We start from the raw sequence: 57,135 nt of genomic DNA, 5'->3' as shown, positions 1-57,135 counted from the left end.
CGAGGGCGCCCACGACGCCCAGCGCCCGTTCGGCGGCCTCGCGGTGGCGGGACGAGCCGGTGTACGCGGCGTACGACAGCAGCGCGCCGGCCGCGGCCGTCCAGCCCGAGGGGGCGGCGTTGTCGGTCGGGTCCTGCGGGCGGCGGATCAGCGTCTCGGCGTCGTCGGCGGTGTCGTAGAGCGTGCCGTCCTCCCCGGTGAAGTGCCGCAGCACGGAGTCGAGCAGGAGCCCGGCGAGGTCCAGCCACACGCCCTCGCCGGTCACCGCGGCGAGCGCGAGGAAGCCCTCCGCGACGTCGGCGTAGTCCTCCAGCACGCCGGCGTTGCCGCCCACCGTGCCGTCCCGCGAGGTCCGGGCGAGCCGGCCGCGGGCGTCCATGTGGACCCGCACCAGCAGGTCCGCGGCCTCGACGGCGGCCGCGACCAGGTCCGGGCGCTCGAAGTACGCGCCGGTCTCGGCGAGCGCGGCGACCGCCAGCCCGTTCCAGGCGGCGACGACCTTGTCGTCGCGGCCTGGGCGGGGCCGTCCCTCCCGCGCGGTGAACAGCCGCCGGCGCACCGATGCGATCCGCCCGGCGTCCACGAAGCCGCCGTCGGCGGGGAGTTGGAGCACGGACGCGCCCTCCTCGAAGGTGCCGTCCTCCGTGACGCCGAAGTACTCGGCGGCCAGCGCCGCGTCCTCCTTGCCGAGGGCCTCCTCCAGCTCCGCCGGCGTCCAGACGTAGAACGCGCCCTCGCCGTGGCCGCCGCCCGGCTTGTCGCTGTCCGCGTCGAGCGCGGAGGCGAACCCGCCCTCGTGGGTGCGCAGCTCCCGGACGAGGAAGTCCGCGGTCTCCAGGGCGACCCGGCGGGCCAGGTCGGAGCCGGTGGCGCGCCACAGGTGGGCGTAGAGCCGGCAGAGCAGGGCGTTGTCGTAGAGCATCTTCTCGAAGTGCGGCACGACCCACTTGCGGTCCACGGAGTAGCGCGCGAAGCCGCCGCCGAGCTGGTCGTAGATGCCGCCGCGGGCCATCGCCTCACAGGTGTCCCGCGCCATCTGCAGGGCGCCCTCGGAGCCGGTGCGGGCGTGGTGCCGCAGCAGGAACTCCAGGGCCATCGACGGCGGGAACTTCGGCGCGCCGCCGAACCCGCCGTACGAGGGGTCGTAGTCCCGGGTGAGCCCCAGCAGTGCCGCCGCGAGCTGCTCCTCCCCAGGGGCGGCCGTCCCGCCGAGGGTGAGCGAACGTCCGCCCAGGTCCTTCACGATGCTCGCCGCGACCGCCCCGACCTCCTCGCGCCGCTCGCGCCAGGCGGCCTCCACGCCCTCCAGCACCTGCCGGAACGAGGGCATGCCGTGCCGCGGGGCGGGCGGGAAGTAGGTGCCGAAGTAGAACGGCTCGCCCCCGGGCGTCAGGAAGACCGTCATCGGCCAGCCGCCCTGCCCGGTCGCCGCCTGCACGGCCTCCATGTAGACGGCGTCAACGTCGGGGCGTTCCTCGCGGTCGACCTTCACCGGCACGAAGTGCTCGTTGAGGTACGCGGCGGTCGCCTCGTCCTCGAACGACTCCCTGGCCATGACGTGGCACCAGTGGCAGCTGCTGTACCCCACGCTGAGCAGCACCGGCACCCCGCGGTCCCGGGCCTCCGCGAAGGCCCCCTCGCCCCACGGCCACCAGTGCACCGGGTTGTCGGCGTGCTGCAGCAGGTACGGGGACGTGGAACCGCTCAGTCGATTGACCATGCCCCCAGCCTCACACATCGCGCCGCCCGGCGTCCCGTCCCCGCGCGGCGAGCCCGGTTGCCCGCGGCAACGGACGTTGTCCGCAGCCGTTCGTGCTGATGGAATCGACCGGCGGACGGTGCTGCGAGAGGGGCCGACATGCTGGAGACGGTGGGTCTCACGGCCGCCGAGGCCGAGGTGTACCGGCTGCTGCTCGTCACCGAGTCGGCGTCCGCAGAGGAGATCTGCGGACGTACCGACCTCGGCCCCCCGGCGGTCGTACGGCTGCTGCTCGCGCTGGAGGCCAAGGGACTGGCGTACGCGCTGGAGGAGAGCCCCGGCGCGTACGCGGTCATCCCGCCGGAGGTCGCCCTGGTACCCCGGCTGCAGCGCCACGCGGAGGCACTGGAGCAGGACCGGGCGGTGGTGCTCGGGCTGGTGGAGACCTACCGCCGCAGCGCGCGCTCCTGGGGAGCGGGGGAGGCGATCGAGGTCATCAGCGGCGCGGCGGCGCTGCGGCAGCGTCTGCGGCAGCTCCAGGACGGCGTCCGCCACGAGATGCTGTGGTTCTGCAAGGCCCGCCACGTGGCGATGCCCGCGGGGAGCAACCGCGAGGAGTACGACGCGCTGGGCCGGGGCGTGCTGTACCGGGTCCTGTACGAGCAGGCCTACTTCGACGACCCCGGTGCGGTGGACAACGTCGTCAAGGGGGTGCGCGCCGGCGAGGTCGCCCGGGCGGTGCCCAGGCTGCCCCTGCGAATGGCGGTGGCCGACCGGTCGCTGGCCGTCCTGCCGCTGTCCTCCGCCGGTACGCCGGCCGGTCCGCGGGAGCTCAAGACGGCGCTGGTGCGCGAGAGCAGCCTGCTGGAGGCGCTGATCGACCTGTTCCAGCACTACTGGGAGGTCGGCGCACCGCTGCGGGTGACCGAGGAGGGGCAGATCGGCGGTGCGGGCCCGGAGGATCCGGCGGCGCCGGTCGCGGAGGACCGGCACCTGCTCTCCCTGATGGTCGCCGGCATGACCGACGAGGCGATCGCCGGGCAGTTGCGCGTGAGCAAGCGCACCGTCCAGCGGCGCATCCAGGGGCTGATGAGCCTCGCGGGCGTCGCCACCCGCATGCAACTGGGCTGGCACGCGGCCCGCCGCAACTGGCTCTGAGCCGACGGCGGTACGGGGCCCGCCGGACGGATCCGGCGGGCCCTGCCGTGCCGTTCGGCGGCTACTTGAGCAGGTAGGCCTTGATCACGGTCTGCTTGAAGGAGTTGCCCGCCGCGTCCTTGACGTAGGTGCGGAGGCTGACCGAACCGCCCGAGGAGCGGCGCGGGTGGTCCACGGTCACGGTGCGCTTCGTCCCGGAGCCCTTGACCTTGGCGGTGTGCCAGGTCCTGCCCTCGTCGTAGGAGACCTCGACGGTGAAGGTGCGGACGGGCGACTCGGCGGCACCGACCGGACGCTGGACCAGGGCCGGGATGTCGAAGCGGCGTCCGGCCTCGGCCCGGTTCCACTCGTCCAGCCGGGGCGACATGAGCACGGCCATCATCGGCAGTGCCTGCCGGGTCGCCGTCGTCTGCGACCGGAACCGCCACTCGGACTTCAGGCGCGTGGAGATGGTGCTGGGGACGAGGTCGCGCTCCTGCGCGAACGTCGCGACGTAGTCGGCGGGGGTGACGTCGGCCGGCACCGTGGCGAACCCGCGGTTGGTCGAGACGACTTCACCGTTGCGTCGCAGCTCCCACTCGGGCCGGCTGCTGGACGTCGTCCCGGCCACCACGTCGAGGTTCCCGTTGGCGGCGTCCTGGATCGCGAACGTCATGGCGTCGCCCTCACGGGAGGTGATCATCACCTCGGGCGAGAAGCCCGAGCCCTGGACGCCCTGGTTCCAGCGCTCCTCGAAGCTTCCGGCCTTGTAGCTGTGCAGGCGGCTGAGGAAGCTCTGCCCGTGGGCGTCCGGCCTGGTGAAGAAGTTCTGCTCGAAGACGCTCTGCCAGCGCAGGTCCTCGGACGGCGAGAAGTAGTCCACCCGCCGGTTCGGGAGCGGGAGTCCGTCCATCCCGTGGACCCAGCGGAGCTTGCCGAGGGTCAGCCACACACTGCGGTACGCGGTGGTGTCCGGCGCGGTGGCGGCGAGGGTGCTGTTCACCGTGGCCAGCTGCGACGCACGGGGGCGGTAGCCGGGATCGGCCGGGATCGCCCCGCGCACCGGCCGGGTGAGGTAGTAGACCGAGGAGGGGTTCCCGTCGGCGCCCGCGGGATCGACCCAGATGGTGCTGACCAGGTAGGTGAACGCCGAGTCCTCGGACGTCGCCGTCGGGACGGCGTACACGTTCGTGATGCGGTCGCCGCCGATCGCGTCGTTCACGGGGACGGAGAACAGGTTGCCGTCCAGGGCGATGGTGCCGACCTCGGCGTACGTGATGCGGGCCGAGCGGCTCGGGGCCGAGACCGTGACGGGCTTGGCCCTCCGGGCGTCGATGGCGACGTCCCGGTCGGCGCTCATCACGACCTCCGGCGCGCCCACCACGGTGGCCTCGGTGTACTCCGCGTCGAAGAGGAAGCCGTTCACGGAGTAGGTCCTGCCGTCGCGCGGCACCCTCAGCTCGGTGCCGGACGTGCCGTGCAGCTCCACCTCGCGGACCTCGCCGTCGGCCGCGGTGACGAGCAGGTAGGCGTGGGCGGGGGCCTTGCCCGCGCGGTCCTTCACGGTGAGGCGGAGGCTGTGCGAGGGCTGCTCGACGTCCATGCCGACCGGGACGCGCACCGAGACGGCCCGGTCGGCGGTGGCCGCGATGACCGCGCCGCTGTACGCCGCGTACGTCGTGGCGGTCTCCGGGGTCGCGGTGACGGTGACGTCGGCGGTGCCGTGGGCGGGCACGGTGACCTGGTCGGCGCCGAGCCGGAACAGGCCCTGCGGCGCGGGCGTGCCCGCGCCGTGGGAGACGTTGAGCGACAGGCCGAGGGTGACCGGCGCGCTGCCCGGGTTGCGGTAGGTGATCGTCTTCTTCACCGGCGGCCGCGGGCCGTCGGTCCAGCGGATCTGCCCGAAGTCCACTGCGGTGGTCCCGGCGGTGACCTGCTGGCCGACCGCGCGGGCGACGTCGACCCGGCCCGCGCCCTGGAAGTAGGCGCCGCGCTCCTTGCCGGCCGCCGTCGACTGCATCAGCTGGCGCTTGACCTGCTCGGGCGTCCAGTCGGGGTGCTGCTGGAAGAGGATGGCGGCGGCACCGGCGACGTGCGGGGTCGCCATCGAGGTGCCGTCCATCGCGGTGTAGCCGTCCTCGGCGGTCGTTCCGCCCGCGCGGGCGGCGACGACGCCGACGCCGGGGGCGACGAGGTCGGGCTTGAGGCCGAAGTCGCCCACCCGCGGGCCGATCGAGCTGAAGTGGGCGAGCTCGTCGTCGAGGTCGGTGGCGCCGACGGCGAGCGCGCGGTCGGCGGAGGCGGGGGAACCGACCTTGCCGGGACCGCTGTTGCCGGCCGCGGCCACGACCAGGACGCCGTGGTCACGGGTGACGCTCTCGACCATGGCCTCGAGGGCGTCGGTCTCCGGGGTGTCGGTGTCGCCCAGGCTGAGGCTGATCACCTTGGCGCCGCGCTCGGCGGCCCAGGCCATGCCTTCGAGGACGTCGGAGTCGTCGCAGGAGCCGCCCGCGTTGCAGACCTTGCCCGACAGGATCCGCGCACCGGGCGCGACACCCTTGAACCGGCCGCCGGAGGCCGCGCCGGAACCGGCGACGGTCGAGGTGACGTGGGTGCCGTGGCCGTTCAGGTCGTCGGTGCCGGCCTCGGTGGTGAAGTTGGCGGACTCCTCGATGAGGCCCCCCAGGTCCGGGTGGTTCGGGTCGTACCCGGTGTCGAGCACCGCGACCTTGACGCCGTCGCCCCGGTAACCCTTCGCCCAGGCCTGGGGTGCCCCGATGTGCGGCACCGTCCGGTCGAGCTGGACCTTGGAGCGGCCGTCGAGCCAGACCCGGCGGATGCCCGCGCCGAAGGACGTGGCGCCCGCCTCGGCGGGGGCGATGTCCTTCCAGAACTCCGCGGCACCCGCACGGTCCTGGCCGAGGGTCGCGAAGGAGGTCCCGGCGATGGTGCGGACCCCGTCGGCACCGGCCGCGGTGAGGCGGCGTCCGGCGGTGCCCGCGTCACCCGCGTACTCGACGATGAGCGGCAGCCTCGACCGCTCGGCGTACTTCCCCCTGGCCAGGGCCGAGACGTTGAACAGCGCCTTGTCGAGGCGGTCAGCCGCGAGCAGGGGCAGCGCGTCGGCGGGTATGACCGACCAGTCGCCGCCGTTCTGGCGCTTGACGAAGGTGATGTGCTCCCGGCCCGCGGCCGGTTGGACCGAGACGCTCTGCCCGCCCGACGGGGCCGTCTCCAGCGTGACGCGGTCGCCGGTGATCAGGGTGACCTGGTGGCGGGAGGATCCGGTGGACCCGGCCGCCTCGCCCTGCACGGCCGCGTCGGCCCGCTCGGTGCCCTGGGCGGCGCCGGGGGTGGCGGTCAGACCCGCCAGCAGCGCGGCGAGGGCAGCGGCCGCCACATACTGCGGCCGAGGGGTTCCGGCCCTCGGTCGCCACCTGTAGTTCATCTGTCTCATGGGGCGACAGCGTGGCCCCGCCACCGGCGGCGGTCAGCACTTTCACCTGTCGGTCAGAGGACAAGTCACGTTTGCGCCATGACGCATGAGCGGCAAAGACGCCCAAAAGGCGTTCCTGCCGCCGCCCGGGGCGGGACGTCCGGGCGCGTCCGGGCGTGTCCGCCCGCGCACGCGGTGTCGCGATGTGACGTGTTCGGCAGGACACTTGGGGACGGGCGGCTACCGAGGGGGCCATGGGTGACGAAGCAGACGCCGCGACGGCAGACGCAACTGAGCACGTCCGACCGGGCCGAGGTGTTACGGCTGCTGGAACGCGCCGTCGCCGGTGAGCCGCAGGGCGGGCGCTCCGGCGAGGCGGAGGAGGCGCTGCGGCAGGCCCGGGCGGCGGTCGACGAGATAGCGGCCGCGGCGGCGGACGAGTACGGGGTGTACACCGCCGCGCTGGCGGCGGAACGCTCGGGCCGCCGGTCGTCGCTGGTCACCCCCGCGCTGGTGACCGCGGTCGCCGCCGTCGCGGCATGCGTGGCGGACCTCGGCTGGGGCACGCCGACCTCCACCGCGCTGGGCGTCGGCGGCGTGGTGGCGGTCACCGGCGCTGCGGTGACGGCCGCGCTGGCGACGGGCGGTGGCGGCACCCGGCCGCAGGACCTGCGGCAGGTCTGGCTGGAGGCCGTGGAACAGCGCGGTGTACGGCCGTTCCTGGAACGCCGGCGCGCCGCGCCGGCCCCCGCGAAGGTGCCGGCGCAGCGCCGCACCGACCGCAGCGCCGCCGCGCGGGGGCGCAGCGTCCTGGAGCAGTCCTTCGCCCAGCTTCCCGCCACCGAGGGGCCGTTCGCCGGCCGCCGGGACCCGCTGCGGCAGATCGCCCAGTGGGTGCACCAGGCGCGGGTCTCCCCGGCCTCGGAGCCCGTCGTGGTCGTCCTGCACGGCCAGGCCGGTTCCGGGCGCACCACGCTCGCCGTGCGCGCCGCCCAGCAGCTCAAGGACCAGTTCCGCGGCGCCTGCGTCGTCGACCTGCGCGGCGCCGCGCCCGGGGAGCGCCCGCTGCCCGTACGGGACGCGCTGCTGCACCTGCTCAACCGGCTCGGGGCGCCCCGCGAGCAACTCCTGTTCCGCGAGCGCACCTCCCAGGAACAGCATCTGCGGCGCCTGGCCGACCAGTACCAGAAGCACCTCACCGACGTGCCGGTCGTCATCGTCCTCGACGACGCCGCCGGACCCGAGCAGATCCGCGCCCTGGTCCCGGAGCGCTCCGACAGCCTCGTCCTGGTCACGTCGGCCGAACCGCTCTCCCTCGACGTACCGGCGGCCCGCGTCTACGCCCTGCCGGTCGACCCGCTCGGGGCTGAGGCGTCACGGGAGCTGCTGGCCGGCCTGTCGTCCGGCGCCCTCACGACGGCGGACGGCGCCGGTGCCGCCGACGCCGTACGGCGGCTGTGCGGCGGGCTGCCGCTGGCGCTGCGCATCGCGGGCAGTTCGCTGCCCGACCGGGGCGCGGAGCGGCTGGCCGCCGACCTGGCGGCGTACGGCCCGGTGGGCCCGGTCGACCGGGCGCTGGCGCTGCGTTACCACGACCAGCCCGAGCCGGCCCGCCGGCTGCTGCGGCGGCTGGCGCTCGCCGGGCGGACGAGCCTCGGCGCGGCGGCCGCCGCGGCCCTGCTGGGGGCGGAGGAGCAGGAGGCGGCCCGGCGGCTGGGCGAACTGGCCTCGGCCGGTCTCATCGAGCACGTGCGCGGCAGCCGCTACCGGCTGCACGACCTCGTACGGCGCTTCGCGCACGCGCGCCTGCTGGACGAGGAGGACCCGGCCGAGCGGGCGGCCGCCCAGGAGCGCCTGATCCGCAGCTACGCCGAGCTGGCGGACGCGGTCATCCGGCTCGTCGACGGCCGGACCTCGACCCGCGCCGACCGTTTCGGGCCGCAGGGCTTCCCCTCCCTGGACCAGGCGCTGCGCTGGCTGGACGAGGAGTCGAGCTTCATCACCGCGGCGCTGCGGCACTCCGACGGAGTCGACCAGCGGGTGGTGCAGCACCTGCTCGGCGCGCTGTGCGACTACTGCCTGCTCCGCGGCGACCTGTACCGGCTGGGCGAGATCAGCGAACTGGCCCAGGCGCACCAGCGGGAGGCCGACCAGTCGGTGCTGGTCCGCTCGGTGCAGTGGCGCACCGGCATCGCCGCGCGGCAGCTCGGCGAGCTGGACAAGGCCCGCTCCACGCTGTCGTCGGTGGTCGACCTGTACTTCGAGGCGCAACACCCGGCGGGCGCCGCCCGCGCCCTGTGCAGCCTGGGCATCACGCTGCACCAGCAGGGCGGCCTGCGCGAGGCGGAGGCCAAGTTGCGGGAGGCCCTGGAACTGCAGGCCGGCGACGAGCTGCGGGCCGACCGGGCCTGGACGCAGCACGCGCTGGCCGCGGTGCTGCGCGACGCCGGCCGGCTGGCGGAGGCGCACGGACTGCTGGCCGAGTCGCTGGCGCTGCACCGGGAGAGCGAGAGCGTGCACGGCGAGGCCTGGGCCCACCTGCAGCTGGGGCAGCTGCTGCTGCGGCTCGGCGACGCCGGGCGCGGCGAGACCGAGCTGCGTACCGCGGGCGAGTGCTACGCCGCGACCCGCGACCCCCGCGGTGAGGCCTGGACCGTCACCCAGCTCGGCCGTGCCCGCCTGCTGCGCGGGGACGCAGGCGCCGCCCAGCACCTGCTGGGCGACGCCCTGGCCCGCCACCGCGCGAACGAGGACGCCCGCGGCGAGGCGTGGTCGCTGTACTACCTCGGCCAGGCGCTGGAGGAGGGCGGCGAACTGGACGCGGCCCTGCGGGCCCTGGAGCGCTCCCGCACCATGTTCAGCCGGATGCGGGACGTCTACGGGCTGGCCTGCGCCCGCCACCACTCCGGCCGGGTCACTCGTGACCAGCGGGCGGCGCTCACCGGCAACCTGCGCAACAGTGGTTTCGCCCGCCAGCTCCTGCAGGACGCCCGCGCCGACTTCCACCGCGTGGGGGTGCCGCACGGCGAGGGCTGGTCCTGTGTGGAGCTCGCCGTCGTCGACGCCGGCAACGGGCGGGTCCCTGCGGCCCTGGAGCTGGTGCGGGAGGCGGAGCGGCTCTTCGCCGGCCTGGACGACAGGCGCGGCCTGGCGTGGGCGCGCTTCCTGCAGTGCACGCTGCTGCCGCTGCTCTCGCGCGAGGGCGCCGCCGAGGCCCGCGGGCGGCTCGCCCGGCTGACGGACGACCCGTACGAGGGCCGCGACCTGGACCTGCAGGAGTACGCGGAGGCCTACGCCCTGCTGCTGGAGCGCGGCGTGGAGCCGGGCACGCCGTGGGAGGCCTGGCGGCTGGGCATGGTGCCGTCGCGGGGCGCCCGCATGGTGATGGCCGTGCCGGTGGACCGGGCGGTGGAGGGCTGAGGGCCCGGCCCAGCGTGTCACCCGCTCCGGGACGTCCCACGGGCGACAATCGCGACGGGGACCGACCGCGAGAGGACGAACCATGGACCGGCTGCCCGCTGCGCTCCAGCCCATCCGCGACCGGGAGCAGGCGCTGCCGCGCGAGGCCAGCATCTACCACGAGAGTCCGGTGCGGCACACGATCACCTTCGCCTGGCAGGCGCCGGAGGGCGTCGACGACGGCCTCGCCGTGATCATCTCCAGCGGGGCGCTCCCCGTACCGGCCGTCGGCGGGCACGTCGCCGTGCACGACCACGACGTGCGGGTGGTCGCGGTGCGGACCTCGTACACCCGCTCCGACGACGAGGGCGTCCCGCTGCTCTTCACACGGGTCACCGTCGCCGCGCCGGAGTGAGCGAGCCGCGACACCCCCTCCCGTGCCGGGAGGGGGTGTCCGGCGTGCCTCAGCCCTTGCTGCCGGGGCCCTCGGCGCCGGAGGCGGCGGAGGCGGCCGAGGCCTTGGCCGGCTCCGCGGGCTGCCCGGCCTGCTCCGGCTGCTCCTCGAAGTCGATCTTCTTGAACTGCTTGTTCATGTTCTTCATCAGCCACCACAGGGAGAGGCCGATGAGGGCGAAGATGACGAAGCCGAGGAGGCCGGGCGTCACCTTGTTCTCGTCCAGGTCCTTGACGGCGAGGGGGACGAGCTGGGCTGCGGCCGTGCCGAATGTCGCGTTCACGCGCTCAATTCTCCCGGATGCCCGCGAAGAGGTCGTCCTCGGGGAGGGAGGTGTCCACCCGGGACTTCGCGAGCTCGTAGTCCTCGGTGGGCCAGATCTCCTTCTGGAGCTCCATCGGGACGTGGAACCAGGCGCCGTCGGGGTCGATCTGGGTGGCGTGGGCGAGCAGCGCCTTGTCACGGATCTCGAAGAAGTCCGCGCACGGCACGTGCGTGGTGATGTTGCGTTCCGGCCGGTCGGCGGTCTGCCAGCGCTCCAGCCACTCCCCGTACGGGGACTCCAGGCCGCGGGCGAGCAGGGCCTCGTGCAGGGCGACGGTGCGCTGCCGGTTGAAGCCCTGGTTGTAGTAGAGCTTCAGCGGCGTCCACGGCTCGCCGGCCTCGGGGTAGCGCTCGGGGTCGCCCGCGGCGTCGAAGGCGACCATCGAGATCTTGTGGGTCATGATGTGGTCGGGGTGCGGGTAGCCGCCGTTCTCGTCGTACGTGGTGATCACGTGCGGGCGGAACTCGCGGATAAGCTTCACCAGGGTGCCCGCGGCCTCGTCCACGTCCTGGAGGGCGAAGCAGCCCTCGGGCAGCGGGGGCAGCGGATCGCCCTCGGGGAGCCCGGAGTCGACGTAGCCGAGCCAGGACTGCTGGACGCCGAGGATCTCGCGCGCCTCGTCCATCTCCTTGGCGCGGACCTCGTGGATGTGCTCCTCGATGTACGTGTCGCCCTGCAGTTTGGGGTTGAGCACGGAACCGCGCTCGCCACCGGTGCAGGTGGCGACCAGGACGTCGACGCCCTCGGAGACGTACCTGGCCATGGTGGCCGCGCCCTTGCTGGACTCGTCGTCGGGGTGTGCGTGCACGGCCATCAGTCGCAGCTGCTCGGTCAAGGTCGGATCCTCAGTCATGGGTCGTAAGTAGCGGCTTCTATAGTGACCGAAGCGAGGGGCTGTTTGATTCCAAGGCGGGATTCCCCGGGCCCCGGGAGGACTGAACGATGAGCGCGGTGCGCGACGGACTGCCCCAGGGACGGTACGGGCGGGAGGCCGAGGCCGACGCGCGTGCGGACCGCAGGCTGCGGCTCGTCGGCTCGGTGCTCGGTGTGGTGCTGCTGCTGTTCGTCGGCTGGATCGGCTGGGACAAGCTCACCGGCACCGAGGTCAGCGCCGAACTGATCAAGTTCCAGGTCGTCTCCGACCAGGAGGTCCAGGTCCACATCGAGGTGCGCAAGGACACAGGGGTCACGGCGGTGTGCACCCTGCGTTCGCTCGCCGAGGACCACGGCGAAGTCGGCCGCAAGGACGTTCGCCTCAATCAGCACACCGGTCGCATCGACACCGTCGTCACCATTCGCACCACCAGTCGCGGCACTACCGCGGAACTGGTCGGCTGCGAGCCCGCCCGATGATCCGACCTGCCCGGTCATTCGCCCCCTGACCTGCGTTTATCGCTTCTTGATGATTTCCCTCTCGCCGATTGTCGGGGGGAATTGTTACGCTCATGGTTTCGCCCTCCCGCGAAGACGCATCTTTTTGGGTAGGGCGTTCATTTGTAAGCAAGCGAGTTCGAGTACGACGAGGAGCACCTGTGACCCAGACCAGCGAGAACGTCACCTGGCTGACCCAGGAGGCGTACGACCAGCTCAAGGCAGAGCTGGAGCACCTGTCGGGTCCCGCACGCACCGAGATCGTCGCCAAGATCGAGGAAGCCCGTCAGGAAGGCGATCTCAAGGAGAACGCCGGTTACCACGCGGCGCGTGAGGACCAGGGCAAGCTGGAGCTCCGGATCCGCCAGCTGACGCAGCTCCTGCAGCACGCCAAGGTGGGCGAGGCACCGGCGGACAACGGCGTGGTCGCGCCCGGCATGGTCGTGACGATCGCCTTCGACGGCGACCCCGACGACACCCTGACGTTCCTGCTCGGCTCGCGTGAGTACGTCTCCTCCGACCTGGAGACCTACTCGCCGCAGTCGCCGCTCGGCTCGGGCGTGAACGGCAAGAAGATCGGCGAGGACGCGACGTACGAGCTCCCGAACGGCAAGAAGGCCTCGGTGAGGATCATCGAGGCCAAGCCGCACAGCGGCTGACGCCGCCCCCCATACGCGGACGAGCCCCCGGCCGGAAGGCCGGGGGCTCGTCGTGTGCCGCGGGCGTGCGCCCGCGGGCCGGGGTCAGGCGGTCGCCGAGCGGTACTTGCGCACCGCGAGGGTGCGGAAGACCAGGATGATGACGATCGACCACAGCACCGAGGCGAGCACCGGGTGCTGCATCGGCCAGACGTCCGGGGTCTGGTAGTTCGGCGGCAGGTTGCCGAACAGCTCCCGGCAGGCGAGCACGGTGGCGCTGAACGGGTTCCACTCGGCGATGTGCCGCAGCCAGGGGGTCATCTGGTTGGAGTCCACGAAGGCGTTCGAGATGAACGTCAGCGGGAACAGCCAGATCAGACCGCCGGAGGTGGCCGCCTCCGGGGTACGGACGGACAGGCCGATCAGGGCGCCGATCCAGGAGAAGGCGTAACCGAGCAGGAGCAGCAGGCCGAACGCCGCGAGCGCCTTGGGCAGGCCCTCGTGGACGCGCCAGCCGACGAGCACGGCCACGATGGCGAGCACCACGACGGTCAGGGCGGTCTGCACCAGGTCCGCCAGGGTGCGGCCGGTGAGCACCGCACCGCGGGCCATGGGCAGCGACCGGAAGCGGTCGATGAGGCCCTTGTGCATGTCGTCCGCGATGCCCGCGCCGGCGCCCGCGGTGGCGAAGGTCACGGTCTGGGCGAAGATGCCGGCCATCAGGAACTCGCGGTAGAGCGCGGGGCTGGTGGAGCCGCCGACGTTCATGGAGCCGCCGAAGACGTAGCTGAACAGCACCACGAACATGATCGGCTGCACGAGACCGAAGATCACGACCTCGGGGATGCGCAGCATGCGGATCAGGTTGCGCCGGGCGACCACCAGCGAGTCGCGGACGGACTGCACGATCGGGTTGGAGGTGCGCGGCGCGCTGGTGGGGACCGCGTCGGTCACCGTGGTCACTGGGACTCCTCTTCCTTCTCCTCGGCGGCGTGGCCGGTGAGGGACATGAACACGTCGTCGAGCGTGGGCCGGCGCAGACCGATGTCGTCGATCTCGATGCCGCGGGTGTCGAGCTCACGGATGACCTCGGCGAGCAGCTTGGCGCCGCCCGTGACCGGCACGGTGATCCGCCGGGTGTGGTTGTCCACGGCGGTCTCGCCCTTGCCGAAGCCGTTCAGCACCTCGGTGGCGGTCACCAGGTGCTCGCGGTCGTGGACGACGACCTCGACGCGCTCGCCGCCGGTCCGCGCCTTGAGCTCGTCGGAGGTGCCGCGGGCGATGACCTTGCCGTGGTCGATCACGCAGATGTCGTGGGCGAGGTGATCGGCCTCCTCCAGGTACTGCGTGGTGAGCAGCAGGGTGGTGCCGCCGGCGACCAGGTCCTGGATGACCTCCCACAGCGCGAGGCGGTTGCGGGGGTCGAGGCCGGTGGTCGGCTCGTCCATGAACATCACCGGCGGCCTGACGACCAGCGCGGCCGCCAGGTCGAGCCGGCGCCGCATGCCGCCGGAGTAGGTCTTGGCCGTACGGTCGGCCGCCTCGGCGAGGTTGAAGCGCTCGAGCAGCTCCGCCGCACGGGCCTTCGCGTCCCGGGCGCTCATCTGGTAGAGCTGGCCGACCATCTGCAGGTTCTCGCGGCCGGTGAGGTACTCGTCGACCGCCGCGAACTGACCGGACAGGCCGATCTGCCGGCGCACCTCGTTGGGGTGCTTCAGCACGTCTATGCCGGCCACGACGGCCTTGCCGCTGTCGGGCTGCAGCAGGGTGGTCAGGACGCGTACGGCGGTCGTCTTCCCGGCCCCGTTGGGGCCGAGGAGGCCCAGGACGGTCCCCTCAGGGACGTCGAGGTCCACTCCGTCCAGTGCCCGTACGTCACCGAAGGTCTTCACCAGACCTTCGGCATGGATGGCGCCTGGCATGCGATGTCTCCGATTCGGGGCTTGGGGTGCATGGGGACTGTGCGGGCACGCGGCCGTACGGCAGCGCACCACGATGTGTCGCGAGCATCCCAGACGCGATATATCGCGTCAAGCGGATTTATCCGTGCTCCGCCCGCACGCGCCGTCCCGCGCCCACGACACCTTGACTCCACCATGCCGTACACCACTGACAATCCAGAGCGAACGGCCTCAGAGCAGCACGTACCCGGCCGTCCGCAGGGCCGCCGCCACGGCGGCCCGGTGCTCGGGGCCGCGGGTCTCCAGCTGCAGCTCGACCTCCGCCTCGGTCAGCCCCAACCGAGGATCCGTGCGCACGTGCGCGATGTCCAGCACGTTTGCGTCACTCGCCGAAAGGATCTCCAGCAGCGCCGCCAGCGCTCCCGGCCGGTCCGTGAGCCGCAGCCGGAAGGACATGTAGCGCCCGGCGGCCGCCATGCCGTGCCGCAGGGTGCGCTCCATCAGCAGCGGGTCGACGTTGCCGCCGGACAGTACGGCGACGACCGGCCCGTCGAAGGCCTCCGGCCGCGACAGCAGGGCCGCCACCGGACTCGCCCCGGCCGGCTCGACCACCAGCTTCGCCCGCTCCAGGCACAGCAGCAGCGCGCTGGACAGCTCGTCCTCGGTGACCGTGCACACCTCGTCCACCAGGTCCCGGACGATGGCGAACGGCACCTCCCCCGGGCAGCCCACCTTGATTCCGTCCGCCATGGTCGCCACCGCGTCCAGCGCCACCGGCCGCCCCGCCGCCAGCGACGGCGGATAGGCGGCCGCGCCCGCCGCCTGCACGCCGACGACCCGCACCTCGGGACGCACCGCCTTCACCGCCACGGCCACGCCGGCCGCGAGCCCGCCGCCGCCCATCCCCACGACGATCGTGCGCACCTCCGGGCACTGGTCGAGGATCTCCAGGCCCACCGTGCCCTGCCCGGCGACGATGTCCGCGTGGTCGAAGGGATGGATGAAGACCGCGCCCGTCTCCTGCGCGTACTCCTGGGCGGCGCGCAGCGTCTCGTCCACCACGAGCCCGTGCAACCGCACCTCCGCCCCGTAGTCGCGGGTCGCCGCGACCTTCGGCAGCGGGGCGCCGGACGGCATGAAGACGGTGGAGCGCACCCCGAGCAGCGACGCGGCCAGTGCCACGCCCTGCGCGTGGTTGCCGGCGCTCGCCGCGACCACGCCCGCCGCGCGCTCCTCCGGCCGCAGACCCGCGATCCTCACGTAGGCGCCGCGCACCTTGAAGGAGCCCGTGCGCTGCAGGTTCTCGCACTTCAGGTGCACCGGGGCGGCCACCAGACGGGACAGGTACCGGCTGCCCTCCATGGGGGTCACGCGGGCCACACCCGACAGCATCTTGTGCGCGCCGCGCACATCGTCGATGGTGACCGGAGACGGCCGTGCGGCCACCACCGCGCGACTGGTGCGACGTGCCGGACGTGCGGGGCTTTCCATGGTCCCCAGTCTTGCAGCAGCGGCCACCGCCCGGACGGATGGAGCAGTTTTCCGCGGCGGGGTCCCGGGGTGACGCTCTCCGCGTACTCTTCTCCCAACCTTCGCAGGACCGACAGAACGCGAGCTTCCGGCCATGCCCATTCCCCCCTCGGAGATCACGACCGACCTCCTGGAGCGCCTGCAGCACGAGGTGGCGCTCTTCGCCCGCCGCGCGGAACAGACGCGCCTCGGTGGCGTCGGCAAGGCCCGCAACTCCATGGACCGGGCCGCGTACCTGCTGCTCCACCGCCTCGACAACGAAGGCCCGATGGGCGTGAAGGCGCTCGCGGAGGGCATGGGCATCGACTCCTCCACCGTCACGCGCCAGGTCGCCCCGCTCGTGGACAGCGGACTGGTCAAGCGCACCTCCCACCCCGAGGACGGGCGGGCGGTCGTGCTCGCCCTCTCCCCCCGCGGACGTTCCCGCCTGGAGGAGGTCCGCAGCTCGCGGCAGCAGCTCATGGCGGTCGTGACGGAGGACTGGACGCCGCAGGAGCGCGAGTCCTTCACCGACCTCCTCGGCCGGTTCAACGGCGCGCTCGCGCAGTACCACTCCTCCGTCACGCAAGGAGACGAGCAGAACTCTTGACCTGAGGACGCCGTCTGCCGTCCCATGTCGCTGTGGGAGAGCGCCGGGAGGCAGCGGAGCGCCTGCGCGAGGCCGAGTTCGAGGCGTTCGCGGCGGGCGCGGCAGGGCGGTTGCTGCACGTCGCCGTCCTGCTCACGGGGGACCGGGCGGAAGGGACCGAACTGCTGTGCGCCGCCCTGTCGCGCAGCTACGCCGACTGGTTCCGGATGCGCGGCGAGGACCCGTACGCCTGCACCCGCGCCGAGATCGTCCGCCGCTTCGCCCACCGGCCCTGGTGGCGCCGCCCGCGCGGCGGGGTGCTCGGGCCGCTCGACGTGCGGGAGCGGCTGGTGATCGTGCTGCGGCTGTACGAGGGCATCGCCGAGGAACAGGCCGCCGCGCAGCTCGGCATGCCGTCGGAACGGGTGCGGGCGATCACCCTGCGGGCCACCGCGGCCCTGCGCAGCCGACCCGCCCGCGGTGGGGCGGCGCCCCGGGTGCGGGAGGTCGCGTCGTGAGCCCGTACGACCGCAAGCAGGACGAGGTCCGCCGGCTGCTCGACGGGCCTCACCCCGCGGTGCCGGTGGACCTCGCCCCGCGCGCCGCCGAGCGCGGCCGCCGCGTCCTGGCCCGCCGCCGCGTGCTGCACGCCGTCCTGTGGACGCTGCTCGTCGTGGCGGTCGTCGTCGCGCTCGTCCTCGCGGTGCTGTGGTGGCCGGCGGCGGAGCCGCTCGACACGACGCCCGGCAACTGGTGACCGGCTCCGCCGGATGGCCGGGGGTGCCCCTCGCGGCCGGTTGTTGTGTGCGGGTTGTTTGCGCCTGCGGCGGGCATCCCCCAACCGCAACCACAACGGCGCCGCACCCGGCAACGGGGCGCTACGCGCCCAACGCCTGGCGGAGGTCTTCGAGGAGGTCGTCGACGGACTCGATGCCCACCGAGAGCCGCACCAGGTCCGCCGGGACCTCCAGCGCGGAGCCCGCGACCGAGGCGTGCGTCATCCGGCCCGGGTGCTCGATGAGGGACTCGACGCCGCCCAGGGACTCGCCCAGCGTGAACAGCCGCGCCCGGTTGCACACCTCGACGGCCGCCTCCTCGCCGCCCGCGACGCGGAAGGACACCATCCCGCCGAACCGCTTCATCTGCTTGGCCGCGACGTCGTGCCCCGCGTGCTCGGGCAGCCCGGGGTAGAAGACCTGGGTGACCTTCGGGTGCAGCGAGAGCAGTTCCGCGACCCGGGCCGCGTTCTCGCTGTGCCGGTCCATGCGCACCGCGAGCGTCTTGATGCCCCGCATCACCAGCCACGCGTCGAAGGGGCCGGCCACGGCGCCCATCGCGTTCTGGTGGTAGGCCAGTTCCTCGCCGAGCCCGGCGTCGGCCGCGACCAGGGCGCCGCCGACCACGTCCGAGTGCCCGCCCATGTACTTGGTGGTGGAGTGCACGACCACGTCGGCGCCGAGCGCCAGCGGCTGCTGCAGGTAGGGGCTGGCGAAGGTGTTGTCGACGACGAGCCGGGCGTCCGCGCCGCGCGCGATGTCCGCCAGCGCCGCGATGTCGGTGATCCCTAGCAGCGGGTTGCTGGGCGTCTCCACCCAGATCACCTTGGTCTCGGGCCGGAGCGCGGCCCGGACCGCCGCCGGGTCGGAGGTGTCGGCGACCGACCACTGCACGCCCCAGCGCTCGACGACCTTGGCGAAGAGCCGGAAGGTGCCGCCGTACGCGTCGTTGGGGATGACCACGTGGTCGCCGGGCTTCAGGACCGTGCGCAGCAGGCAGTCCTCGGCGGCCAGGCCGGACGCGAACGCCAGGCCGCGGCGGCCGCCTTCGAGCGCCGCGAGGTTCTCCTCCAGCGCGGTGCGCGTGGGGTTGGCGGACCGGCTGTACTCGTAGCCGCCGCGCAGGCCCCCGACCCCGTCCTGCTTGTACGTGGAGACCTGGTAGATCGGCGTGACCACGGCCCCGGTCTGGGCGTCGGCCGGCTGACCCGCGTGGATCGCGAGGGTCTCGAAGTTCTGGTGCTGCTGCTCGCTCATACCGCCGAGCGTAGTGCGAGCCGCGGGCCGGGACGTGCCGGCCGGGCCCGCGTAGGCTTGCTCATCATGGAATTCCTGTGGGTGCTGTACGGCGTTCTGCTGATCTCGGCGATCGTGCTGGTGCCCCGCATGCTGCGCGGCCGCGGCGTGCGGGCCGTGGCCGCGGTCGATCCCGCCCGGTACGGCTTCGTGCCCCGGGAGGAGATCGACATCCGGCTGCCGGGTCCGGACGACGAGCTGACGCAGGCACTGACCGTGACCCAGCGCACCCAGGACTGGCGCGCGGTCGCCGCCCTCCTCAAGGGCACCCCGGCCGCGGGCGAGCTGCGCTGGCAGCGGGTCCAGACCCTGGCCGGCGCCGCGGCGGTCGAGCTGACGCAGACCCCCGGCACGGGCGCGGCGTGGCTGCGCACCTGGCGGGTCGAGGACCCGAAGGACGCCGGCGGGGCGGCCGTCCACGCGGCGTTCCTGGTGCAGCGGGCCCGGCGTGAGCCGGCCGGGTCCCCGGACGTGCCGATGATCCTGGAGGAGGCCCGCACGGTCGCCGACGAGGCCGCGCTGCTCGCGCCGGGGGACCCCGTCCCGTACGTCGTCGCGCTCGCCGCGGACGCGGACTTCGCCACGGTCTGGGAGAAGGTCGCCTCCCGCGCCCCGCACCACATGGGCGCCCACCTGGCCGCCCTCGCCCGCCTCCCGGAGGACGCCGCACGCGACTTCGCCGAGCGGGCCGCCTCCTCCGCGCCCGAGGGCAGCCTGCTGCCGGCCCTGCCGCTCTTCGAGGTCTTCGCGCACCTGCCGGACGTCATCCTCGTCCGCAGCTTCTACGAGAGCGACGTCGTCTCCCGTGCCATCGGCGGCGCGCTCTACGCCACCGAGCACGCCTCCCCCTCCGACCCGGTGCTGCCCGTGGTGCGGCACCTGCTGGCGGCCTTCCTGCTGCGCGCGGAGCGCTTCCACGAGGCGGTCGAGCAGTTCCGCGCCGTCGACGGCTACGCGGGCGCGGCCCCCTGGGCCTACGAGGCCGACCCGGCCGCGGCGTACGCCGCCGGCCGGGCGCAGGCGCTCGCGGGGCTGGAGTGGAACTCCGAGCGCGGGCGCACCCGTTGACGCCGCGCCTGCCCTCCCGTGAGGAGGCGATACCGGGCCGCCCCGCCCCGCTCCACACGGTGCCCGACCGCCACACCGTGCTCGGCAGGCCCCTCACCGGCCCCTACCCGGCCGACCTGGAGGTCGCCGACTTCGCGCTGGGCTGCTTCTGGGGCGCCGAGCGCGTCTTCTGGCGGACGCCCGGCGTGTGGACGACGCTCGTCGGCTATGCGGGCGGGTACACGGAGAACCCGACGTACGAGGAGGTCTGCAGCGGCCTCACCGGCCACGCCGAGGTCGTGCGGGTCGTCTTCGACCCGGCGCTGATCTCGTACGGGGAGCTGCTGAAGGTGTTCTGGGAGGCTCACGACCCCACCCAGGGCCACCGCCAGGGCAACGACGTCGGCACCCAGTACCGCTCCGCGGTGTACACCCACTCCCCCGGGCAGCTCGCGACGGCCCTCGCCTCCCGCGAGGCCTACCAGTCCGCCCTGCGCGCCAAGGGGCACGGCACCATCACCACGGCGGTCGTCCCCGCGGGCCCCTTCCACGCCGCCGAGCCGTACCACCAGCAGTACCTGGACAAGAACCCCGGCGGCTACTGCGGCATCGAGGGGACGGGGGTCTCCTGCCCGGTCGGCATCGCGAAGGCCGGTGGCTGAGCCCCTCCCGCCGGTCCCGGCCGGGAAATTCGATTGCCTGCGCCCTGCCGGTACGCGCTAATACGGCGCATGGCCGATATCCAGGGCACGTACGACGACCTGTTCACCGCGGTGCCGGGCGCGCTGGCCGGATTGCTGGACGACGGGGACGCGGGGGGCTCCGTCGCGGTCTTCGTGGACGGCGAGCCGGTGGTGGACGTCTGGGGCGGGTTCGCCGACGCGGACGGCACGGTCCCGTGGCAGCGGGACACGATCACCAACGTCTGGTCCGTCACCAAGACGATGACGGCACTGTGCGCGCTGGTCCTGGCCGACCGCGGCGCGCTCGATCCGGACGCGCCGGTCGCCCGGTACTGGCCGGAGTTCGCCGCGGCGGGCAAGGAGAAGGTGCTGGTCCGGCACCTGCTCGCGCACACCGCGGGCCTGCCCGACTGGGACGGGCCGATCGACGGGCTCTACGACTGGCCGTCCGCCACCGCGCGTCTGGCGGCGCTGGCCCCGCAGTGGGAACCGGGCAGCGCGGCCGGGTACCACTCGCTCACCCAGGGGTACCTCGTGGGCGAGGTCGTACGCCGGGTCACCGGCCGGAGCGTGGGCGGTTTCTTCGCGCAGGAGGTGGCCGGACCGCTGGGCGCCGACTTCCACATCGGACTGCCCGCCGAGCACGACCCCCGAGTGGCGCCCGCCGTCCCGCCGCCGTCCCGGGACGAGGACTACGCCGCGAGCGCGCCCGGCGGCGGCGCGTCGCCCGGCTCCGGCACCGCCGTGCGGCTCCGTGACGGGAACGGCGTGGCGTGGCGTCGCGCGCAGATCCCGGCGGCGAGCGGCTTCGGCAACGCCCGCTCGGTCGCCCTCGTGCAGTCGGTGCTGGCCTGCGGCGGAACGGTGCGCGGGGTGCGGCTGCTGTCGCCGGCGGGCTGCGACCGTGCGCGGGAGGAGCAGTTCAGCGGAGAGGACCGCCGCCTGGGCATGCCGGTCCGCTGGGGGCTGGGCTACGGGCTGTTCGGCAACAGCTTCGGGTGGGGCGGTTGGGGCGGCTCGCTCGTGATGATCGACCCCGAGGCCCGTATGACGGTGGCGTACGTGCCCAACCAGATGCGCGAACCCGCGGACGACACCCGTGGCATGGAACTCGTCATGGCCGCCTACGACGGGGTCCAGGGGCTGCGGGCCTGAGCGCCCGCCCCGCCGTCGTCAGGCGGACGGCGCCGGGCCGCTGCTCGCACGCACGGTGAGTTCGGGGCCGAGGAGGCGGACCTCCTCCGTCGGGCTGCCGCCCAGCTTGGCGATGACGAGTTCGACCGCGTGCCGGCCCATCTGCTGCGCGGGGATGGCGACCGAGGTGAGCTGGGGGGCGGCCTGCGTGGCCACCTGGTCGGGGCAGACGGCGACGACGGAGACGTCCTCGGGCACGGCGCGGCCCTGCTGGCGCAGGAGCGCGAGGAGGGGGGCGATGGCGGACTCGTTCTGGACGACGAGCGCGGTGGTGTCCGGCCGTTCCTCGAAGATGCGGGAGAGGGTGCCCGCGGTGGACTCGTAACTGCCCTCGCAGGGACGGTGGATGAGCCGGAGCCCGCGTGCGGCGGCGCGGGAGCGCAGGCCCTGCAGGGTGCGCTCGGCAAAGCCCGTGTGGCGCCGGTAGACCGCCGCGGCCTCGCCGACGACGGCGACGGAGCGGTGGCCGAGGTCGGCGAGGTGGTCGGCGCAGAGCGCGCCGGTGGCGGCGAAGTCGAGGTCGACGCAGGTGAGTCCGGCGGTGTCGGCGGGCAGGCCGATGAGCACGCCGGGCCGGTTCCCGGCGCGCAGCAGCGGGATGCGCTCGTCCTCCAGCTCGACGTCCATGAGGATCATCGCGTCCGCGAGTCCGCTGGCCGCGACCCGCCGGACCGCGGTGGGGCCCTCCTCGCCGGTGAGCAGGAGTACGTCGTGGCCGTGCTGACGGGCCGTCGTGGCGACGGCTATCGCGATCTCCATCATGACGGGGACGTACATGTCCGTACGGAGCGGCACCATCAGGGCGATGATGTTCGAGCGGCTGCTGGCCAGCGCCCGCGCGCCCGCGTGCGGGTGGTAGCCGAGTTCCTGGATGCTCCGCTCGACCCGCCGGCGCGTGCCCTCGGAGATCGACCGCTTGCCGCTCAGGACGTACGAGACGGTGCTGGCGGAGACCCCGGCGTGGCGGGCTACCTCAGCGAGTGTGGCCATGTCGTTCTCCGTCCCCCCGGGAAGTGTCGAAACCTTTCGAAGCGCTTCGACTCAGACGCTACCGGTGACCTCACATCCCTGTCCAGACAGGTGTCGAAGCGCTTCGACACCATCGGTGGCCGGATCCGGCAATCCGTTCACGAAGTGACTCTTGAGATGTCCGCGACAGACGGTACATACTGCGTCGGCAAGGCGGGGGCTTCGCCGGGGGGAACGCCGTGGGGGAACATCGCGTGCGCGCGCCCGGGGACGAGCGCTCCCGCGTGTCATGACGCAGACACAAGGGGATACGTTGCACCGACGATGGAAGAAGGCGCGCGCGGCAGCGCTCGCCACGGGGGTCGCGGCGGCACTGACCGCCGGCGCCGTCGCACCGGCCTCGGCGGCCGGGCCGGCGGCCACGGGGCCGGCCGGCTCCGCGTCCGCCACGGCGGTCAAGGACCGCGTGTGGATCACGCTGATCACCGGCGACCGGGTCGCCGTGGACTCGCAGGGCAGGCCCGTCGCCCTGAAACGCGCCAAGGGGCGCGAGGACGTACCTGTGCAGATACGCCGGCAGCACGGGCACGTCTACGTCGTCCCGCAGGACGCGGTGCAGCTGATCGCGAAGGGCCGGGTCGACCGCCGGCTCTTCGACGTGACCACGCTGAGCCGGGCCGAGTACCGCAGGGCGGCCCAGCGCCGCGGCCTCGGACTGATCGTCACCTACCGGGGCAGCCGCCCCGAGGCGCGGGCCGAACTGCACCGGGCCGAGGGCGCCGAGGTGACCCACACCTTCGCGGCGCTCGGCGGCGAGTCCGTCACCGCGCCCGAGGACGCCGCGGCCGGCGTCTGGACGGCGCTGACCGACGACGCGCCGGGCTCCCCGTACGCCACCGCCGAGTCCGGCCTGCGCACGGTCTGGCTGAACGCGATCCAGAAGGCCGCGGCCGAACCGAGCTGGAACACCCGGCAGATCCACGCGCCGGAGGCCTGGGACGCGGGATACGACGGAACCGGCGTCACGATCGCGGTGCTGGACACCGGCGTCGACAAGAGCCACCCGGACCTGACCAGCCGGGTCGTCGCCGAGAAGAACTTCTCCACCGCCGACAACCTGCTCGACCACTTCGGCCACGGCACCCACGTCGCCTCCATCGCCGCCGGCACCGGCGAGAAGTCGGCCGGTGCCTACAAGGGCGTGGCGTCGGGCGCGCGGATCATCAGCGGCAAGGTGCTGGACGACGACGGCTTCGGGGACGACGCCGGGATCATCGCGGGCCTGGAGTGGGCCGCCGACTCCGGGGCCAAGGTGGCCAACCTGAGCCTCGGCGGGGGCGACACCCCGGGGGTCGACCCGATCGAGGAGACGGTCAACCGCCTGTCCGCGGACACCGGCACGCTGTTCGTCATCGCCGCGGGCAACGAGGGCGACGGCGCCTCGACCGTCGGCTCCCCCGGCAGCGCGGACGCCGCGCTGACCGTCGGCGCGGTCGACGAGGACTCCAAGCTCGCCGGCTTCTCCTCGCGCGGCCCGCGCGTGGGCGACGGCGCGGTCAAGCCCGACGTCACCGCCCCCGGCGTGGACATCACCGCGGCCGCGGCCAAGGGCAGCGTCATCGACACCGACCCCGAGGTCCCGCACACCGCGGACGGGAACTACCTGACCATCTCCGGTACTTCGATGGCCACCCCGCACGTGGCGGGCGCCGCGGCGATCCTCGCCCAGGAGCACCCGGACTGGACGGGCCGGCAGATCAAGGCCGCGCTCACCGGCTCCACGACGGACGGCGGCTACACCGCCTTCCAGCAGGGTTCCGGCCAGATCGACCTGGCCCGGGCGATCCACCAGGAGGTGGTCGCCGACCCGGTCTCGCTGGGCTTCGGCGTCGCCCGGTGGCCGCACACCGACGACGTGAAGCAGTCCAGGACGATCACCTACCGCAACTCCGGTGACTTTGACGTCACCTTGGACCTGTCGGTCACCGGCAAGGACCCCGACGGCACCGCGGCGCCGGCCGGGTTCTTCACCCTCGACAAGCAGCAGGTGACCGTGCCGGCCGACGGTACCGCGGAGGCGACGCTGACCGCCGACACCACCCTCGGCACCGCCGACGGCGCCTACAGCGCGGCCGTGGTCGCGCGCGACGGCACGCGGTCGGTGCGCACCGCCGCGGGCGTGGTGCGCGAGGCCGAGTCGTACGACCTGCGGATCACCAACCTGGACCGCGACGGACGGCCGGCGGCGGCCTACGACACGCTCGTCGTCGGACTGGACGGCGACGCGTTCGAGGAGGTCACCAACGACAGCGGCAGCACGGCGCTGCGCCTGCCCAAGGGCAGCTACGCCGTGGACAGCCTCATCGTGAAGCTCGCGGCCGACGGCCGGACGTTCAAGAGCGCGAACTGGGTGAGCCGCCCGCTGGTCGAGCTCAGCAGGGACACCGAGGTGACGCTCGACGCGAGCAAGGCCAAGCCGTTCGCGTTCACGCTGCCGGACCGGGCCGCACGGCAGTCGGACCTGATGGTCGGCTACAACCTGAACCACGGCGCCGCCGGCACCGGCCTCAGCTTCAACACCGGCACGCTGCGGGACTTCCGCACCGCGCACTCCGGTCCCGCGCTGACCGCCGCCGAGTACCAGGCGACCGTCGCCGGCCTGTTCGAGCACGGCTCGAAGGTCTACACGGTGGCGTACGGCCGCACGAAGTCGTTCTACACGGGCTACACCAAGGCCGTGCGGAGCACCGACCTGGCGAAGATCACCACCACCGGCGGCTCCTCGCTGAAGCGCAAGCTCGGCGCGGTCTTCACCACCCCGTTCGTGAACGCGGCCATGGTGACGCCGAGCGGCTTCCTCACCGGGCTGCCGTTCACCAGGACCGTGTACGTCAACGGCTCCGGCGTCACCTGGGCCCAGGACTTCCTGCAGACCGACTCCTCCGGCGAGGTCCCCGAGGGCTACTACGAGGCCCCGGCCCGGTCCTTCACCAAGGGCAGGAGCTACAGCCGCAGCTTCAACGTCGGCGTCTTCGGTCCGAAGCTGGACAAGTACTCCGGCATCGCGCGCTCCGGTGACGAGATCTGGGGCACCGTCGGCCTGTTCACCGACGGCCAGGGCCACAGCGGCTTCGCGTCGTACGACAAGGCCACCACGACCCTCTACCGCAACGGGACGAAGGTCGGGAGCCACGACGGCGCGCTCGACGACGGCGCCTCCTTCACCGTCGACGGCGGCAAGGCCCGCTACCGGCTGACCACCTCGGTGACCCGCGCCACGACCGCGGCGGTCAGCACCCGCGTCACCGCGTCCTGGACGTTCTCCTCCCAGCACGTCGGCGGCGACGTCCCGGCCACGCTGCCGGTCTCCGTGGTGCGCTTCACCCCGTCCCTGTCCGCCACGAGCACCTCCAAGGCGAAGGCCACGGTCAAAATGCCGGTGACGGTCCAGGGTGCGGCCGCGGGCCGCACCCTGAAGTCGCTGAAGGTGTACGTCTCCACCGACGGCGGGGCGCACTGGTCGAAGCTGACGGTCAAGGGCGGCAAGGTGACGCTGAAGAACCCCAAGGCGGGCAAGGGCGTTTCCTTCAAGGCCCTGGTCAGCGACAAGAAGGGCAACACCCTGTCCCAGGTGATCTACAACGCGTACCTCGCGAAGTAGCACGGACAGACGGGTATCGGGGCGGCCCGCCCGGAACGAGGTCTCCGTTCCGGGCGGGCCGCCCGCCTGCGCACGCTGCCGGCCGCCGCTCGGTGCGACCGACCGGCTCCCCACGCCCCGGACGGGCGGGATAGGAAGCGGACCATGAATGCCACGCTCGGTGCGATGATCACCGCCGTCGTCGGAGTGCTCGGCACCCTGTTCGCGCCCGTGCTCGCCCAGCGGGGCACCGACCGGCGCCGCCTGGCGGAGGCCGCCGAGGCGGAACGGCTGCGCCGGTTCGAGGAACGGCGGGCGGCGTACACGGCGGTGAACCGGGCCTCGCGGCAGTTCCACACGCTGCTGAAGGACGCCCTGCACCGGATCAGGGACGGCGTCTACTCCGCCGAGGAGCGGGACCGGGTCGAGGAGTCCCGCCGGGAGTACCGGGACCGGTACGCCGAGGCGCAGATGATCGTCCCGGAGCGCGTCCTGGAGGCTTCGCGGGACGTCAACCGCGTCCTGGCGGCGGCGGACGCCGCGGCCAAGCGGCTCGACCGCGGCCTCGCCCGGGACGGCGAGAGCCCGCAGGGCGCGCTGGAGGACCTGAAGGAGGCCGAACCGCTGCTGCGGACGCTGCAGCGGTTGATGCGCGAGGACCTGGGCGTCACGGACTGAAACACCGCTCGGCCCCCGGCGACGCGCCGGGGGCCGGGGGTGGGGACCGGGGTGGGTACGGGGGGCCGGGGTGCGGCGGTCTCAGGCCGCCGGGGTCCGCTCGGTGACGGTGACCCGGCCCTTCTTGATGGTGGCGACCCGGGTGGCACGCCGGGCGATGGCGGAGTCGTGGGTGACCATGACGAAGGTCAGCCCGTACTCCTTCCACAGCCCCTCCAGCAGGGCGAGGATCTCGTCGCGGGTGTCCTCGTCGAGGGCTCCGGTCGGCTCGTCCGCGAGCAGCACCTTGGGGCGCTTCACCAGCGCCCGGGCGATCGCCACACGCTGCTGCTGACCACCCGACAACTCGCCCGGCAGATGGTGCAGACGGTCGCCGAGGCCGACGGAGGCGAGGGCCTCGGCGGCGCGGGCACGGCGTTCGGAGGCCTTGACGCCCAGCGGGACGAGGGCGGTCTCGACGTTCTCCTGGGCGGTCAGGGTCGGGATCAGGTTGAAGCTCTGGAAGATGATGCCGATGTTCTGCGACCTGACCTTGGTCAGCCGGGCCTCGCTCAGCCGGGCCAGGTCGGTGCCGTCCAGCTCCACCGAGCCCTCCGTCGGGCGGTCGAGGCCCCCGAGCATCTGCAGCAGCGTCGACTTGCCGCCGCCGGTCGGGCCCTGGATGACGAGCTGGTCGCCGTCATCGATCACGAGGTCGACGCCGCGCAGCGCGTGCACGGTGTCCTTGCCGCGCGAGTAGCGCTTGGTCACGCCGCTCAGCTTGTACATGAGGTGACTCCTGAAGTCCTGAAGGGGAAGGGCGGGGGCCGCGCCACGCCGGGGGGAACGTGCGGTACGCGGCCCCCGGTCTCGTGGGGCGGGTGCGGCTACTCGACGCGGCGCAGGGCGTCGGCCGGGCGCAGCCGCGAGGCCCGCCAGCCACCGAAGGTCCCGGCGATCAGACCGCCCGCGACCGCCAGGACCACCGCGAGGACGATGGTGTTGACGCTGACCGGTGCCTGGAGGGCGATCTCGACGGCGTCACCGGCCGCGCGCCGGGCGGGACCGCCGAAGCCACCGGGACCGCCCGCTCCGCCGCCACCGACGGTGGCGTCCAGCGTGGGGCTGATCGTGGTGATGAGGTAGGCGCAGCCGAGGCCCAGGGCGATGCCGAGGGCGCCGCCGATGAGGCCGTTGACGATCGCCTCGCCCATGACCTGGCGGGTCACCCGGCCGCTCTTCCAGCCCAGCGCCTTGAGCGTGCCGAACTCGCGCACCCGGCGGGAGACCGCGGAGGAGGTCAGCAGCCCCGCGACGAGGAAGGCGGCGATCAGGACGGCGACGGAGAGCCACGTGCCGACGTTGGACGCCAGGTTCGAGGCCGTGGACAGCGAACCGGAAACGGTCGAGGCCAGGTCGGCGGAGGTGGTGACCGTCGTGCCGGAGACGTTCTTCTGGATCGCGGACTTGACGGAGCCGATCTTCTGGGAGTCGGCGGCCTGGACGTAGATCGTGGTGACCTTGTCCTTGGCGTCCGCGAGCGTCTGCGCCTGCTTGAGCGGGATGTAGACGTTGGCGGAGGAGGAGCCGCTGTCGGCGGTAGCGATGCCGATGATCTCGAACTTGGTGCCGGAGATCGTGACCGTCTTGCCGACGGTCAGCTTCTTCTGCTTCGCGTACGCGCTGTCGAGCACGGCGACCTTGGCGTCGTCCTGCGCGCTGGTGAAGGTCCTCCCCGAGGTGATCTTCGACGAGGTCAGCGGCCCGAGGGCGGGGTGCGCGACGTCCGTGCCGAAGACGGTGAAGTTGTTGATGTCGAAGTTGGCTCCGCCGCCGCGCACCGTGCCCTGCGGCTGGCCGCTGCCGCCGCCCCGCTGCCGGTTGCCGCCGCCCGGGGCCTGCTGGAACTCACCGCGCTGGAACTGGCCGTTGACCTTGATGACGACCAGGCTGAGCCCGCCGACCGCGTCCTTGACCCCGCTCTGCTCGGAGACCTGGTCGACGACCGAGGACTTCAGCGACTGGAAGCCCTGCACCATGACGCGGTCGCTGCTCTGCTCCTTGTCGTCGCCGCGCGCGTCGAACTGGAAGCGCGGTCGCTGCGCGGAGGCCGAGTCGGGGTCGGCGGCCTTGGTGACGGTCATGTCGGTGCCCAGGCCGTACAACGACTCCAGCACCTTGCCCTGGGCCTGCGTCATGCCGGCCGACACCGAGTTGACGGTGATCACCAGGGCGATGCCCAGTGCGAGGCCCATCGCGATGACGAGCGCCGCCTTTCTGCGGCGTCGGAGTTCGCGCCGGAGGTACGTGAAGAACATGCCATTCCTCGCCGAGTCAGGAAAACGGGAAGCGGGAGGGAGGCGGTGCCTGTCTCTCCACTGCGACGACGGTAGGAACCAGCGGTGATGAGAGCCTGAGCGGTGGATGAGAGCCGTATGAGAAACCCTCGCGCCGGAGCGGTGCGGCCACTGCAGTACCTTGCCCTGGACCCCCGCGCGCCCGCCGGGCCGGGCCGGTGGCGGATTCGCGGAAGGCCGGGGCGGGGGCGCGGGCCGGATGAGAAGGTCGGCGCCCGGCGAGGAACGTCCCGGCGGGGAGACCGGCGGGGGCACGAGTGACCGCACGACGTGGGGAGACGCGGATATGACGGACGGAACACCGTGGGGCGGCGGCGGTTGGGGCCCCGGTCACGGGACCGGCGGCGGCACGGGAGGCGGCGGCTTCGGACCGCCGCCCCCGCCGGCGCCGCCGTACCCGCCGCAACCGCAGGCCCACCACGGAGCGCCCTGGTACCCGCCGCACAACGGCTACCCCGCACCGCCGCCCCGGCGGCGCGGCCCGCTGCTGGCCGTGGCGGGACTGGCCACCGCGGCCCTGGTCGCCGGCCTCCTCATATGGGCTCCCTGGAGCGGTTCCGGCGACGGCAAGGGCCCGGCGGCGACCGCGCGCAAGGACCCGGCGGCGGAGGCCGAGCGCATGCTGCGCGAGGCGGCGGACACCTTGGGCGAGGCCCAGGTCGTCTCCTACCGGGGCGACTTCGCCCTCGACAGCGGGACGAGCACCCCGTTCGACCTGCAGACCACGCCCGGCGGCTGGGGCCGTGGCTCGCTGCAGGACGAGGGCGCCACCGTGCGGCTGCTCACCACCGACGACCACCGCCTGACCAAGGCCGACAGGGCGTACTGGAAGGACCGCGGCTACGCGGGCGACCTCCTCGACCGGATCGACGACCGCTGGCTGGACTCCTCCGCCGACCTGCCCGAGATCGACGACCTGACGACCCCCCTGGACCCGGCCAACGTCTCGGCGCTGCTCCGTGACGCCGCCGACCGCGGCCGCCCGGACGCCATCTCCTCCTCCACGGTCGCCGGACGCCCCGTCAAGGTGCTGACCACGACCGGCGGCCGCTTCTGGATCACCGACTCCGCCCCCCGCACCCTGCTGCGCCTGGCCGCGGGCGACTCCCCCGCCGCCTCGGGGCCGCTGCCCCTGCCCGACGGCCTGGACACCACGGTGGCCGTGCTCACCGGCGCCGACCGCGAGACCTTCACGACCGCCTACGACCGGGACCTCGCCGCCCTGAAGTCGGCCGTCGACCCGGCGGTCAGCTTCAGCACCACGGGCAAGGCCCGCTTCTCCCCCTGCGGCAACACCAGTTGCACCGCCCGCTTCACCCTCCAGAACTCCCTGTACGACGCCCTGGACGACCCCGAGACCACCGACGACCCCGTGTACGCGGAGATCAGCATCGCCATCACCCTCGACGGCCGCAAGGTGAAGACCTGCGTCTTCCACAAGAAGATGAAGCCCTCCGGCACCGTGTCGCTCATCTGCACCGCCACCTACAGCGCCGCGACCACCAAGGACCACACCGTCCGCGGGCTTCCCGACGCCTGGGCGCGCGCGGTGCCGGACGACGAACTCTCCCGGCTGCGCGCGGACTTCGCCAAGGGCGTCGTGGACGGTCAGGCGGCCTGAGCCGCCCGGCGGGGCAGCGCCGCGCGGCCGCCGTCGAGGGTGACGTGCAGGCCCTCGGACGTGACGTCGACCGAGGTCGCCCGCAGGGCGAGGGGGTAGCGCGCCCGCGGGGCCCGGTCGGCCAGCCGCCGCTCGATCCGGTCGACGACCGCCGGCGCGGCGGCCCGGCCCAGGAGCTCCGCGCCGGTCACGGTGACCGCCACCCGGCCGTCACGGAGCATCGGACGGACCGTCACCCAGGCAAATCCGCCGCCGAGTTCGAACCGCAGCGTGCCCGCGACCGGTTCCGGCACGACGGCCGTGACCGGCAGGCCGCCGTCCGTACCGCCGCTCCCTGAGCGTGCGCGCAACGACCCGGCGGGAACGCGGACGTCGGCATGGGACGACGCCACGGTCGGTGCGCCGCCGAAGCGGAGGCCGTCCAGGCGTAGGCGCACCGAGGCGCCGTGCAGCCGCCCCACGGTGACGTCGTCGCCGGCGACCTCGACGCGGTCCAGGCGCCGGTGCGCGAGCGCGGCCAGCGCCGGCCCACCGCCGGTGTCGACCGCCACCCGGTCCGGGGCGACGCCGAGGGCGCGGCCCGCCGCGGCCGCGACGCGGTGGTGGACGACGCCCCGCGCGACCAGCTCACCGGCCCCGCCGGTCAGGGCCGTCAGCGCGACGGACACCACCAGCACGGTCCTGACCCGGCGCCACCGGACGGCCGTCACCGCGTCTTCCCGGCGGCCTCGGCGCCGGCGGGCGCGGGAACGTCCTGCGCGGCACGGCCGCCGCCCTCCGGGTCCAGGCGCGGCAGCAGCCGGTCCAGCCAGGACGGGATCCACCAGTTGGCCCGGCCGAACAGGTACATCGTCGCGGGGACGAGGAGCAGCCGGACGATCGTGGCGTCGACGACGACGCTCACCCCGAGCCCCAGCGCCAGCATCTTGACGACCACGTTCGCCGACAGGAGGAAGGCGAGGAAGACGCTGGTCATGACGATCGCGGCGCAGGAGATGACCCGGGCGGTGGCGGCCAGCCCGTGCGCCACGCTCCCGTGGTCGTCGCCGGTGGCCAGCCAGGACTCGCGGATCCGGGAGAGCAGGAAGACCTCGTAGTCCATGGACAGCCCGAAGACGATGGCGAACATCATCATCGGGACGTAGGACTCCACCGGCACGCTCTCGCCCACGCCGAGCCACGGACCGCCCCAGCCCCACTGGAAGACGGCCACGACCACGCCGTACGCGGCGCCGATCGACAGCAGGTTGAGCACCGCGGCCTTGGCGGCGACCAGCGGGCTGCGGAAGACGGCGAGCAGCAGCAGGAAGGCCGCGCCGACGACCACCGCGACGATCACCGGCAGCCGGTCCACCACGACGTCCCGGAAGGCGAGTTGGGCCGCCGTGGCCCCCGTGACGTGGCCCTGGGCACCGGTGCCCCGCAGGGCGGCGGGCAGCACGCCGTCCTGCAGGCGGTGGACGAGGTCGGAGGTGGAGCGCTCCTCGGGCCCGCCGCCCGGGGTGACGGTCGCGACGAGCAGGGCGCCGTCGGGGGTCTCGGACGGGGTGGTCGCGGCGGCCACGTCGCCGGCGCCGGTGAGGGCGTCGTGCAGTGACGCCGCGAGACGTTCCCGGTCGGCCGTGGTCCGGATGCGGTCGGGGTCCAGGGCGACGACCACGGTGAGCGGGCCGTTGGTGCCGGGGCCGAAGCCCTCGGAGAGCAGGTCGTACGCGCGGCGGTCGGTGTTGCCGGCCGGGCCCGCCCCGGCGTCGACGTGCCCCAGCCGCATCGAGGCCAGCGGCACGGTGAGCACCCCGAGCGCCAGCACGCCCGCGGTGAGGAAGAGCCAGGGGCGCCGCCCGACGGCGCGGGCCCAGCGGTGCCAGACGTCGGCGCCGCCCGGGGCGGGTTCGTCCACCGGCGTGCGCACCGACCAGCGGTCGATCCGGCGGCCGAGCAGCCCCAGCAGCGCGGGGGTGAAGGTCAGTGAGGCCACGGCCGCGACCGCGACGGTGACGCCCGCGGCGGCACCGAGGGTGCCGATGAAGACGACCCCCGAGGCGTACAGGCCCGCCAGGGCCATCGCCACCGTCACGGCCGCCACGATCACGGCCCGGCCGCTGGTGGCGAGGGTGCGTCCGGCGGCCTCCGCGGGGTCGTCGACGGTGTGCAGCAGCCCACGGTGGCGCGTGGTCAGGAAGAGCGCGTAGTCCAGGCCCACGCCGAGGCCCATCATCGTGGCCAGCGTGGGGGCGGCGGCGCCGAAGGACCAGGCCGCCGCGAGCAGCCCCAGCAGGGCCGTCCCGGCGCCCAGCCCGAGGACCGCGGTGAGCAGCGGCAGTCCCGCCGCCGCGAGGCTGCCGAAGCCCAGCAGCAGCACGGCGACCGCGGTTGCCAGGCCGATCGCCTCCGAGGCCCGGTCCGCCGCCTTGGGCCGCGCCAACTGGCCCAGCGGACCGCCGTACTCCACGGTGACGCCGTCGGCGCGCAGCGCCGAGACCGCCGCGTCGACCTCGGCGACGTAGGAACCGTCGAGGGTCGCGGGGTTGGTGTCGAAGCGGACCCCGACGTAGCCGATGGCGCCGTCGGAGGAGACCGCGCCCGGGGTGGTCAGCGGGCCGGCCGCGGACAGGACGTGCGGCAGGTCCGCCACGCGGGCGACCGCCGAGGCCACGGCGTCCCGGTGGTCCGCCAGCCCGCCGTGCCGTGCCCGCAGCACGATCTGCGAGGCGGTGCCCCGGGTGCCGGGCGCGCCATGGGCGTCGAGGAGGTCCGCGCCGGTCTGGGCGGAGGTGCCGGGCAGCGCGAAGTCGTCCTGGTACGCACCGCCCCAGGCCCGGTCGGCGGCGACCGCGGCCAGCAGCACGAGCAGCCATGCGGCGATCACCCGCCACGGGTGCCGGGCGCAGCCGCGTCCGGCCCGGTGCAGCAGACCGGGTCCGGCGGTGCGGGGCGGGCGGGTCCTGCGCAGCAGCAAGGCGACGGCGACGAGCGCGACGACGCCCGCCGCCAGGGTGGCGCCGAGCAGTGCGGGCTCCGCGCCGGCGTGTGGGAATGCCACGACCTGTTCCTCCCTCCGCCCGGCCGGTCCGCCGGGCACCGCCCGCATCGTGGCGGACGGACGCAAGGACGGCGTTGGCGGAATGTTCGGGGAGTGTCAGGATCCCCGCCGCCCGCGGGGCCGCGGGGATCCGGGTGGCTAGCATCGGGGCCATGGCGGAAGAACGAGGCCTCGTCCTGGTCGTCGAGGACGAACGGCACATCGCCGACCTGCAGCGGCTGTACCTGACCCGGGAGGGCTTCGGCGTCCACGTGGAGACCGACGGGCCCTCCGGGCTCGCCGCGGCACGCCGGCTGCGGCCCGTGGCGATCGTGCTCGACATCGGACTGCCCGGGCTCGACGGCACGGCGTTCTGCCGTGCGCTGCGCGACGAGGGGGACTGGACGCCGGTCCTCCTGGTCACGGCACGCGACGAGGAGGCCGACCGGATCCTGGGCCTGGAACTGGGCGCGGACGACTACGTCACCAAGCCCTTCTCGCCCCGCGAACTCGTCGCCCGCGTCAAGACCGTCCTGCGCCGGGTGGACGGCCCGCCCCGCGGCGGACGCCCGCGCACCCTGGGCCCGGTGGCACTGGACCCGGTGCGCCGGACCGTCCACAACGACGGTGAGCCGCTCACCCTGACCACGACGGAGTTCAACCTCCTGGCGTGCCTGATGGGCCACCCCGGCCAGGTCTTCACCCGTGACCAGCTGCTCGCCCACGTCTGGGGCGCCCCGGACTACCGCGAGGGCCGTGTGGTCGACGTCTACGTCTCCCAGCTGCGCTCCAAACTCGGCGACCCCTCCCTGATCCGTACGATCCGCGGCGTCGGCTACAGCGCCGCCCCACCCCGCCCGGCCCCGGCATGACCCCTCGCGGTTCGCTCGCCGGGAACCTCGTGCTGCTCACCACCGCCGTGGCGGCCGTCGCGATGCTGCTGGCCGGGCTGGCGTCGTGGCACACGATCCGCACGACCGCCGAGGCGCAGGAGCGCGACCGGCTCGCACGGCAGGCCGACGTGCTCAGCCGTACCCCGGCGCTGTCGTCCCTGCTGCTCGAACGCGAGCAACGGCTGGCCGGGTCGAACGGCGTCGAGCTCGCGGTGGTCGCGCCGGACGGTACGACGGCAGGGCCGGCGGCGCCCGCCGTCACCACGGCCGTGCTCGCGGCGCTGCGCGGCGGGGACTCCGCCTCGGCGACGGCCGCCCTCGGCGGGCGTGCCGTGCTGGTGGAGGGCCATCCGTCCGCGGGCGGCGGCGCGGTGGTGCTCACCAAGCCCTTCACCGCGGTCGACGACGCCGCCGCCCGCATCCGCGTCGCCCTCGCGCTGCCCCTGGCCGCCGGTCTGGCGGGCGCGGGCGCAGCCGGTGCGCTGCTGGCCCGGCGCCTGGCCCGTCCCCTGACCGCGGCGGCCCGCACCGCCCACCGCCTCGCCGCCGGCGAGCGCGGGCTCGCCCTGCCGGACGACGGCCCGGCCGAGGTCGCCGAACTGTCCGCCGCGCTCACCGCCCTTGACACCGCCCTCGCCCGCAGCGAGAACCGGCAGCGCGCGTTCCTGCTCTCGGTGTCGCACGAGATCCGCACCCCGCTGACCGCCGTACGCGGTTACGCCGAGGCCCTCGCCGACGGGGTGATCGGCCCCGACGGCCTCCCCGCCACCGGCCGCACCCTGCTCGCCGAGACGGGCCGTCTCGACCGCTTCGTCCACGACCTGCTGGACCTCGCCCGCCTGGAGGCCGACGACTTCCGGCTCGACGCCGCGCCGACCGACCTCGACGCCCTCGTCGAGGACGCCGGCGCCGTCTGGGCCGACCGCTGCGCCCGCCACGACGTGCGTTTCCGCCTCGAACGCCCGGGCCGCCCGCTGCTCGCCGACACCGATCCCTTCCGGGTCCGCCAACTCCTCGACGGCCTGGCCGAGAACGCGCTGCGCGTCACCCCGGCCGGCCGCCCGCTCGTGCTGGCGCTGCGCGCCGAGGGCGGCGGCGAGGGCAGCGAGGCCGTGTTCGAGGTCCGCGACGGCGGCCCGGGACTGACCGAGGACGACCTCACCGTCGTCTTCCAGCGCGCCGCCCTCGCCACCCGCTACCGCGGCGTCCGCCCCGTCGGCACCGGCCTCGGGCTCGCCATCGCCCACCGCCTCACCACGGTGCTGGGCGGCACCATCTCCGCCGCGTGCACCTCCCCCGAGGGCGGTGCCTGCTTCACGGTGCGGTTGCCGACGCGCACGTGAGCACGTGGGTGCGGCGCCGTCGTGGTTGCGGTGCGTTGTCGTGTGCGGGTTGCTTGCGCCTGCGGCGGGCGGTTTCCCCGCCGCCCGCCCTCCCCCGGCCGAAGGCTGGGGGAGACGAGCGGGGAACCCGGCGCCGAATGATGTGGTCGTAAACCGCGAGCGCTGTGGGGGTCCCCCCGGCCGAAGGCTGGGGGAGTGCGCCGGCGCGGCCCCGACCCAGGCACACGGAGCGCAGGCCCGCACTGACCACGCCGGGCAATCGGGAGGGAGGGCGGGGCAGCCCGCCGCAGGCGCAACGCACCCGCACACAAACACCGGCCGCAACCACAACCCCCCGCCCCGGGCACCGCACTTGCCGGGAGTCCACTCGAAGAGGTTCGCTGGTACTCCATGAGGTACACACAGCTCGGCCGCACCGGCCTCAAGGTCAGCCGCATCGTCCTGGGGACGATGAACTTCGGCGGGCAGACGGACGAGGCCACCAGTTACACGATCATGGACGCCGCGCTGGACGCGGGGGTCAACTTCTTCGACACGGCGGACATCTACGGCACCGCCGAGGACAAGGGCCTGACGGAGAAGGTCATCGGCTCGTGGTTCGCGCGGGGCGGGGGCCGCCGCGACAAGGTGGTGCTGGCCACGAAGGTCTACGGGAACATGTCGGCGGACGGGAAGGCGTGGCACGAGGAGTCGTGGCCGAACCACGACCGGCTCAGCGCCCTCAACATCCGCAGGGCGGTCGAGGCCAGCCTGCGGCGGCTCGGCACGGACCACATCGACGTCTACCAGTTCCACCACGTCGACCGGCGCACCCCGTTCGAGGAGATCTGGCAGGCGGTGGACGTGCTGGTCCGCCAGGGCAAGATCCTCCACGCGGGGTCGTCGAACTTCCCCGGTTACAAGATCGCGCGGGCCAACGAGGCGGCCGCGAACCGCGGTTCGATGGGCCTGGTCAGCGAGCAGTGCCTGTACAACCTGGCGGAGCGCCGCGCCGAGCTGGACGTGATCCCGGCGGCGCAGGAGTACGGGCTCGGTGTGATCCCGTGGTCGCCGCTGCACCAGGGGCTGCTGGGCGGCGCGCTGCGCAAGGAGCGGGAGGACGGCGGGGCCCGCACCAAGGTGGGCCGGTCGGCGGCGGGGCTGGCCGACCCGGTGGTCCGGGCGCGGGTGCAGGCGTACGAGGACCTGCTCGGCAAGCACGGACTGGAGCCCGGCGAGGTCGCGCTGGCCTGGCTGCTGACCCGGCCCGGGATCACCGGGCCGATCGTGGGGCCGCGCACGCCGGAGCAGTTCTCCTCGGCGTTGCGCGCGGTGGACCTGGAGCTGGACGAGGAGCTGCTGGCGGGTCTCGACGAGATCTTCCCCGGACCGGGCCCCGCCCCGGAGGCCTTCGCCTGGTGACCGGGTCCGGTGGCGCCGGCCCGATCAGGCCCGCGCCACCGCGAGCCGCTTCGTCAGCACGCGCTCGGGGCGCCCGTCCGGCATGACCCCGCCGGGGCCCCCGTCGTCCGCGAAGCCGTTGCGCACGTAGAGCGCCGTCGCCGCCGTGTTGCCCTCCGCGACCGCGAGGTGGAGCAGGGCGACGCCCGCGGTGCCCGCCGCCCACTCCTCGACGGCCCGGATCAGCAGGTCGGCGACGCCGCGGCCGCGGGCCTCGCCCGCCACCCACATCGAGATCAGCTCGGCGCTGTCCGGCAACTCGCCGGGCACGCCGCTGGCCATGCCGCGGGGCCGGCCGTCCACGAGGGCGACCAGGTTGTACGAGCCGGGCAGGGCGAGCCGGTCGCGCCAGCGTTCCTCGCGGTCGCCGTCGCCCTGCCAGTCGGCGAGCCGGGCGCCGAAGGCGTGCGGCGCGTCGGCGAGTGCGGTGAGCCGCAGCTCCCGCCAGAGCGGCCAGTCGTCGGGGGTGAGCACGCGCAGTTCGATCACCCCCGCAGGGTGCCGCCGGGCCGGGCCCGGCGGCAACCCGGTTTCCGCGGGGCTCAGCGGGTGCCGAGCAGGTGGTCCATCGCGAGCTGGTCGAGCTGCTCGAAGGCGGACCCGCGGGTCGCGACGGCGTCGGCGTCGAACTCCTCGTAGGCGCCCCGGTCGGCGAGCAGGTCGGCCAGGGACTCGCCCTCGCCGAGGGTCGGCTGCGCCAGCTGGTCCAGGCGGGCGGCCTTCAGCGCGTCCTGCACGGCCGGGTCGGCGCGGAACGCGGCGGCACGGTCCTTGAGGATGAGGTAGTTGCGCATGCCGCCGGCGGCGGACGCCCACACACCGTCCATGTCCTCGGTCCGCGGGGGCTTGAAGTCGAAGTGGCGCGGGCCCTCGTAGCCGGCCGACTCCAGCAGGTCGACCAGCCAGAACGCCGAGCGCAGGTCGCCGGCGCCGAAGCGCAGGTCCTGGTCGTACTTGATGCCGGTCTGGCCGTTGAGGTCGATGTGGAAGAGCTTGCCGTGCCACAGCGCCTGGGCGATGCCGTGCGGGAAGTTCAGCCCGGCCATCTGCTCGTGACCGACCTCGGGGTTGAGGCCGACGAGCTCGGGGTGGGCCAGCTCGTTGATGAACGCCAGCGCGTGGCCGATGGTCGGCAGCAGGATGTCGCCGCGCGGCTCGTTCGGCTTGGGCTCGATCGCGAAGCGCAGGTCGTAGCCCTGCTCCAGGACGTACTCGCCGAGGAGGTCGAAGGCCTCCTTGAAGCGGTCGAGGGCGACCCGCACGTCCTTGGCGGCACCGGACTCGGCGCCCTCGCGGCCGCCCCAGGCGACGTAGACCTTGGCGCCCAGCTCGGCGGCGAGGTCGATGTTGCGGATGGTCTTGCGGAGCGCGAAGCGCCGGACCTCGCGGTCGTTGGCGGTGAAGCCGCCGTCCTTGAAGACCGGGTGCGTGAAGAGGTTGGTGGTGGCCATCGGCACCTTCAGGCCGGTGGCGTCCAGGGCCTGGCGGAACCGCTTGATGTGGCCCTCGCGGGCGGTGTCGTCCGAGCCGAAGGGGATCAGGTCGTCGTCGTGGAAGGTGACGCCGTACGCGCCGAGCTCGGCCAGCCGGTTGACGCTCTCGACGGGGTCGAGGGCGGGCCGGGTGGCGTCGCCGAAGGGATCGCGGCCCTGCCAGCCGACGGTCCAGAGACCGAAGGTGAACTTGTCCTCGGGGGTGGGGGTGAAACTCATCGCGGCGGCTCCTATTCGTAAGACCACTGAACAAATTAATATGCCATCGCCGCTTTGTGAAGGGAGCCGCAGGATGGGTAACGGACCGATCGCGCTGGGTGTGGACAGCTCCACCCAGTCGACCAAGGTGCTCGCAGTCGACGTGGAGACGGGCGAGGTGCTGGCCAGGGGACAGGCCCGGCACACGGTGAGTGAGGGCGCGGGCCGCGAAACCGACCCCGAGGTGTGGTGGCGTGCGCTCGGCGCCGCGCTCGCCCAGATCGGGCCGTACGCGGAGCGCGCCGACGCCATCTCGGTCGGCGGCCAGCAGCACGGCCTGGTCGTCCTCGACCCGGTCGGCCGGCCCCTGCGGCCCGCCCTGCTCTGGAACGACGTGCGGTCCGCCCCGCAGGCCGCCGCGCTGGTGGAGCGGCACGGCGCCGCGTACTGGGCGGAGCGCTTCGGCAGCGTGCCCGGCACGAGCTTCACCGTGACCAAGTGGGCCTGGCTCACCGAGCACGAGCCGGAGACCGCCAAGGCCGCCGCGGCCGTGCGCCTCCCGCACGACTTCCTCACCGAACGGCTCGGCGGCGCCGGCGTCACCGACCGGGGCGACGCCTCCGGCACCGGCTGGTGGGCCACCGACACCGAGACGTACGACGAGGCCCTGCTCGCCGAGATCGGCCTCGACCCGGCCCTGCTGCCCCGGGTCCTCGGCCCCGGCGAGGCTGCGGGGGTCACCCTGCCCGGGCTGCCGCTGCGCGAGGGCGTCCTGGTCGGCGCGGGCACCGGCGACAACGCCGCCGCGGCCCTCGGCCTCGGGCTCCTCCCCGGTCAGCCCGCGCTGAGCCTCGGCACCTCCGGCACGGTCTACACCCCCGCCGCCACCCGGCCCACCGACCCCACCGGCATCGTCGCCGGCTTCGCGGGCGGGCACGGCGACTGGCTGCCGCTGGCCTGCACCCTCAACTGCACCCTCGCCGTCGACAAGATCGCGGGGCTGCTCTCCCTGGACCGGGAGGCGGTCGAGCCGGGCGGCGGCACGGTCCTGCTGCCCTTCCTCGACGGCGAGCGCACCCCCAACCTGCCGTACGCCTCCGGGCTGCTCACCGGGCTGCGGCACGACACCACCCCCGGGCAAATCCTCCAGGCCGCGTACGACGGCGCGGCGTACGCCCTGCTCACCGCACTCGACCAGGTGCTCGCGGTCGACGGCACCACCTCCGACGAGCCCCTGCTGCTCATCGGCGGCGGCGCCCGCGGCACGGCGTGGCGGGAGACCGTACGCCGTCTGTCGGGACGGGCCGTCCGGATCCCCGTCGCGGACGAGCTGGTCGCGCTGGGCGCGGCCGCGCAGGCCGCCGGCCTGCTCACCGGGGAGTCCCCGCAGGCCGTCGCCCGCCGCTGGGACACCACGGCCGGCCCCTCCTACGACCCCGTCCCGCGCGACGACGCCGCGCTCGACCGCCTCGCGGCGGCGCTGGCCGACTCCTTCGACGTGCGGTGAGCCCGTCGCCCCGCCCGGGGTCCGGCCGCCGGGCGGGGCGTGCGAGGGTGGGGGCAGGACGACGTTGACCAGGACGGATGACGGACGAGAGCGGAAGGGGACCGGGGCGTGGCGGAAGGGCCGGGGTCGCAGGCGGGGTTGCGACGGCGGAATCTGGCGCTGGTGATGCGAGCCGTGGCGGAGCACGGCGAGGTCTCGCGCGCGGCCGTCGCCGCCGAGGTCGGGCTGACCCGGGCCACCGTGTCGACCCTCGTCGACGAGCTGCTCGCGGCCGGCCTGCTGGTGGAGCTGGGCACCCAGCGCCCCGGCACGGTCGGCCGCCCCGGCACCGCCCTGGCGCTGAACGACACCGGTCCGGCGGGCCTCGGCGCCGAGGTCGGGGTGGACCACCTCGCCGCCGTCGCGGTCGACCTGCGCGGCACCGTGCGCGCCCGGGCCCGCGTCGAGGCGGACAACCGCGGCCGTCCGGCGCCGGAGGTGCTGCGCGAACTCGCGGCGCTCGTCGGCGAGGTGCGGCAGGAGGCGCGGGCCGCCGGACTGAGCGCGGCCGGACTGACGCTCGCCGTGCCGGGCCTGGTCGGCCGGGACCGGCAGGTCGTGATGCGGGCGCCGAACCTCGGCTGGGAGGACGTCGACGCCGCGGGCTGGTTCGACCGGGCAGGGGCCGACGGCCTGGCCGGAGCCCGCATCCCGGTCACCGTCGAGAACGAGGCCAACCTCGGCGCCCTCGCCGAGCTCTGGCTGGGCGGCCACGAGGGCGTCACCGACTTCGTGCACGTCTCGGCGGAGATCGGCATCGGCGCGGCGCTGGTCGTCGACGGCCGGCTGTTCCGCGGCGCGCGCGGCTTCGCCGGGGAGCTCGGCCACGTGCCCGTGCACCCGACGGGCCCGCGCTGCTCCTGCGGGGCCCGCGGCTGCCTGGAGCAGTACGCGGGCGAGGAGGCCGTGCTGCGGGCCGCGGGCATCGCCCCGGAGCGGCCGGACGCGCTCAAGGCCCTCCAGGCGGCCGCCGTGGAGGGGGACCCGGCGGCGTTGAAGGCGCTCGCGGCCGCCGGGCAGGCCTTCGGGATCGCGCTGAGCGGCGCGGTCAACCTGCTGGACCCGCAGGCCGTCGTGCTGGGCGGCACCCTGGCCTCGCTGGCGCCGTGGCTGCGCTCGGCCGTCGAACGCGAGCTGGGCCGCCGCGTGACGGACCGTCAATGGCGCACGGACGCCGTGCGGGTGTCCCGGCTGGGCCGCGAGGGCGTGCTGCTCGGGGCGGCGTACAGCGTGGTGCGCTCCGTCCTGGACGACCCCCAGGCGCTGCGGACGCGGTAGCCCGCCGGGGCGCCGCCCCGCCAGGGCCCGCGTCCGGACCCGGCGACAGCCTCGCAACGGCTCGTCACAGCTCGTCACACGAGGTACGGAACCGTCACCTCGGGCCGTTACGATGCGCTGCGCGGCGCGGCCGGGGGGCGGCGCCGGTCCGTGTTCCGGAGGGGGATCCCTGTGTTCGTGCTGTCCATCCTGCTGCTCACGGCGGCGGTCGTGCTGTTCTTCGTCGCCCGGGGCCAGAGCTCCGTCGGCTGGAAGCTGGGAGCGGCGCTCAGCGCCCTGGCGGGCGTGCTGGCCGGCGTCTTCGCGTGCGTCCACGTCGTGAGCGCCTACGAGGTCGGCGTCCCGGTGACCTTCGGCAAGGTCGGCTCCCCGCTGACCTCCGGCATCCACTTCAGGTCGCCGTTCACCGACGTCACGTCGTTCTCCACGCGCCCGGTCGACCTCGATCTGCATGACAAGGACGTGGTCGAGGTGCGCTCCTCGCAGGGCGGGGTGCTCTACGCCGACGTGACCATCAAGTGGGCCGTGGTGCCCGCCAAGGCCGTCGAGCTCTACCGGCTGGCGGGCAACGAGGAGGCCATCCAGTCGCGGCTGGTGATGCCGGACAGCCGCGAGATCATCCGCAACGTCTTCGCCAAGCACAGCAGCGAGGAGGGGTACGCCTCCGCCCGCGAGCGGATCGGGTCGGAGATCGACGCCCTGATCAAGCAGCGCCTCGCCCCGCGCGGCATCGACGTCACCGCGGTGAACCTGCGCAACGTGCGGCCCTCCGACCAGTTGCAGGAGCAGATCGACAAGAAGATCCAGCAGCAGCAGGCCACCGAGCGGGCCGTCGAGGCGTCCAGGACGGCCAAGGCCGAGGCGGAGCGCAAGCGGATCGAGGCGGAGGGCATCGCGAGCGCCAACCGGATCATCGCGCGGTCGCTGAGCGACAAGGTGCTGTACAACCAGTGCCTGGACGCCTACCGCGAGGCCGCGAAGTCCAATCCCGTGTACGCGGTTCCCTGCGGCACGGGCGCGAACGGCTCCCCGGTCATCGTGGACGGCACGAAGGACTGACGGCCCGCGCGAGGAGGGCGCGAAGGACGCCACAGGGGCCCGGAACCTCATGGTTCCGGGCCCCTGTCGCCGTCCGGGGCGGGAGCGGTCTCAGACCGCGCTGCCGGCCTTCCAGGCGCTCCAGTTCATGTTCCAGCCGTTGAGGCCGTTCGCCGGGTCGACGGTCTTGTCCTTGGAGTTCTTCACGATCACGACGTCGCCGACGATCGAGTTCGTGTAGAACCAGTAGGCGTCGGTGGAGGTGTCCTTGGCGCCCTTGGTGTCGTTCAGGCCCACGCAGCCGTGGCTGGTGTTGACGGCGCCGAACACCGAGTCGGCGCCCCAGTAGTTGCCGTGGATGAAGGTGCCGGACGTGGTCAGGCGGATGGCGTGCGGCACGTCCTTGATGTCGTACTCGCCCTTGCCGTCGTCGTCGGTGAAACCGACCGTGGCGCCGTTCATCCGGGTCTCGGTGAACTTCTCCGACATCACCATCTGGCCGTTGTAGGTGGTGTTCTCGTCCGAGCCGGCGGAGATCGGGATGTTGCGGATGACCTTGCCGTCGCGCACGACCTTCATCCGGTGGGTCGAGGCGTCGACCGTCGAGACCTGGCTGCGGCCGATCTTGAAGCTGACGGTCTTGTCCTGGACGCCGTAGATGCCGGAGGAGCCCTCGACGCCGTCGAGGTTCAGCTTGAGCGTGACGGTGGAGCCGGCCTGCCAGTAGGACTCGGGGCGGAAGTCGAGCCGGGTGGAGTTGAACCAGTGGCCGACGACCTCCTGGCCGCTGCTGGAGGTCACCGCGATCGCCGACTGGACGGCCTTCTTGTCCTCGATCGCCTTGGTGAAGTTGATCGAGACCGGCATGCCCACGCCGACGGTCTGGCCGTTCTCGGGCGTGTAGTAGCCGATGAAGCTGTGCGCGGAGGTGACCGTGGTGAAGGTGGAGTTCTCGGCGGCCTTGCGGCCCTTGCCGTCCTCCGCCTTGGCGGCGATCTTGTACTGGGTCTCCCGCTTCAGCGGGCCGTCGGGCGCCCAGCTCGAGCCGTCCGCGGAGATCGTGCCCTTGACGGCGGAGCCGTCGGCGACCGAGGTCATGGTGACGCTGGTGAGCTCACCGTCGGTCACCTGCACCTTGGCGCCCGTGTTGATGCTGACGTCGCTGGCGCCGGTCTTCGGGGTGATCGATATTCGGGCGTCCGAGGAGTCCTTGGCCGCCTGCTCGTCGACCGAGGCCTGCGACTTGGCGTTGTTGTCGGAACCGGCCGTGCCCGCCTTGTCCCCCCCGCAGGCGGTCAGCGAGATCGCCCCGACGGCGAGCAGCGCCAGAGCTGCCAGCCCGGCTCGCCGCTTGCGCGAGGGACTCGTGTCGGTGGCTGTGCCGGTCTCGGCGCGCTTCACACAGATCTCCAATGTCTTCCGGTACGCGTTTCCCCCGGCCCGCGTGCGTCGCGGGCCACGGCCCTCGATCGAGCCTCACTCGTACGTCCAGGAACTGCCAGGGTCTTTGGTCCGTTCCCCCACCCCGGGAAGTGTGGGGAAGAACACGTGCGTGACGCACGTGACATGGGCGCGGTCACGCGGCCCGTGCGAAACCCCGGACCCGTGAGGGGCCCGGGGCGGGTGAGTCACGCACTGCCGAAGACGCGTTCAGCGTCCCTGCGGTTCCTCCTCCTCGATGTCGGCTTCGTCCGCCTCGTCGTCCACCTCGTCGTCCACCTCGTCGTCGTAGAGGTCCCACTCGTCGGAGTCGGGGTCGTACTCGGTGTGGGCACAGGACCAGGACGCTTGCACCAGTTCGATCCCCGGCACGCTGGTGACCAGGTCGAACGGATCGACCAGGTAGGCCAGCGCCTCCGACTCGTCCTGCCGCACCGACGCCTCGGCGTGCTGCCGCTCGTCGTCCGGCATGTACTCGTCGCCGCCGATCTGGTCCAGCGCGGCGTCGGTCAGCTCGCCGGACCCGGTGATCTCCAGGACCAGCTCCACCTGGAGCCGCACGTAGCGCGGCCCGCTCTCCCCGGTGGGGATGTCAGTAGTGCTCATGTGACGGAGCGTATGCGGGGGAACGGCCCCCGTTGCGCAGGCAGTCCGCTTCCGCGCGGAAGGATACCCGCGGCGGCCCTCCGCGAACCCGCGGAAGCTCCGGTTCCGGGGTCGAACTTCCCTCAGCGGCGGTTGTCTCACTACCATCGGCCTTCACGGTCAAGTCGCCGCAACCGCTGGGGGATCCGTTGACCTCGCACCGTCCACCCGCCTTCGTCGCCGTCACGGCTGCCGCCGTCCTCGGCGCCCTGTACTTCGTGCCCAACGCGTCCGCCAGTGCCGAGCACACGGCGAACACGAGCGCGCAATCGTCCGTTTCCACCGCCACCACCGGGTCGGGCACCGACCCGGGACAGCACCTGGCGGACACCGGCAGCGTCGACACCACGCCGTACCTGGTCGGCGGGACCGCCTTCCTCGGCCTGGGCGCGGCGCTCGTGATCAACGCGAGCCGCCGCGCCCGCGAGATGTACTAGGCACTGCCGCCCCGGAACCCGCCCGCCCCGGCCGGAGGCCGGGGCGGTGTCGGTGTCGGGGTGGGGGTCAGGCGAGCGGGCCGGTGACCGACTCGGCCGCCGCCACCAGACCGCCGCCGCGCACGAAGTCGTACGCCGCCTCCAGGTCCGGGGACAGGAAGCGGTCCGGACCGGGGCCGCCCACTCCGGCCTCGCGCGCCGCCTTCAGCACGGCCTGGGTCGCCGGGGCGGCCACCAGTACCTCGCTGCCCTGCACGCGCAGCTCGACGGCGCGCGACGCGGCCATCAGCTCGACCGCCACGATCCGGGCCAGGTTGTCCACCGCCTGCCGCAGCTTGCGCGCGGCCGACCAGCCCATCGACACGTGGTCCTCCTGCATCGCCGAGGACGGGATGGAGTCCACCGAGGCCGGGACCGCGAGCCGCTTGTTCTCGCTGACCAGCGCGGCCTGCGTGTACTGGGCGATCATCAGGCCGGAGTCCACGCCCGGGTCGTCGGCCAGGAAGGCGGGCAGGCCGTGCGAACGGCTCTTGTCCAGCAGCCGGTCGGTGCGCCGCTCCGCTATCGACCCGAGGTCGGCCGCCGCGATGGCCAGGAAGTCCAGCACGTAGGCGACGGGGGCGCCGTGGAAGTTGCCGTTGGACTCCACCCTCCCTCCCCCAGAGCCTTCGGCCTGGGAGGTACCCCCAGCGAAGACGACCGGGTTGTCGACGGCGGAGACCAGCTCGCGGTCGGCGACCGTCATGGCGTGCGTCACGGTGTCCCGGCCGGCGCCGGCCACCTGCGGGGCGCAGCGGATCGAGTACGCGTCCTGGACCCGCGGTGCGTCGTCCTGGTGGTGCCCGGTGAGCCCGGAGCCGGCGAGCACACGGCGCATGTTCTCGGCGCTGGCCGCCTGGCCGGGGTGCGGGCGGATCGCGTGCAGCTCGGGGGCGAGCACCTTGTCGGTGCCCAGCAGCGCCTCCATCGACAGCGCGGCGGTGACGTCGGCGGCGGTGAACAGCCGGCGCAGGTCGTCGATGGCCATCACGAGCATGCCGAGCATGCCGTCGGTGCCGTTGATGAGGGCCAGGCCCTCCTTCTCGCGCAGCTCGACGGGCTCGATGCCGTGCTCGGCCAGCAGCTCCGCGGCGGGGCGCACGACGCCGTCGGGGCCCTCCGCCTCGCCCTCGCCCATCAGGACCAGCGCGCAGTGCGACAGCGGTGCCAGGTCGCCGGAGCAGCCCAGGGAGCCGTACTCGTGGACGACGGGGGTGATGCCGGCGTTGAGCAGCGCGGCCATCGTCTCGGCGACGACCGGACGGACACCGGTACGGCCGGAGGCCAGCGTCTTCAGCCGCAGGAACATCAGCGCGCGCACCACCTCGCGCTCCACGTGCGGGCCCATGCCGGCGGCGTGCGAGCGCACCAGGCTGCGCTGCAGCTGCACGCGCAGCTCGGGGCTGATGTGCCGCACCGCGAGCGCGCCGAAGCCCGTCGAGACGCCGTAGACCGGCTCCGGTTTCGCCGCCAGGGCCTCCACGACCTCGCGCGCCGCGGCGATCCCGGCCAGCGCCTCCGCCGACAGCTCGACCCGCGCACCACCGCGGGCCACCGCCAGCACGTCCTCCGCCGCGGCCCCGTGGGCCCCGATCACCACGTTATGCATACTCATATTCACGAACCCTACGGACTGAATCGCAACCTGTCACGTGCCCGACGGGCCTCTTCCGCGCGGCCCCCGCCGCACCCGCCGGCCCGTCCCATGGTGCGCTCCCCGGGCCCCGGGCCGGCTTCAGTCCCGCCCCCGGAAGCGGCGCCGCTCCACGTCATGGCCCGCGGGCTGGTCGGCGAGCCGGACCACCGGGTCCTCGGGCGCCCCGCGCCCGGCGACCACCGGCTCCACCGAGTGCAGGGCCTTCGCCCGGTACTGGGCCGCGTCCGCCAGCCGGAACAGCCGGCGCCCCGAGGTCACCACGCCGATCTCGGCGTCCGTGGACGCCACCCCGACCGCCACCCCGTCGCCCAGCCCCAGCCACTTGGTCCGCACGCACAGCTCCTCGGCGACCGCCACGACCTGCTCCGCGCGGTGCCCGACCGACAGCAGGCAGAACTCGTCGCCGCCCAGCCGCGCGACCAGGCTGCCCTCCAGTGCCGCCCCGCACAGCGACAGCACGGAGCCGAAGCCGACCAGCAGCCGGTCGCCGACCGCGTGCCCGAGCTGGTCGTTGACCCGTTTGAGCCCGTTGAGGTCGCAGACCATCAGGCTCACCGGGGTCCCGTCGGCCCGGTGCCGTTCCACCGCCTCCTCCAGCCGCTGGTCGACCGCCCGCCGGTTGGCCAGCCCGGTCAGCGGGTCGGTGAAGGCCAGCCGGCGCACCTCCGCCAGCCGCTCGGTCTGGGCGATCCCGGCCGCGGTGAGCGCCGCGAGCACGGTCGCGAACTCGGCGTCGTCCCGGTCGAAGACCGGCCGCCCGGCGCCCCGGGCCACGTACAGCTCGCCCCAGGCGAGCCCGTGCAGCATGATCGGCGCGACGACGCAGGAGGTGCGGCCGCGCCGCCGCAGCGTGGCCACCCGCTGGTGGCAGTAGGCGCCAGTACGGCCCGCCGCCGGGCCCTCGGCCGTCTCGATCCAGGCGTGCGGCTCGCCGCCCTCGGTCCACTTGGCGTGCAGGAACTCCACGATCTCCGGGAAGTCCGCGACCGAGTACACCTCCTCGACGGGCTGCGGCTCCTCGCCGGGCGCCAGGTCCCCGTCGTTGACCAGCACCCGCAGCCGTCCCCGGTCGCGCTCCCAGCGGGAGATCGCCGCCATGGAACCGCCGAGGGCGATCCGCGCCGAGGACGCGGCGGCGACGGCCGCCTCCATGGGCGACTTCGCCGCCGCCACCGCCCGCGCGAGTTCGGCGACGGCGCGCAGTCGAGCGTCCCCGCCGGTGCCGTTCATGCGCCCGTCTCCTGTCGCCCGCAGACTTTTTACCAGTTTGCGACGTTCGCACGGCCCCGCACGTTACGCGCCCGTCGGCGCGGTCGTTTTCCGCCTCAATCACTCACCCGGCCACACCGGGTCGCGCTTCTCGTTGAAGGCCGCGACACCCTCGGTGCGGTCCCCGGAGAAGGCGACCGTGCGCCACGCGGCGTCCTCGACGTCCAGCCCGGTCCGCAGGTCGGTGCCCTGGCCCAGCCGCAGCGCCCGCTTGGCCGCACGCAGGCCCACCGGCGAGTTCCCGGCGATCCGCGAGGCCAGGCCGAGCGCCTCCACGCGGTCCTGCCCCTGCTCCGCGAGCACGTCCACCAGACCCAGCGCCAGCGCCTCCGCCGCGGGCACCCGGCGCCCGGTGAAGATCAGCTGCGCCGCCCGGGCCGCGCCCACCCGGCGCGGCAGCAACTGCGTGCCGCCGCCACCGGGGATCACGCCCACCGTGACCTCCGGCAGCCCCACGACGGCCGTCGGGTCGGCGACGATCACGTCGCACGCCAGCGCCAGCTCGTACCCGCCGCCGAGGGCGAAGCCGTGCACCGAGGCCACGGACGGCATCGGCAGTTCCAGCACGGCCGTGTAGGCGGCCCGCGTGTACGGGCGCTGCCGCGCGAGGTCGGCGTCGGTGAAGGAGTTGCGCTCCTTCAGGTCGGCGCCCACGCAGAACGCCCGCTCGTGGGTCGAGGTGAGCACGGCACAGCTGACCGACCGGTCGGCGGACAGCGCCGCGCACGCCTCGGTGACCGCCCGGGCCATGTCCGTCGAGATGGCGTTCATCGCCTTGGGCCGGTCCAGCACCAGTTCCGCCACCCGCCCGGCGTCACCGTGCCTGCGTACCGCCACCCACTCGCCAAACCGCTGCTCGGCCATCGCGCCGCCACCTCCGGGTCGCTGTTAACGATCGTGAACCGTCGACCGCCAGCGTAGTGGGCGTGCCCGCTCAGCCGCCGCGGCGGTTCAGCAGCCAGGGCTCGACCACGCCGAGACCGCGCACCGGCCGCCGCCACATGGGCTGCAGCCCGAAGCGGTACTTCTCCTCCGACCCGGGCTCGAGCTCCGCCTCCGACTCGGGTGCCTCGCCCGCCGCGACGAGCGCCTGCGCCAGCTCGCCGTCGACGAGCACCGCGTCCCGTGGCGCTATCGAGGTCAGCCGGCTCGCCAGGTTCACCGTGGTGCCGAAAACGTCGCCCATGCGGGTCGTGACGGTGCCGAAGGCCATGCCGACGCGCAGCGCCGGCATCGTCTCGTCGCCGTTCATCGTCTCGATCAGCCGCATGCCGATCTCGGCGGCCGTGCCGGCGTCGTCCGCGACGAACAGCACTTCGTCACCGAGGGTCTTGATGAGCCGTCCGCCGTGCGCGGCCACCTGGTCGGCGGCCGTGGTCTCGAAGGCCTCGACCAGCTCGCCGAGTTCCTCCTCCTCCAGCCGCCGGGTGAGCCGGGTGAAGCCGACGAGGTCGGCGAAGCCGACCGCCAGCCGGCGGTCGACGGCCTCCTCGTCGTCCGAGCGGACGACCCGGCTGGTGGCGGCGGCCAGCTGGCGCCGCCACACGTAGGTGAGGAACTCCTCCAGCTCCGGCAGCAGCAGCTCGACCAGCGGATACGCCACCTCGCCCCGGGTCATGCCGGGTTCGGGCGGCTCGGTGAGCTCCTCCAGGAAGGAGTCGGTCTGCCACTCGGCCAGCCGGGCCGTGGTCTGGCCGGTGGAGCGGGCGACCTGGATCGCCGTGCTCTCGCTGATCAGCCCGGCCTCGACCAGACCCGCCAGGCGGCGCAGCGCCAGGACGTCGGCCTCGGTCAACGCGCGTGCCTGGCCGATGTCGGCGAAGCCCATCGCGCGCCAGAACCGGGCGGCGAGGTCCATCGAGACGCCGGCGCTGCGGGCCGCCTGAAAAGGTGTGTAGTGCCGTCCGGAGCCCAGGATCAGGTGCTCCAGGCGCAGTGCGATCGGGTCCTCTTCGATGGCGTGGGACCGGGTGGATCCGCCCCGTTCCTCGGGCTCCTCGCGCTCGTCGCGCTCCTCGTGTTCCGCCTGTTCGCGACGAGGCCCCCCCGGCTCCTCGTGCGGCGGGAGGTCGCTCGCGTCGTCCACGGTCACCGCCCGCCCCCTCCTGGGTCCCTGCGCACCGGCCCTTCCGATCACCGCGTCGGAGGCTGCCGCCTCAACAATACGGCAGGTGTGGCCTGGCTCACTGTCCCGCCGGCCGCACGTGGACGACGTCGCCCGCGGCGACCGCCCGCTCGCCCTCGCCGGTCGCGACGACCAGCCGCCCGTCGTCGTCGACGGCCACCGCCCGCCCGCCGACCTCGCCCCCGCCGGGGAGTTCGGCGCGCACGGTGCGGCCGAGCGTCACGCAGCCGGCGGCGTACGCCTGCTGCAGCCGGGAGCCGGCCGGATCGCCGTCGGCGCGCAGCCACTCGCCGTACCAGTCGGCCAGGGAACGCAGCACCGCGCGCAGCAGCGGGTCGCGGTCGGTGACCTTGGCCCCGGCGAGCATGAGCGAGCCCGCGGCCGGGACCGGCAGCTCCTCCTCGCGGAGGGTGACGTTGAGGCCGATGCCGATCACCACGGCGTCGTCGCCGACGCGCTCGGCGAGGATGCCGCCGGTCTTCCGTTCCTCGCCGTCGACGGTGACGAGCACGTCGTTGGGCCACTTCAGCCCGGTGTCCACGCCCGCCGTCCGTGCCACGGCGGTGGCCGTCGCCACACCGGCCAGCAGGGGCAGCCAGCCCCAGCGCCGGGGCGGGACGGAGGCCGGCCGCAACAGCACGGAGAAGAACAGCCCGGAGCGGGCGGGGGCCCGCCACTGGCGGTCCAGGCGGCCGCGCCCCGCGGACTGCTCCTCGGCGACCAGCACCGCGCCCTCGGCGGCGCCCTCCCGGGCCCGGGCGCCCAGGTCGCTGTTGGTGGAGCCGGTGGAGCCGACCACGTCCAGGTCGGTCCACAGGCTGTCGGGGGTGACGATCGCGCGGCGCAGGGCGGCCGCGTTGAGCGGCGGCCGCTCGAGGTCGGACCAGCGGTTCGAGGTCATACCTCCCAGCGTAGGGTCTGCCCTCCGGATCGCCGTGGACGCGCCCGCCAGGGCCCGGGACGACGCGGCGGCCGGGAAGGCGGACCCTGGGAGTGGAGTGTGGCCAACGCCGCACTGACCGGGCAGCATCCGCGCGGTTACGCTACGAAAACAGCATTACTCGCCAGTCACGTCACACCCTCAGAACGACCCGACGAGAGCAGGAGAGCCGCCTCCCATGGCCGAGCCGGAGATCGACATCCACACCACCGCGGGGAAGCTCGCGGACCTGCGCCGCCGCGTTGACGAGGCGACCCACGCCGGCTCGGCGCGCGCGGTGGAGAAGCAGCACGCCAAGGGCAAGCTGACCGCGCGTGAGCGCATCGAACTGCTGCTGGACGACGGCTCCTTCGTCGAACTGGACGAGCTGGCCCGGCACCGCTCGACCAACTTCGGCCTGGAGAAGAACCGCCCCTACGGGGACGGCGTCGTCACCGGCTACGGCACGGTGGACGGCCGCCCGGTGGCGGTCTTCTCGCAGGACTTCACCGTGTTCGGCGGCGCGCTCGGCGAGGTCTACGGCGAGAAGATCGTCAAGGTCATGGACTGGGCGCTGAAGACCGGCTGCCCGGTCATCGGCATCAACGACTCCGGCGGCGCGCGCATCCAGGAGGGCGTCACCTCGCTCGGCCTGTACGGCGAGATCTTCCGCCGCAACACCCACGCGTCCGGCGTCATCCCGCAGATCTCGCTCATCCTGGGCCCCTGCGCGGGCGGCGCGGTCTACTCCCCCGCCATCACCGACTTCGTGGTGATGGTCGACCAGACCTCGCACATGTTCATCACCGGCCCGGACGTCATCAAGACCGTCACCGGTGAGGACGTCGGCTTCGAGGAACTGGGCGGCGCCCGTTCGCACAACACCGTCTCCGGCAACGCGCACCACATGGCCGGCGACGAGAAGGACGCCATCGAGTACGTCAAGGCGCTGCTGTCCTACCTGCCGTCCAACAACCTCCAGGAGGCCCCGGCCTTCCCGCAGGAGGCGGAGCCGGAGGTGTCGGCGGAGGACCTCGAGCTCGACACCCTGATCCCGGACTCGGCGAACCAGCCGTACGACATGCACCAGGTCATCGAGCACGTCCTGGACGACGGCGAGTTCCTGGAGACCCAGGCGCTGTTCGCGCCCAACATCGTGACCGGCTTCGGCCGGATCGAGGGCCACCCGGTCGGCGTCGTCGCCAACCAGCCGATGCAGTTCGCCGGGTGCCTGGACATCAACGCCAGCGAGAAGGCGGCGCGTTTCGTCCGCACCTGCGACAGCTTCAACGTCCCGGTCGTCACCTTCGTCGACGTGCCCGGCTTCCTGCCCGGCACCGACCAGGAGTGGAACGGCATCATCCGGCGCGGCGCCAAGCTGATCTACGCGTACGCCGAGGCGACCGTCCCGCTGATCACCGTCATCACGCGCAAGGCGTTCGGCGGCGCCTACGACGTCATGGGCTCCAAGCACCTCGGCGCCGACCTCAACCTGGCCTGGCCGACCGCCCAGATCGCCGTCATGGGCGCCCAGGGCGCCGTCAACATCCTGCACCGCCGCACCCTGGCCGAGGCGGGCTCCCCGGAGGAGGCGGAGGCGCTGCGCGCCCAGCTGATGCAGGAGTACGAGGACACCCTGCTCAACCCCTACGTCGCCGCGGAGCGCGGCTACGTCGACGGCGTGATCCTGCCCTCGGAGACCCGCACGCACCTGGTGAAGGCGCTGCGGACGCTGCGCAACAAGCGCGAGAGCCTGCCCCCCAAGAAGCACGGCAACATCCCCCTGTAAGGAGCGCGCCCAGCCATGGTGATCAAGGTCGAACGGGGCAACCCGACCCCCGAGGAGCTGGCGGCCGTCGTGGCCCTCGTCCAGGCCCGGGCCGCGGCGGCCGCGGGGCCCGCCGACGGCCCGCGGGCGTCCGACGAGTGGGCCTCCCCCGCGCGCAACGTCCCCGGGCGGATGCTGCGCCCGGCGCCGGCGGCCTGGCGCGCCACCTACTGGCCGCACTGAGCACGGAGCGGACGGAAATGGTCCGCATGCCCGCCCGCGCCTGAGTATCCGTACTCAGGCGCGGGCGTCCGCCACGGCGCAACCTGGACGGCATGCTGTGGTCAGACCCGTCCGACGAACCGCCCGAGGAGATGCGGCAGGCGCAGGCGATGCTGCGCCGCGCGATGATCGTGATCGCCGTCGCCGTCCCCCTGATCACGGCCCTGGTGGCCTGGCGCGGCTGACTACGATGACGGGCATGACCGACAGCAGCCGCAGCCCCCGCCCGCTCGTCCTCGCCTCCGCCTCCCCCGCGCGCCTGGGACTGCTGAAGCAGGCCGGGCTCGACCCGCGGGTCGTCGTCAGCGGCGTCGACGAGGACGCGATCAGCGCGGACACCCCCGCCGAGCTGGCCCGGGTGCTGGCCGAGGCCAAGGCCTCGGTGGTCGCCGCCCAGCTCTCCGACGGCGAGGTGGTCGTCGGCTGCGACTCCGTCCTGGACCTGGACGGCCAGGCGCTGGGCAAGCCGGTCGACGCCGAGGACGCCACGGCCCGCTGGAAGTCCATGCGCGGCCGCTCCGGTGTGCTGCGGACCGGCCACTGCGTCATCGACCTCGCCACCGGCCGCCGGGTCTCGGCCACCGCCTCCACCACGGTGCGGTTCGGCACCCCGGACGACGACGAGATCGCCGCCTACGTCGCCTCGGGCGAGCCGCTGCACGTGGCCGGCGCCTTCACCCTCGACGGCCGTTCCGCGCCGTTCGTCGAAGGCATCGAGGGCGACCACGGCAACGTCATCGGCATCTCGCTCCCGCTGCTGCGCCGTCTGCTCGCCGAGCTGGACCTGCGCATCACCGACTTCTGGGTCTGACCGGACCGGCCGGCCGGCCCGGCCGGCCCGCTCAGACGGCGGCGGGGGCCACCGGCGGCGGGGGCGTGCTCCCGCCGGGCTCGTCGCCCGAACCGGAGGCCGGACCCGGGGCCGGACCGGAGGCCGGGGCCTCCTCCCCCGCGTAGAGCACCAGGGCGAGCACCACGAACCCCAGGATCACCATCATCCCCACGAACGCGGCCCAGCCGACCGGGGCCGCCAGGCCCGCGCCCAGGACCGCGTGGGTCACCGCGCACACGATGAGCACGATCCGGCCGAAGCGGCCCGGCGCCCGGTCGCGCTGCGCCATGCGGACGAGGACGACGGCGCAGCCGATGAGGAAGAGCGCCATCAGCACACCGGCCGCCCACGCGCCCACCGCCATGGCGTCCGGATCGAGCCCGGCCAGGGACATCTGCTGGTGGCGCACGGCTATGCCCATGATCCAGTTGACGAAGGCGAAGCCGAACGCCTCCAGGACCAACAACACAGCCGCCGTCACGGCGACACTTCTGCGCACTCCGCGCCCCCTGTCCCAGGACCCCATTACCGGCGGTATTTCGTGGGCCGAACGCTACTAACGGGTAGGAGTTGCGGCAAGAGTCCGCGCGGCGCCACCCGTATGGGGCGCCGGTCCGGCAAAGATTTCCCCGGGCCTTCGTGGAGTTCCCACAAAAAAAGCGCCACGTCGGTCACGGTGGAGGACGGTGACCCGGCCCACACCCCAGGGCCTCAAGCACCGGGATAAATGGGGCTTTACCGTAGGAAGCCAAGGCATCCGGGTCTCGATTGGGGGCCCGTATCACCCTCCGTGTGGGCAAGCTCACCCCCAGGGGTGCCTCGGCACGAAGTGTCGCCAGTACCTAAACTCTGCTTGTTTCAAGGAGGGAGCCATCGTGCGCAAGGTGCTCATCGCCAACCGCGGTGAAATCGCAGTCCGCGTCGCCCGTGCCTGCCGGGATGCCGGGATCGCCAGCGTGGCCGTCTACGCGGAGCCGGACCGGGACGCGCTGCATGTGCGCGTGGCCGACGAGGCGTACGCGCTGGGCGGTGACACCCCGGCCACCAGTTACCTGGACATCTCCAAGGTGCTGGCGGCCGCAGCCGAGTCCGGGGCCGACGCCGTCCACCCCGGCTACGGCTTCCTGTCGGAGAACGCCGACTTCGCCCAGGCCGTCCTGGACGCCGGGCTCACCTGGATTGGTCCCCCGCCGCAGGCCATCCGTGACCTCGGCGACAAGGTCGCCGCCCGCCACATCGCCCAGCGCGCCGGAGCGCCCCTGGTCGCCGGCACCCCCGACCCCGTGTCGGGCGCCGACGAGGTCGTGGCGTTCGCGCGCGAGCACGGCCTGCCGATCGCGATCAAGGCCGCCTTCGGCGGCGGCGGCCGCGGACTGAAGGTCGCCCGAACCCTGGACGAGGTCCCCGAGCTGTACGAGTCGGCCGTCCGCGAGGCCGTCGCCGCCTTCGGCCGCGGCGAGTGCTTCGTCGAGCGTTACCTCGACAAGCCCCGGCACGTGGAGACCCAGTGCCTGGCCGACAGCCACGGCAACGTCGTGGTCGTCTCCACCCGGGACTGCTCCCTGCAGCGCCGCCACCAGAAGCTGGTGGAGGAGGCCCCCGCGCCCTTCCTGACCCCGGAGCAGAACGCCCAGCTGTACGCGGCGTCCAAGGCCATCCTCAAGGAGGCCGGCTACGTCGGTGCCGGCACCTGCGAGTTCCTGGTCGGCACGGACGGCACCATCTCCTTCCTGGAGGTGAACACCCGTCTGCAGGTCGAGCACCCGGTCACCGAGGAGGTCACCGGCATCGACCTGGTCCGCGAGATGTTCCGCGTCGCCGACGGCGAGGAGCTCGGCTACGACGACCCGCCGCTGCGTGGTCACTCGTTCGAGTTCCGCATCAACGGCGAGGACCCCGGCCGGGGCTTCCTCCCCGCCCCCGGCACCGTCACCCGTTTCGACGCGCCCACCGGCCCCGGTGTGCGTCTGGACGCGGGTGTCGAGGCCGGCAGCGTGATCGGCCCCGCCTGGGACTCCCTGCTGGCCAAGCTGGTCGTCACCGGCGCCACCCGGCAGCAGGCCCTGCAGCGCGCCGCGCGCGCCCTGGCCGAGTTCCAGGTCGAGGGCATGGCCACCGCCATCCCGTTCCACCGCGCGGTGGTCGCCGACCCCGCCTTCGCGCCCGAGGTCCACGGCAAGCCCGGTCCTTTCACCGTCCACACCCGGTGGATCGAGACCGAGTTCGTCAACGACATCAAGCCCTTCGCCGCCCCGGCCGACGCCGAGGAGGACGCCGAGCCCGGCCGCGAGACCGTGGTGGTCGAGGTCGGCGGCAAGCGGCTGGAGGTCTCCCTGCCCGCCTCGCTGGGCATGACCCTGGCCCGCACCGCCGCCGCCGGCGGTGCCCGCCCCAAGCGCCGCGCCACCAAGAAGGCCGGCTCCGCCGCCTCCGGTGACTCCCTGACCTCCCCGATGCAGGGCACGATCGTCAAGATCGCCGTCGAGGAGGGCCAGCACGTCAACGAGGGCGACCTCGTCGTGGTGCTGGAGGCGATGAAGATGGAGCAGCCCATCAACGCCCACCGCGCCGGCACCATCAAGGGCCTCACCGCGGACGTCGGCTCCTCCGTCTCCTCGGGTGCCCTCCTCTGCGAGATCAAGGACTGACATCCCGTCCGCGGACGGCAGCACGAACGCCGCGGGGCCAGGTCGGCGATCCGGGCGGCCTGCTGCTCCCCGGCCAGTTGGGCGGTGCGCAGCGGGGACATGCCCGACACGCTGCCACCCGACTG

Annotated in this window: 49 protein-coding genes (1 of these 49 only partly in view); 26 read left to right on the top strand and 23 right to left on the bottom strand. The window is 73.6% G+C overall.

Annotated features, from left to right (window positions below; translation table 11 throughout):
• Positions 1-1,720, bottom strand: the 5' portion of a protein-coding gene (locus tag PV410_RS21400) for a thioredoxin domain-containing protein (RefSeq protein ID WP_500326761.1). The gene continues 311 nt to the left of window position 1, outside the view; only the first 1,720 of its 2,031 coding nucleotides appear in the window; its start codon is at positions 1,718-1,720; its stop codon lies off the left edge, out of view.
• A gap of 138 nt (positions 1,721-1,858) precedes the next feature.
• Here PV410_RS21400 and PV410_RS21395 point away from each other — a divergent pair, with 138 nt between their 5' ends.
• Positions 1,859-2,857, top strand: a complete 999-nt coding sequence (locus PV410_RS21395) for a helix-turn-helix domain-containing protein (protein ID WP_500326759.1) — start codon at positions 1,859-1,861, stop codon at positions 2,855-2,857.
• Positions 2,858-2,918: 61 nt separating this feature from the next.
• On the opposite strand, the gene PV410_RS21390 is transcribed toward PV410_RS21395, so the two are convergent.
• Positions 2,919-6,236, bottom strand: coding sequence for a S8 family serine peptidase (locus PV410_RS21390; RefSeq protein WP_500326757.1), 3,318 nt, complete (start codon positions 6,234-6,236; stop codon positions 2,919-2,921).
• Between the two features lie 294 nt (positions 6,237-6,530).
• Here PV410_RS21390 and PV410_RS21385 point away from each other — a divergent pair, with 294 nt between their 5' ends.
• The gene (locus PV410_RS21385) at positions 6,531-9,692 is read left to right on the top strand and encodes an AAA family ATPase (RefSeq protein ID WP_500326755.1); all 3,162 of its coding nucleotides are present in this window, start codon (positions 6,531-6,533) and stop codon (positions 9,690-9,692) included.
• An 82-nt stretch (positions 9,693-9,774) separates the two neighbouring features.
• On the top strand, positions 9,775-10,086 hold the full coding sequence (locus PV410_RS21380; protein ID WP_500326753.1) for a hypothetical protein: 312 nt from the start codon (positions 9,775-9,777) through the stop codon (positions 10,084-10,086).
• 49 nt (positions 10,087-10,135) lie between these two features.
• On the opposite strand, the gene PV410_RS21375 is transcribed toward PV410_RS21380, so the two are convergent.
• Complete coding sequence (locus tag PV410_RS21375; RefSeq protein ID WP_500326751.1) at positions 10,136-10,408, bottom strand: hypothetical protein; 273 nt, start codon at positions 10,406-10,408, stop codon at positions 10,136-10,138.
• A gap of 4 nt (positions 10,409-10,412) precedes the next feature.
• Complete coding sequence (gene mca / locus PV410_RS21370; protein ID WP_500326843.1) at positions 10,413-11,285, bottom strand: mycothiol conjugate amidase Mca; 873 nt, start codon at positions 11,283-11,285, stop codon at positions 10,413-10,415.
• A gap of 107 nt (positions 11,286-11,392) precedes the next feature.
• On the opposite strand from mca, the gene PV410_RS21365 reads away from it, so the two are divergent.
• Positions 11,393-11,803, top strand: coding sequence for a DUF4307 domain-containing protein (locus PV410_RS21365; protein ID WP_500326749.1), 411 nt, complete (start codon positions 11,393-11,395; stop codon positions 11,801-11,803).
• A 179-nt stretch (positions 11,804-11,982) separates the two neighbouring features.
• Positions 11,983-12,480, top strand: a complete 498-nt coding sequence (greA, locus tag PV410_RS21360) for a transcription elongation factor GreA (protein WP_499513667.1) — start codon at positions 11,983-11,985, stop codon at positions 12,478-12,480.
• Between the two features lie 84 nt (positions 12,481-12,564).
• On the opposite strand, the gene PV410_RS21355 is transcribed toward greA, so the two are convergent.
• From PV410_RS21355 to ilvA, 3 genes are all read right to left on the bottom strand, one after another.
• Complete coding sequence (locus PV410_RS21355) at positions 12,565-13,422, bottom strand: ABC transporter permease (RefSeq protein WP_500326747.1); 858 nt, start codon at positions 13,420-13,422, stop codon at positions 12,565-12,567.
• Entirely contained in the window at positions 13,419-14,381 is a 963-nt protein-coding gene (locus PV410_RS21350; protein WP_499513665.1) for a DrrA family ABC transporter ATP-binding protein, read from the bottom strand. Before PV410_RS21350 ends, PV410_RS21355 begins: the two co-directional genes overlap by 4 nt.
• 210 nt (positions 14,382-14,591) lie before the next feature.
• Positions 14,592-15,752: a threonine ammonia-lyase gene (gene ilvA, locus PV410_RS21345; RefSeq protein ID WP_500326841.1), complete on the bottom strand. Its 1,161-nt coding sequence runs from the start codon at positions 15,750-15,752 to the stop codon at positions 14,592-14,594.
• Between the two features lie 232 nt (positions 15,753-15,984).
• Between ilvA and PV410_RS21340 the strand changes: the two genes are divergently transcribed.
• Genes PV410_RS21340 through PV410_RS21330 form a run of 3 tightly spaced genes read left to right on the top strand, consistent with a single transcriptional unit; the run spans position 15,985 to position 17,215 of the window.
• The gene (locus tag PV410_RS21340; protein ID WP_500326745.1) at positions 15,985-16,479 is read left to right on the top strand and encodes a MarR family winged helix-turn-helix transcriptional regulator; all 495 of its coding nucleotides are present in this window, start codon (positions 15,985-15,987) and stop codon (positions 16,477-16,479) included.
• Positions 16,480-16,511: 32 nt separating this feature from the next.
• Positions 16,512-16,976 carry a sigma factor-like helix-turn-helix DNA-binding protein gene (locus PV410_RS21335; protein WP_500326743.1) on the top strand — a complete coding sequence of 155 codons (465 nt, stop codon included), beginning with the start codon at positions 16,512-16,514 and terminating at the stop codon, positions 16,974-16,976.
• Positions 16,973-17,215 (top strand): hypothetical protein, encoded by a 243-nt coding sequence (locus PV410_RS21330; protein WP_500326741.1) that lies wholly within the window; start codon positions 16,973-16,975, stop codon positions 17,213-17,215. Before PV410_RS21335 ends, PV410_RS21330 begins: the two co-directional genes overlap by 4 nt.
• A gap of 121 nt (positions 17,216-17,336) precedes the next feature.
• Here PV410_RS21330 and PV410_RS21325 read toward each other — a convergent pair whose 3' ends face one another.
• A complete protein-coding gene (locus tag PV410_RS21325) occupies positions 17,337-18,491 on the bottom strand; it encodes a cystathionine gamma-synthase (protein ID WP_450388435.1) in 1,155 nt (384 codons plus the stop codon).
• A 66-nt stretch (positions 18,492-18,557) separates the two neighbouring features.
• Here PV410_RS21325 and PV410_RS21320 point away from each other — a divergent pair, with 66 nt between their 5' ends.
• The 3 genes from PV410_RS21320 (at position 18,558) to PV410_RS21310 (ending at position 21,415) form a co-directional block, all read left to right on the top strand.
• Entirely contained in the window at positions 18,558-19,598 is a 1,041-nt protein-coding gene (locus PV410_RS21320; RefSeq protein WP_500326739.1) for a hypothetical protein, read from the top strand.
• Positions 19,595-20,239, top strand: coding sequence for a peptide-methionine (S)-S-oxide reductase MsrA (gene msrA, locus PV410_RS21315; protein ID WP_500326737.1), 645 nt, complete (start codon positions 19,595-19,597; stop codon positions 20,237-20,239). The genes PV410_RS21320 and msrA overlap by 4 nt, the downstream gene beginning before the upstream one ends.
• A 69-nt stretch (positions 20,240-20,308) precedes the next feature.
• Positions 20,309-21,415, top strand: a complete 1,107-nt coding sequence (locus tag PV410_RS21310; RefSeq protein ID WP_500326735.1) for a serine hydrolase domain-containing protein — start codon at positions 20,309-20,311, stop codon at positions 21,413-21,415.
• Positions 21,416-21,433: 18 nt separating this feature from the next.
• On the opposite strand, the gene PV410_RS21305 is transcribed toward PV410_RS21310, so the two are convergent.
• The gene (locus tag PV410_RS21305) at positions 21,434-22,444 is read right to left on the bottom strand and encodes a LacI family DNA-binding transcriptional regulator (protein WP_499513658.1); all 1,011 of its coding nucleotides are present in this window, start codon (positions 22,442-22,444) and stop codon (positions 21,434-21,436) included.
• Positions 22,445-22,736: 292 nt separating this feature from the next.
• Between PV410_RS21305 and PV410_RS21300 the strand changes: the two genes are divergently transcribed.
• Both PV410_RS21300 and PV410_RS21295 read left to right on the top strand, forming a co-directional pair.
• Entirely contained in the window at positions 22,737-26,084 is a 3,348-nt protein-coding gene (locus tag PV410_RS21300; RefSeq protein WP_500326733.1) for a S8 family peptidase, read from the top strand.
• Positions 26,085-26,228: 144 nt separating this feature from the next.
• On the top strand, positions 26,229-26,741 hold the full coding sequence (locus tag PV410_RS21295) for a hypothetical protein (RefSeq protein WP_500326731.1): 513 nt from the start codon (positions 26,229-26,231) through the stop codon (positions 26,739-26,741).
• An 81-nt stretch (positions 26,742-26,822) separates the two neighbouring features.
• Here the strand turns inward: PV410_RS21295 and PV410_RS21290 are convergent, their stop codons facing one another.
• Positions 26,823-27,509, bottom strand: a complete 687-nt coding sequence (locus PV410_RS21290; protein ID WP_500326729.1) for an ABC transporter ATP-binding protein — start codon at positions 27,507-27,509, stop codon at positions 26,823-26,825.
• 98 nt (positions 27,510-27,607) lie between these two features.
• Positions 27,608-29,038, bottom strand: a complete 1,431-nt coding sequence (locus PV410_RS21285; RefSeq protein ID WP_500326727.1) for an ABC transporter permease — start codon at positions 29,036-29,038, stop codon at positions 27,608-27,610.
• A gap of 325 nt (positions 29,039-29,363) precedes the next feature.
• Here PV410_RS21285 and PV410_RS21280 point away from each other — a divergent pair, with 325 nt between their 5' ends.
• Positions 29,364-30,698 carry a hypothetical protein gene (locus PV410_RS21280; RefSeq protein WP_500326725.1) on the top strand — a complete coding sequence of 445 codons (1,335 nt, stop codon included), beginning with the start codon at positions 29,364-29,366 and terminating at the stop codon, positions 30,696-30,698.
• Here the strand turns inward: PV410_RS21280 and PV410_RS21275 are convergent.
• On the bottom strand, positions 30,686-31,408 hold the full coding sequence (locus PV410_RS21275; protein ID WP_500326723.1) for an LmeA family phospholipid-binding protein: 723 nt from the start codon (positions 31,406-31,408) through the stop codon (positions 30,686-30,688). The two genes, PV410_RS21280 and PV410_RS21275, sit on opposite strands and share 13 nt — an antisense overlap.
• A complete protein-coding gene (locus PV410_RS21270; RefSeq protein WP_500326839.1) occupies positions 31,405-33,651 on the bottom strand; it encodes an MMPL family transporter in 2,247 nt (748 codons plus the stop codon). Before PV410_RS21270 ends, PV410_RS21275 begins: the two co-directional genes overlap by 4 nt.
• A gap of 242 nt (positions 33,652-33,893) precedes the next feature.
• On the opposite strand from PV410_RS21270, the gene PV410_RS21265 reads away from it, so the two are divergent.
• From PV410_RS21265 to PV410_RS21255, 3 genes are all read left to right on the top strand, one after another.
• Positions 33,894-34,592, top strand: a complete 699-nt coding sequence (locus PV410_RS21265) for a response regulator transcription factor (RefSeq protein WP_500326721.1) — start codon at positions 33,894-33,896, stop codon at positions 34,590-34,592.
• Positions 34,589-35,956 carry a sensor histidine kinase gene (locus PV410_RS21260; protein ID WP_500326719.1) on the top strand — a complete coding sequence of 456 codons (1,368 nt, stop codon included), beginning with the start codon at positions 34,589-34,591 and terminating at the stop codon, positions 35,954-35,956. The genes PV410_RS21265 and PV410_RS21260 overlap by 4 nt, the downstream gene beginning before the upstream one ends.
• 390 nt (positions 35,957-36,346) lie before the next feature.
• The gene (locus PV410_RS21255) at positions 36,347-37,357 is read left to right on the top strand and encodes an aldo/keto reductase (RefSeq protein ID WP_500326718.1); all 1,011 of its coding nucleotides are present in this window, start codon (positions 36,347-36,349) and stop codon (positions 37,355-37,357) included.
• 24 nt (positions 37,358-37,381) lie between these two features.
• Here the strand turns inward: PV410_RS21255 and PV410_RS21250 are convergent, their stop codons facing one another.
• Both PV410_RS21250 and xylA read right to left on the bottom strand, forming a co-directional pair.
• Complete coding sequence (locus PV410_RS21250) at positions 37,382-37,885, bottom strand: GNAT family N-acetyltransferase (protein ID WP_500326717.1); 504 nt, start codon at positions 37,883-37,885, stop codon at positions 37,382-37,384.
• A gap of 53 nt (positions 37,886-37,938) precedes the next feature.
• Positions 37,939-39,108: an apurinic/apyrimidinic endonuclease family protein gene (gene xylA, locus PV410_RS21245; RefSeq protein ID WP_499513646.1), complete on the bottom strand. Its 1,170-nt coding sequence runs from the start codon at positions 39,106-39,108 to the stop codon at positions 37,939-37,941.
• Positions 39,109-39,181: 73 nt separating this feature from the next.
• On the opposite strand from xylA, the gene xylB reads away from it, so the two are divergent.
• The 3 genes from xylB (at position 39,182) to PV410_RS21230 (ending at position 42,970) form a co-directional block, all read left to right on the top strand.
• The gene (xylB, locus tag PV410_RS21240; RefSeq protein WP_500326714.1) at positions 39,182-40,594 is read left to right on the top strand and encodes a xylulokinase; all 1,413 of its coding nucleotides are present in this window, start codon (positions 39,182-39,184) and stop codon (positions 40,592-40,594) included.
• A 165-nt stretch (positions 40,595-40,759) separates the two neighbouring features.
• Complete coding sequence (locus PV410_RS21235) at positions 40,760-41,911, top strand: ROK family protein (protein WP_500326837.1); 1,152 nt, start codon at positions 40,760-40,762, stop codon at positions 41,909-41,911.
• A gap of 171 nt (positions 41,912-42,082) precedes the next feature.
• Positions 42,083-42,970, top strand: a complete 888-nt coding sequence (locus PV410_RS21230; protein WP_500326712.1) for a prohibitin family protein — start codon at positions 42,083-42,085, stop codon at positions 42,968-42,970.
• A gap of 90 nt (positions 42,971-43,060) precedes the next feature.
• On the opposite strand, the gene PV410_RS21225 is transcribed toward PV410_RS21230, so the two are convergent.
• Positions 43,061-44,350: a L,D-transpeptidase gene (locus PV410_RS21225; RefSeq protein ID WP_500326710.1), complete on the bottom strand. Its 1,290-nt coding sequence runs from the start codon at positions 44,348-44,350 to the stop codon at positions 43,061-43,063.
• Positions 44,351-44,599: 249 nt separating this feature from the next.
• Complete coding sequence (locus PV410_RS21220) at positions 44,600-44,995, bottom strand: hypothetical protein (protein WP_500326708.1); 396 nt, start codon at positions 44,993-44,995, stop codon at positions 44,600-44,602.
• Positions 44,996-45,183: 188 nt separating this feature from the next.
• Here PV410_RS21220 and PV410_RS21215 point away from each other — a divergent pair, with 188 nt between their 5' ends.
• On the top strand, positions 45,184-45,471 hold the full coding sequence (locus PV410_RS21215; RefSeq protein WP_500326706.1) for a hypothetical protein: 288 nt from the start codon (positions 45,184-45,186) through the stop codon (positions 45,469-45,471).
• Positions 45,472-45,538: 67 nt separating this feature from the next.
• Here the strand turns inward: PV410_RS21215 and hutH are convergent, their stop codons facing one another.
• From hutH to PV410_RS21190, 5 genes are all read right to left on the bottom strand, one after another.
• A complete protein-coding gene (gene hutH, locus PV410_RS21210) occupies positions 45,539-47,119 on the bottom strand; it encodes a histidine ammonia-lyase (protein ID WP_500326835.1) in 1,581 nt (526 codons plus the stop codon).
• 126 nt (positions 47,120-47,245) lie between these two features.
• The gene (locus tag PV410_RS21205) at positions 47,246-48,397 is read right to left on the bottom strand and encodes a GGDEF domain-containing protein (RefSeq protein WP_500326704.1); all 1,152 of its coding nucleotides are present in this window, start codon (positions 48,395-48,397) and stop codon (positions 47,246-47,248) included.
• Between the two features lie 99 nt (positions 48,398-48,496).
• Complete coding sequence (locus tag PV410_RS21200) at positions 48,497-49,300, bottom strand: enoyl-CoA hydratase/isomerase family protein (protein WP_500326702.1); 804 nt, start codon at positions 49,298-49,300, stop codon at positions 48,497-48,499.
• A 70-nt stretch (positions 49,301-49,370) separates the two neighbouring features.
• Positions 49,371-50,393: an adenylate/guanylate cyclase domain-containing protein gene (locus PV410_RS21195; protein WP_500326834.1), complete on the bottom strand. Its 1,023-nt coding sequence runs from the start codon at positions 50,391-50,393 to the stop codon at positions 49,371-49,373.
• A gap of 226 nt (positions 50,394-50,619) precedes the next feature.
• A complete protein-coding gene (locus PV410_RS21190; RefSeq protein WP_500326700.1) occupies positions 50,620-51,462 on the bottom strand; it encodes a biotin--[acetyl-CoA-carboxylase] ligase in 843 nt (280 codons plus the stop codon).
• 217 nt (positions 51,463-51,679) lie between these two features.
• On the opposite strand from PV410_RS21190, the gene PV410_RS21185 reads away from it, so the two are divergent.
• The 4 genes from PV410_RS21185 (at position 51,680) to PV410_RS21170 (ending at position 54,341) form a co-directional block, all read left to right on the top strand.
• Positions 51,680-53,269: an acyl-CoA carboxylase subunit beta gene (locus PV410_RS21185; protein ID WP_500326698.1), complete on the top strand. Its 1,590-nt coding sequence runs from the start codon at positions 51,680-51,682 to the stop codon at positions 53,267-53,269.
• A gap of 15 nt (positions 53,270-53,284) precedes the next feature.
• The gene (locus PV410_RS21180; protein ID WP_500326696.1) at positions 53,285-53,491 is read left to right on the top strand and encodes an acyl-CoA carboxylase subunit epsilon; all 207 of its coding nucleotides are present in this window, start codon (positions 53,285-53,287) and stop codon (positions 53,489-53,491) included.
• A gap of 92 nt (positions 53,492-53,583) precedes the next feature.
• Entirely contained in the window at positions 53,584-53,715 is a 132-nt protein-coding gene (gene mmpB / locus PV410_RS21175) for a morphogenic membrane protein MmpB (protein WP_499513634.1), read from the top strand.
• A 14-nt stretch (positions 53,716-53,729) separates the two neighbouring features.
• Positions 53,730-54,341 carry a Maf family protein gene (locus tag PV410_RS21170; RefSeq protein ID WP_500326693.1) on the top strand — a complete coding sequence of 204 codons (612 nt, stop codon included), beginning with the start codon at positions 53,730-53,732 and terminating at the stop codon, positions 54,339-54,341.
• A 31-nt stretch (positions 54,342-54,372) separates the two neighbouring features.
• Here the strand turns inward: PV410_RS21170 and PV410_RS21165 are convergent, their stop codons facing one another.
• Positions 54,373-54,843: a hypothetical protein gene (locus tag PV410_RS21165; RefSeq protein WP_500326691.1), complete on the bottom strand. Its 471-nt coding sequence runs from the start codon at positions 54,841-54,843 to the stop codon at positions 54,373-54,375.
• Positions 54,844-55,237: 394 nt separating this feature from the next.
• On the opposite strand from PV410_RS21165, the gene PV410_RS21160 reads away from it, so the two are divergent.
• Complete coding sequence (locus PV410_RS21160) at positions 55,238-57,010, top strand: acetyl/propionyl/methylcrotonyl-CoA carboxylase subunit alpha (protein ID WP_499513631.1); 1,773 nt, start codon at positions 55,238-55,240, stop codon at positions 57,008-57,010.
• Positions 57,011-57,135 lie beyond the last annotated feature (125 nt).

The sequence above is a fragment of the Streptomyces sp. PA03-5A genome (genome assembly GCF_033792725.1).
Classification (GTDB): Bacteria; Actinomycetota; Actinomycetes; order Streptomycetales; family Streptomycetaceae; genus Actinacidiphila.
Note: the sequence above shows the minus strand (reverse complement) of the source record. Positions and strands in the feature narration are given on the sequence as shown.

Excerpts from the sequence above, each read along its gene's own strand:
- PV410_RS21190 (WP_500326700.1), bottom strand. The coding sequence starts at position 51,462 with ATGACCTCGAACCGCTGGTCCGACCTCGAGCGGCCGCCGCTCAACGCG.
- PV410_RS21205 (WP_500326704.1), bottom strand. The coding sequence starts at position 48,397 with ATGAACGGCACCGGCGGGGACGCTCGACTGCGCGCCGTCGCCGAACTC.
- PV410_RS21295 (WP_500326731.1), top strand. The coding sequence starts at position 26,229 with ATGAATGCCACGCTCGGTGCGATGATCACCGCCGTCGTCGGAGTGCTC.
- PV410_RS21365 (WP_500326749.1), top strand. The coding sequence starts at position 11,393 with ATGAGCGCGGTGCGCGACGGACTGCCCCAGGGACGGTACGGGCGGGAG.
- PV410_RS21380 (WP_500326753.1), top strand. The coding sequence starts at position 9,775 with ATGGACCGGCTGCCCGCTGCGCTCCAGCCCATCCGCGACCGGGAGCAG.
- PV410_RS21305 (WP_499513658.1), bottom strand. The coding sequence starts at position 22,444 with ATGGCCACACTCGCTGAGGTAGCCCGCCACGCCGGGGTCTCCGCCAGC.
- xylA (WP_499513646.1), bottom strand. The coding sequence starts at position 39,108 with ATGAGTTTCACCCCCACCCCCGAGGACAAGTTCACCTTCGGTCTCTGG.
- PV410_RS21255 (WP_500326718.1), top strand. The coding sequence starts at position 36,347 with ATGAGGTACACACAGCTCGGCCGCACCGGCCTCAAGGTCAGCCGCATC.
- PV410_RS21285 (WP_500326727.1), bottom strand. The coding sequence starts at position 29,038 with ATGTTCTTCACGTACCTCCGGCGCGAACTCCGACGCCGCAGAAAGGCG.
- PV410_RS21220 (WP_500326708.1), bottom strand. The coding sequence starts at position 44,995 with ATGAGCACTACTGACATCCCCACCGGGGAGAGCGGGCCGCGCTACGTG.
- hutH (WP_500326835.1), bottom strand. The coding sequence starts at position 47,119 with ATGCATAACGTGGTGATCGGGGCCCACGGGGCCGCGGCGGAGGACGTG.
- PV410_RS21235 (WP_500326837.1), top strand. The coding sequence starts at position 40,760 with ATGCGAGCCGTGGCGGAGCACGGCGAGGTCTCGCGCGCGGCCGTCGCC.
- mmpB (WP_499513634.1), top strand. The coding sequence starts at position 53,584 with ATGCTGTGGTCAGACCCGTCCGACGAACCGCCCGAGGAGATGCGGCAG.
- PV410_RS21310 (WP_500326735.1), top strand. The coding sequence starts at position 20,309 with ATGGCCGATATCCAGGGCACGTACGACGACCTGTTCACCGCGGTGCCG.
- PV410_RS21320 (WP_500326739.1), top strand. The coding sequence starts at position 18,558 with ATGGAATTCCTGTGGGTGCTGTACGGCGTTCTGCTGATCTCGGCGATC.
- PV410_RS21185 (WP_500326698.1), top strand. The coding sequence starts at position 51,680 with ATGGCCGAGCCGGAGATCGACATCCACACCACCGCGGGGAAGCTCGCG.
- PV410_RS21290 (WP_500326729.1), bottom strand. The coding sequence starts at position 27,509 with ATGTACAAGCTGAGCGGCGTGACCAAGCGCTACTCGCGCGGCAAGGAC.
- PV410_RS21265 (WP_500326721.1), top strand. The coding sequence starts at position 33,894 with ATGGCGGAAGAACGAGGCCTCGTCCTGGTCGTCGAGGACGAACGGCAC.
- PV410_RS21325 (WP_450388435.1), bottom strand. The coding sequence starts at position 18,491 with ATGAGCGAGCAGCAGCACCAGAACTTCGAGACCCTCGCGATCCACGCG.
- PV410_RS21180 (WP_500326696.1), top strand. The coding sequence starts at position 53,285 with ATGGTGATCAAGGTCGAACGGGGCAACCCGACCCCCGAGGAGCTGGCG.
- xylB (WP_500326714.1), top strand. The coding sequence starts at position 39,182 with ATGGGTAACGGACCGATCGCGCTGGGTGTGGACAGCTCCACCCAGTCG.
- PV410_RS21280 (WP_500326725.1), top strand. The coding sequence starts at position 29,364 with ATGACGGACGGAACACCGTGGGGCGGCGGCGGTTGGGGCCCCGGTCAC.
- PV410_RS21350 (WP_499513665.1), bottom strand. The coding sequence starts at position 14,381 with ATGCCAGGCGCCATCCATGCCGAAGGTCTGGTGAAGACCTTCGGTGAC.
- PV410_RS21200 (WP_500326702.1), bottom strand. The coding sequence starts at position 49,300 with ATGGCCGAGCAGCGGTTTGGCGAGTGGGTGGCGGTACGCAGGCACGGT.
- PV410_RS21170 (WP_500326693.1), top strand. The coding sequence starts at position 53,730 with ATGACCGACAGCAGCCGCAGCCCCCGCCCGCTCGTCCTCGCCTCCGCC.
- PV410_RS21395 (WP_500326759.1), top strand. The coding sequence starts at position 1,859 with ATGCTGGAGACGGTGGGTCTCACGGCCGCCGAGGCCGAGGTGTACCGG.
- PV410_RS21340 (WP_500326745.1), top strand. The coding sequence starts at position 15,985 with ATGCCCATTCCCCCCTCGGAGATCACGACCGACCTCCTGGAGCGCCTG.
- ilvA (WP_500326841.1), bottom strand. The coding sequence starts at position 15,752 with ATGCTGTCGGGTGTGGCCCGCGTGACCCCCATGGAGGGCAGCCGGTAC.
- PV410_RS21260 (WP_500326719.1), top strand. The coding sequence starts at position 34,589 with ATGACCCCTCGCGGTTCGCTCGCCGGGAACCTCGTGCTGCTCACCACC.